Source organism: Enterobacter sp. 301B, assembly GCF_003850715.1.
In the GTDB taxonomy this organism is placed as follows: domain Bacteria; phylum Pseudomonadota; class Gammaproteobacteria; order Enterobacterales; family Enterobacteriaceae; genus Enterobacter; species Enterobacter intestinihominis.
Genome location: NZ_PQTC01000008.1, coordinates 1 through 56,606 on the forward strand (window position 1 = coordinate 1; position 56,606 = coordinate 56,606).

54 protein-coding genes and 1 riboswitch (1 of these 55 running past the window's edge) are annotated in these 56,606 nt (G+C 57.4%); of the genes, 28 read left to right on the forward strand and 26 right to left on the reverse strand.

All coding sequences use genetic code 11. From position 1 onward, the window contains the following. The 3 genes from C3451_RS10685 to pnuC all read left to right on the forward strand — a co-directional run. A partial coding sequence (locus C3451_RS10685; protein ID WP_131023897.1) for an IS3 family transposase occupies positions 1–109 on the forward strand: 109 nt, incomplete at its 5' end. A 54-nt stretch (positions 110–163) separates the two neighbouring features. Beyond that, a complete protein-coding gene (gene nadA / locus C3451_RS10690; protein ID WP_032676358.1) occupies positions 164–1,207 on the forward strand; it encodes a quinolinate synthase NadA in 1,044 nt (347 codons plus the stop codon). A gap of 22 nt (positions 1,208–1,229) precedes the next feature. Beyond that, on the forward strand, positions 1,230–1,949 hold the full coding sequence (pnuC, locus tag C3451_RS10695; protein ID WP_045621771.1) for a nicotinamide riboside transporter PnuC: 720 nt from the start codon (positions 1,230–1,232) through the stop codon (positions 1,947–1,949). On the opposite strand, the gene zitB is transcribed toward pnuC, so the two are convergent. Further along, positions 1,946–2,884 (reverse strand): CDF family zinc transporter ZitB, encoded by a 939-nt coding sequence (gene zitB, locus C3451_RS10700; protein ID WP_022647476.1) that lies wholly within the window; start codon positions 2,882–2,884, stop codon positions 1,946–1,948. The genes pnuC and zitB overlap by 4 nt on opposite strands. 99 nt (positions 2,885–2,983) lie before the next feature. Further along, positions 2,984–3,343, reverse strand: a complete 360-nt coding sequence (locus tag C3451_RS10705) for a protein YbgS (protein ID WP_045621770.1) — start codon at positions 3,341–3,343, stop codon at positions 2,984–2,986. 304 nt (positions 3,344–3,647) lie between these two features. Between C3451_RS10705 and aroG the strand changes: the two genes are divergently transcribed. After that, positions 3,648–4,700, forward strand: coding sequence for a 3-deoxy-7-phosphoheptulonate synthase AroG (gene aroG, locus C3451_RS10710; RefSeq protein WP_022647478.1), 1,053 nt, complete (start codon positions 3,648–3,650; stop codon positions 4,698–4,700). A 61-nt stretch (positions 4,701–4,761) separates the two neighbouring features. On the opposite strand, the gene gpmA is transcribed toward aroG, so the two are convergent. The 7 genes from gpmA to modE form a co-directional block, all read right to left on the reverse strand. Further along, positions 4,762–5,514: a 2,3-diphosphoglycerate-dependent phosphoglycerate mutase gene (gpmA, locus tag C3451_RS10715; protein ID WP_003858562.1), complete on the reverse strand. Its 753-nt coding sequence runs from the start codon at positions 5,512–5,514 to the stop codon at positions 4,762–4,764. 273 nt (positions 5,515–5,787) lie between these two features. Beyond that, positions 5,788–6,831: a galactose-1-epimerase gene (gene galM, locus C3451_RS10720; protein ID WP_063139408.1), complete on the reverse strand. Its 1,044-nt coding sequence runs from the start codon at positions 6,829–6,831 to the stop codon at positions 5,788–5,790. After that, entirely contained in the window at positions 6,825–7,973 is a 1,149-nt protein-coding gene (galK, locus tag C3451_RS10725) for a galactokinase (protein ID WP_045309135.1), read from the reverse strand. Before galK ends, galM begins: the two co-directional genes overlap by 7 nt. A gap of 2 nt (positions 7,974–7,975) precedes the next feature. Continuing rightward, on the reverse strand, positions 7,976–9,022 hold the full coding sequence (galT, locus tag C3451_RS10730; RefSeq protein ID WP_045621768.1) for a galactose-1-phosphate uridylyltransferase: 1,047 nt from the start codon (positions 9,020–9,022) through the stop codon (positions 7,976–7,978). Positions 9,023–9,031: 9 nt separating this feature from the next. Continuing rightward, complete coding sequence (gene galE, locus C3451_RS10735; protein WP_022647482.1) at positions 9,032–10,048, reverse strand: UDP-glucose 4-epimerase GalE; 1,017 nt, start codon at positions 10,046–10,048, stop codon at positions 9,032–9,034. 201 nt (positions 10,049–10,249) lie between these two features. Further along, complete coding sequence (modF, locus tag C3451_RS10740) at positions 10,250–11,722, reverse strand: molybdate ABC transporter ATP-binding protein ModF (protein ID WP_045621767.1); 1,473 nt, start codon at positions 11,720–11,722, stop codon at positions 10,250–10,252. 67 nt (positions 11,723–11,789) lie between these two features. Continuing rightward, positions 11,790–12,578 (reverse strand): molybdenum-dependent transcriptional regulator, encoded by a 789-nt coding sequence (gene modE, locus C3451_RS10745; RefSeq protein WP_045621766.1) that lies wholly within the window; start codon positions 12,576–12,578, stop codon positions 11,790–11,792. Positions 12,579–12,705: 127 nt separating this feature from the next. On the opposite strand from modE, the gene C3451_RS10750 reads away from it, so the two are divergent. The 4 genes from C3451_RS10750 to modC all read left to right on the forward strand — a co-directional run bounded on the left by C3451_RS10750 (position 12,706) and on the right by modC (position 15,560). Beyond that, complete coding sequence (locus C3451_RS10750) at positions 12,706–12,858, forward strand: AcrZ family multidrug efflux pump-associated protein (protein ID WP_003858549.1); 153 nt, start codon at positions 12,706–12,708, stop codon at positions 12,856–12,858. A 178-nt stretch (positions 12,859–13,036) separates the two neighbouring features. After that, positions 13,037–13,813: a molybdate ABC transporter substrate-binding protein gene (gene modA / locus C3451_RS10755; RefSeq protein WP_023299624.1), complete on the forward strand. Its 777-nt coding sequence runs from the start codon at positions 13,037–13,039 to the stop codon at positions 13,811–13,813. Beyond that, positions 13,810–14,502 (forward strand): molybdate ABC transporter permease subunit, encoded by a 693-nt coding sequence (modB, locus tag C3451_RS10760; RefSeq protein WP_006809548.1) that lies wholly within the window; start codon positions 13,810–13,812, stop codon positions 14,500–14,502. The genes modA and modB overlap by 4 nt, the downstream gene beginning before the upstream one ends. Further along, complete coding sequence (modC, locus tag C3451_RS10765) at positions 14,502–15,560, forward strand: molybdenum ABC transporter ATP-binding protein ModC (protein ID WP_045621765.1); 1,059 nt, start codon at positions 14,502–14,504, stop codon at positions 15,558–15,560. The genes modB and modC overlap by 1 nt, the downstream gene beginning before the upstream one ends. Here the strand turns inward: modC and C3451_RS10770 are convergent, their stop codons facing one another. Next, complete coding sequence (locus tag C3451_RS10770; protein WP_022647486.1) at positions 15,561–16,379, reverse strand: pyridoxal phosphatase; 819 nt, start codon at positions 16,377–16,379, stop codon at positions 15,561–15,563. 119 nt (positions 16,380–16,498) lie between these two features. Here C3451_RS10770 and pgl point away from each other — a divergent pair, with 119 nt between their 5' ends. Further along, positions 16,499–17,494, forward strand: coding sequence for a 6-phosphogluconolactonase (gene pgl / locus C3451_RS10775; protein ID WP_023305719.1), 996 nt, complete (start codon positions 16,499–16,501; stop codon positions 17,492–17,494). Positions 17,495–17,597: 103 nt separating this feature from the next. On the opposite strand, the gene C3451_RS10780 is transcribed toward pgl, so the two are convergent. Continuing rightward, positions 17,598–18,881 (reverse strand): putative acyl-CoA thioester hydrolase, encoded by a 1,284-nt coding sequence (locus C3451_RS10780; RefSeq protein WP_003858537.1) that lies wholly within the window; start codon positions 18,879–18,881, stop codon positions 17,598–17,600. Positions 18,882–19,104: 223 nt separating this feature from the next. Here C3451_RS10780 and hutI point away from each other — a divergent pair, with 223 nt between their 5' ends. From hutI to hutH, 5 genes are all read left to right on the forward strand, one after another. Beyond that, on the forward strand, positions 19,105–20,328 hold the full coding sequence (hutI, locus tag C3451_RS10785; RefSeq protein ID WP_023299627.1) for an imidazolonepropionase: 1,224 nt from the start codon (positions 19,105–19,107) through the stop codon (positions 20,326–20,328). Beyond that, positions 20,325–21,263 (forward strand): formimidoylglutamase, encoded by a 939-nt coding sequence (hutG, locus tag C3451_RS10790; protein WP_045621764.1) that lies wholly within the window; start codon positions 20,325–20,327, stop codon positions 21,261–21,263. The genes hutI and hutG overlap by 4 nt, the downstream gene beginning before the upstream one ends. 19 nt (positions 21,264–21,282) lie before the next feature. Next, positions 21,283–22,017, forward strand: a complete 735-nt coding sequence (locus tag C3451_RS10795; RefSeq protein WP_045621763.1) for a histidine utilization repressor — start codon at positions 21,283–21,285, stop codon at positions 22,015–22,017. A gap of 127 nt (positions 22,018–22,144) precedes the next feature. Beyond that, positions 22,145–23,833, forward strand: a complete 1,689-nt coding sequence (gene hutU / locus C3451_RS10800; RefSeq protein ID WP_045621762.1) for a urocanate hydratase — start codon at positions 22,145–22,147, stop codon at positions 23,831–23,833. Continuing rightward, positions 23,830–25,350: a histidine ammonia-lyase gene (gene hutH / locus C3451_RS10805; protein WP_032624627.1), complete on the forward strand. Its 1,521-nt coding sequence runs from the start codon at positions 23,830–23,832 to the stop codon at positions 25,348–25,350. The genes hutU and hutH overlap by 4 nt, the downstream gene beginning before the upstream one ends. An 85-nt stretch (positions 25,351–25,435) precedes the next feature. Here hutH and C3451_RS10810 read toward each other — a convergent pair whose 3' ends face one another. Further along, positions 25,436–25,912: a kinase inhibitor gene (locus C3451_RS10810; protein ID WP_003858531.1), complete on the reverse strand. Its 477-nt coding sequence runs from the start codon at positions 25,910–25,912 to the stop codon at positions 25,436–25,438. 47 nt (positions 25,913–25,959) lie between these two features. Continuing rightward, positions 25,960–27,267: an adenosylmethionine--8-amino-7-oxononanoate transaminase gene (gene bioA / locus C3451_RS10815; RefSeq protein WP_023299631.1), complete on the reverse strand. Its 1,308-nt coding sequence runs from the start codon at positions 27,265–27,267 to the stop codon at positions 25,960–25,962. Positions 27,268–27,335: 68 nt separating this feature from the next. Here bioA and bioB point away from each other — a divergent pair, with 68 nt between their 5' ends. Genes bioB through bioD form a run of 4 tightly spaced genes read left to right on the forward strand, consistent with a single transcriptional unit; the run spans position 27,336 to position 30,963 of the window. Next, positions 27,336–28,376: a biotin synthase BioB gene (bioB, locus tag C3451_RS10820; protein ID WP_038415709.1), complete on the forward strand. Its 1,041-nt coding sequence runs from the start codon at positions 27,336–27,338 to the stop codon at positions 28,374–28,376. Next, a complete protein-coding gene (gene bioF, locus C3451_RS10825; protein WP_045621761.1) occupies positions 28,373–29,530 on the forward strand; it encodes an 8-amino-7-oxononanoate synthase in 1,158 nt (385 codons plus the stop codon). The genes bioB and bioF overlap by 4 nt, the downstream gene beginning before the upstream one ends. After that, on the forward strand, positions 29,514–30,269 hold the full coding sequence (bioC, locus tag C3451_RS10830; RefSeq protein WP_045621760.1) for a malonyl-ACP O-methyltransferase BioC: 756 nt from the start codon (positions 29,514–29,516) through the stop codon (positions 30,267–30,269). The genes bioF and bioC overlap by 17 nt, the downstream gene beginning before the upstream one ends. Next, the gene (gene bioD / locus C3451_RS10835; protein ID WP_074143001.1) at positions 30,262–30,963 is read left to right on the forward strand and encodes a dethiobiotin synthase; all 702 of its coding nucleotides are present in this window, start codon (positions 30,262–30,264) and stop codon (positions 30,961–30,963) included. The genes bioC and bioD overlap by 8 nt, the downstream gene beginning before the upstream one ends. On the opposite strand, the gene C3451_RS10840 is transcribed toward bioD, so the two are convergent. After that, complete coding sequence (locus tag C3451_RS10840) at positions 30,926–31,648, reverse strand: ATP-binding cassette domain-containing protein (protein WP_023299635.1); 723 nt, start codon at positions 31,646–31,648, stop codon at positions 30,926–30,928. The two genes, bioD and C3451_RS10840, sit on opposite strands and share 38 nt — an antisense overlap. 748 nt (positions 31,649–32,396) lie before the next feature. Here C3451_RS10840 and uvrB point away from each other — a divergent pair. Then, positions 32,397–34,412, forward strand: a complete 2,016-nt coding sequence (uvrB, locus tag C3451_RS10850; protein WP_003858519.1) for an excinuclease ABC subunit UvrB — start codon at positions 32,397–32,399, stop codon at positions 34,410–34,412. 515 nt (positions 34,413–34,927) lie between these two features. On the opposite strand, the gene yvcK is transcribed toward uvrB, so the two are convergent. After that, positions 34,928–35,836, reverse strand: coding sequence for a uridine diphosphate-N-acetylglucosamine-binding protein YvcK (gene yvcK, locus C3451_RS10855; RefSeq protein ID WP_023299636.1), 909 nt, complete (start codon positions 35,834–35,836; stop codon positions 34,928–34,930). A gap of 226 nt (positions 35,837–36,062) precedes the next feature. Next, a riboswitch (molybdenum cofactor riboswitch) is annotated at positions 36,063–36,196 on the forward strand. Between yvcK and moaA the strand changes: the two genes are divergently transcribed. The 6 genes from moaA (at position 36,184) to C3451_RS10885 (ending at position 39,657) form a co-directional block, all read left to right on the forward strand. Beyond that, complete coding sequence (moaA, locus tag C3451_RS10860; RefSeq protein WP_045623452.1) at positions 36,184–37,173, forward strand: GTP 3',8-cyclase MoaA; 990 nt, start codon at positions 36,184–36,186, stop codon at positions 37,171–37,173. Its footprint overlaps the riboswitch before it by 13 nt. 24 nt (positions 37,174–37,197) lie before the next feature. Then, complete coding sequence (moaB, locus tag C3451_RS10865) at positions 37,198–37,710, forward strand: molybdenum cofactor biosynthesis protein B (RefSeq protein WP_022647501.1); 513 nt, start codon at positions 37,198–37,200, stop codon at positions 37,708–37,710. Positions 37,711–37,713: 3 nt separating this feature from the next. Continuing rightward, positions 37,714–38,199, forward strand: coding sequence for a cyclic pyranopterin monophosphate synthase MoaC (gene moaC / locus C3451_RS10870; RefSeq protein WP_045623662.1), 486 nt, complete (start codon positions 37,714–37,716; stop codon positions 38,197–38,199). After that, entirely contained in the window at positions 38,192–38,437 is a 246-nt protein-coding gene (gene moaD, locus C3451_RS10875) for a molybdopterin synthase sulfur carrier subunit (RefSeq protein WP_038415713.1), read from the forward strand. Before moaC ends, moaD begins: the two co-directional genes overlap by 8 nt. A gap of 1 nt (position 38,438) precedes the next feature. Then, positions 38,439–38,891, forward strand: a complete 453-nt coding sequence (gene moaE / locus C3451_RS10880; RefSeq protein ID WP_022647503.1) for a molybdopterin synthase catalytic subunit MoaE — start codon at positions 38,439–38,441, stop codon at positions 38,889–38,891. Between the two features lie 58 nt (positions 38,892–38,949). After that, a complete protein-coding gene (locus C3451_RS10885) occupies positions 38,950–39,657 on the forward strand; it encodes a Bax inhibitor-1/YccA family protein (protein WP_015571081.1) in 708 nt (235 codons plus the stop codon). Positions 39,658–40,189: 532 nt separating this feature from the next. Here C3451_RS10885 and C3451_RS10890 read toward each other — a convergent pair. Genes C3451_RS10890 through C3451_RS10900 form a run of 3 tightly spaced genes read right to left on the reverse strand, consistent with a single transcriptional unit; the run spans position 40,190 to position 43,148 of the window. Then, the gene (locus C3451_RS10890) at positions 40,190–41,152 is read right to left on the reverse strand and encodes a YbhN family protein (protein WP_063139304.1); all 963 of its coding nucleotides are present in this window, start codon (positions 41,150–41,152) and stop codon (positions 40,190–40,192) included. Then, entirely contained in the window at positions 41,152–42,390 is a 1,239-nt protein-coding gene (gene clsB / locus C3451_RS10895; protein WP_063139305.1) for a cardiolipin synthase ClsB, read from the reverse strand. The genes C3451_RS10890 and clsB overlap by 1 nt, the downstream gene beginning before the upstream one ends. Then, complete coding sequence (locus C3451_RS10900; RefSeq protein ID WP_022647505.1) at positions 42,387–43,148, reverse strand: endonuclease/exonuclease/phosphatase family protein; 762 nt, start codon at positions 43,146–43,148, stop codon at positions 42,387–42,389. Before C3451_RS10900 ends, clsB begins: the two co-directional genes overlap by 4 nt. Positions 43,149–43,281: 133 nt before the next feature. On the opposite strand from C3451_RS10900, the gene C3451_RS10905 reads away from it, so the two are divergent. After that, positions 43,282–43,692: a YbhQ family protein gene (locus C3451_RS10905; RefSeq protein ID WP_003858499.1), complete on the forward strand. Its 411-nt coding sequence runs from the start codon at positions 43,282–43,284 to the stop codon at positions 43,690–43,692. Here C3451_RS10905 and C3451_RS10910 read toward each other — a convergent pair. From C3451_RS10910 to cecR, 5 genes are read right to left on the reverse strand one after another with little or no spacing between them, the layout of a single operon-like run. After that, complete coding sequence (locus C3451_RS10910; protein WP_045621957.1) at positions 43,654–44,760, reverse strand: ABC transporter permease; 1,107 nt, start codon at positions 44,758–44,760, stop codon at positions 43,654–43,656. The two genes, C3451_RS10905 and C3451_RS10910, sit on opposite strands and share 39 nt — an antisense overlap. A gap of 57 nt (positions 44,761–44,817) precedes the next feature. Then, a complete protein-coding gene (locus C3451_RS10915) occupies positions 44,818–45,951 on the reverse strand; it encodes an ABC transporter permease (RefSeq protein ID WP_022647507.1) in 1,134 nt (377 codons plus the stop codon). Next, entirely contained in the window at positions 45,941–47,680 is a 1,740-nt protein-coding gene (locus tag C3451_RS10920; protein WP_038415715.1) for an ATP-binding cassette domain-containing protein, read from the reverse strand. Before C3451_RS10920 ends, C3451_RS10915 begins: the two co-directional genes overlap by 11 nt. Next, positions 47,673–48,668: a secretion protein HlyD gene (hlyD, locus tag C3451_RS10925; RefSeq protein WP_038415716.1), complete on the reverse strand. Its 996-nt coding sequence runs from the start codon at positions 48,666–48,668 to the stop codon at positions 47,673–47,675. Before hlyD ends, C3451_RS10920 begins: the two co-directional genes overlap by 8 nt. Further along, positions 48,665–49,342, reverse strand: coding sequence for a transcriptional regulator CecR (cecR, locus tag C3451_RS10930; RefSeq protein ID WP_023299641.1), 678 nt, complete (start codon positions 49,340–49,342; stop codon positions 48,665–48,667). Before cecR ends, hlyD begins: the two co-directional genes overlap by 4 nt. Positions 49,343–49,546: 204 nt before the next feature. On the opposite strand from cecR, the gene rhlE reads away from it, so the two are divergent. Together rhlE and dinG are read left to right on the forward strand one after the other, a co-directional pair. After that, positions 49,547–50,929 (forward strand): ATP-dependent RNA helicase RhlE, encoded by a 1,383-nt coding sequence (gene rhlE, locus C3451_RS10935; RefSeq protein WP_017693771.1) that lies wholly within the window; start codon positions 49,547–49,549, stop codon positions 50,927–50,929. A gap of 97 nt (positions 50,930–51,026) precedes the next feature. Further along, entirely contained in the window at positions 51,027–53,204 is a 2,178-nt protein-coding gene (gene dinG / locus C3451_RS10940) for an ATP-dependent DNA helicase DinG (RefSeq protein ID WP_063139306.1), read from the forward strand. On the opposite strand, the gene C3451_RS10945 is transcribed toward dinG, so the two are convergent. The 3 genes in view from C3451_RS10945 to C3451_RS10955 are tightly spaced (at most 22 nt apart) and all read right to left on the reverse strand, a layout consistent with a single transcriptional unit that may run on beyond the window. Beyond that, positions 53,191–53,694 carry a fimbrial protein gene (locus C3451_RS10945; protein WP_045621954.1) on the reverse strand — a complete coding sequence of 168 codons (504 nt, stop codon included), beginning with the start codon at positions 53,692–53,694 and terminating at the stop codon, positions 53,191–53,193. The genes dinG and C3451_RS10945 overlap by 14 nt on opposite strands. A gap of 5 nt (positions 53,695–53,699) precedes the next feature. Beyond that, entirely contained in the window at positions 53,700–54,689 is a 990-nt protein-coding gene (locus tag C3451_RS10950) for a fimbrial protein (protein WP_022647513.1), read from the reverse strand. A gap of 22 nt (positions 54,690–54,711) precedes the next feature. Continuing rightward, positions 54,712–56,606, reverse strand: the 3' portion of a protein-coding gene (locus C3451_RS10955) for a fimbria/pilus outer membrane usher protein (protein ID WP_139154157.1). It continues 649 nt past the right edge of the window; the window shows 1,895 of its 2,544 coding nt (coding positions 650–2,544); its start codon lies off the right edge, out of view — the gene reads right to left on this strand; the stop codon is at positions 54,712–54,714.

The following is a 56,606-nucleotide window of genomic DNA, read 5'->3' on the forward strand; positions in this document are numbered from 1 at the left end:
TGATTACATCGAAATGTTTTATAACAGTAAGCGTCGGCATGGTTCCAGCGATCAGATGTCACCGACAGAATATGAAAACCAGTATTATCAACGGCTAGGAAGTGTCTAGATTATCCGTGGCGATTCAGGCAATATTGTTAAGCCAGTAAAACGAGAAGCCATAATGAGTGTGATGTTTGATCCCGAAACCGCAATCTATCCCTTCCCGCCGAAGCCAGCTCCGCTAAGCCGGGATGAGAAGCAGTTCTATCGTGAAAAAATCAAGCGCCTCCTTAAAGAGCGTGATGCGGTGATGGTGGCGCATTACTACACCGACCCGGAAATTCAGCAGCTGGCGGAAGAGACGGGTGGCTGTATCTCAGACTCCCTGGAGATGGCGCGTTTCGGTGCTAAGCATTCAGCCTCCACGCTGCTGGTCGCGGGGGTTCGTTTTATGGGTGAAACGGCAAAAATCCTCAGCCCGGAAAAAACGATTCTGATGCCTACGCTGAATGCCGAATGTTCTCTTGACCTCGGTTGCCCGATTGATGAGTTCACTGCCTTCTGTGATGCCCACCCTGACCGTACCGTGGTGGTCTATGCCAATACGTCTGCGGCGGTGAAAGCCCGGGCAGACTGGGTAGTAACGTCCAGTATCGCCGTTGAGCTGATTGAACATCTGGACAGCCTGGGGGAGAAAATCATCTGGGCGCCCGATCGTCACCTGGGAAACTACGTACAAAAACAGACCGGTGCGGATGTACTGTGCTGGCAGGGCGCCTGTATCGTTCACGACGAGTTTAAGACCCAGGCACTGACCAGGATGAAACGCTTATACCCGCAGGCCGCAATTCTGGTGCATCCGGAGTCGCCGCAGTCGATTGTTGAGATGGCGGACGCCGTCGGCTCAACCAGCCAGTTGATAAACGCGGCAAAAACCCTGCCGCACAAGCAGCTCATCGTGGCGACCGATCGCGGTATCTTCTATAAAATGCAGCAGGCCGTACCAGAAAAAGAGCTGCTCGAAGCGCCAACCGCCGGAGAAGGGGCGACCTGTCGAAGCTGCGCGCACTGCCCGTGGATGGCGATGAATGGACTTAAGGCGATAGCGGAGGGGCTGGAGATCGGGGGCGCAGCGCATGAGATCCACGTAGACGCCGCCCTGCGCGAAGGCGCGTTAATTCCGCTTAACCGTATGCTGGATTTTGCGGCTACACTACGTACTTAACTTATTACGCCCCGGAGAAAAAATGGATTTTTTTAGCACACAGAACATCCTGGTTCATATCCCGATTGGTGCGGGCGGCTATGACCTGTCGTGGATTGAAGCGGTAGGTACGCTGGCCGGTTTACTCTGTATCTGGCTGGCCAGCCTTGAGAAGATCAGTAACTATGCGTTCGGGCTGATAAACGTCACGCTGTTTGCGATCATCTTCTTCCAGATCCAGCTCTACGCCAGCCTGCTTCTGCAGCTGTTCTTCTTCGCGGCCAATATCTATGGCTGGTACGCCTGGTCGCGGCAAAACAGTCAGCAGGAGGCGGAGCTGCAAATCCGCTGGCTGCCGTTGCCAAAAGCCATTGCCTGGCTCGCGGCCTGCGTGGTGGCAATCGGCTTTATGACCATCTTTATTGACCCGGTATTTGCCTTCCTGACGCGCGTGGCGGTCTCGGTCATGTCGGGTCTGGGATTAAACGTGACGATGCCTGAGCTTCAGCCTGATGCCTTCCCGTTCTGGGATTCCTGCATGATGGTGCTGTCGATTGCCGCAATGATCCTGATGACCCGTAAATACGTTGAAAACTGGCTGCTGTGGGTGGTCATCAACGTGATTAGCGTGGTGATTTTTGCCCGTCAGGGCGTTTATGCCATGTCGCTGGAGTATATGCTGCTGACCGTCATTGCCCTGAACGGTAGCCGCATGTGGATCAACAGCGCGCGTGAGCGTGGCTCTCGCGCGCTTTCCCACTAATGGTGATGCTCGTGTGAGTGGCCGGACTGCGCCTCGTTCAGGTGACAGTCTGGCCCGTTACAGGGCTGATACTCCATCTGGATGGTGGAGTGCGCAATTTCGTAGTGATGCTCAAGGAAGTGCCGAATACGTTCAAGCAACGCATCGTGATCGTGGGGCGGAATAACCTGAACGTGCAGCGTCATAAGCGGTTTCTCACCCACCAGCCAGACGTGAACGTGGTGAACGTTACGGACTTCAGGAATGGAACGACACAGATTGCGTTTTAGCTCGCCAATATCCAGCGACGTGGGAGCGCCTTCCAGCAGTTCATTCACGCTCTCTTTCAACAGCCGCCAGGCACTGCGTAATACAAGGCACGATACCAGCACGGAAAGAATCGGGTCGATGGGGGTCCAGCCCGTACCCATAATGATCAGCGCGGCGACGATGGCACCTACGGAACCCAGCAGATCGCCCAGCACGTGAAGCGCCGCGGCCCGTACGTTCAGATTTTTTTCGCTGCTGCCGCGGTGCAATATCCAGAATGCCAGAATATTGGCGACCAACCCGGCAATAGCAATCACCATCATCGTCGTTCCGGCTACCGGTTGTGGATGACGAAAGCGCTGAAACGCCTCCCAGACGATAAGAATGGTAATAACCACCAGTGCAATCGCATTCACGAACGCAGCAAGTGTGGTGAGTCTGAGCCAGCCAAAGGTGTGGCGGGCATTGGGAGGGCGACGGGCAAACTGCACGGCCAGCAGAGCAAACAGGAGCGCGGCAGCGTCGGTCAGCATATGCCCGGCATCGGCCAGCAGCGCCAGCGATCCGGAGATCAGTCCGCCTGTCACCTCAATAATCATAAAGGTGGCAGTGACGCCAAAAGCCAGCAGAAGCCGTTTGGCATTTTCATCGCCAGTGGAGTGGGAATGGGAGTGGGAGTGCGCCATGGTATCGTTCCTGATTTATTATTATTTTTAGTGTAGCGTTTTTAAGAGCTTAAATAAAAAAGGAGAGCATTCGCTCTCCCTCTTTTACCTTACGGAAGATTACTGGGTAGTACCGTCCGTTTTGGTATTGGCATCGCTGCCCACTTTGTCATTCGGGTCCGGGCATTTCCCGTCTTTACACATTGAGTTTTTGTGAACTTTGTCAGTGCTCATACCGTCATGGTTCATCGTGCCGGTATTCGTACCGCCGGTGTTGGTATTGCCCGTGTTGATATTACTGTTATCAACATTATTTGGCGCGATATTCTGTTTTGCATCCGGCGCAACCTGGCCCGCTTCGGCAGCGGCATTCGCGTCGCCGTTGCTGCCGGAGGAGCCTGTATCGGCTGCCAGTACGCTACCGCTTGCCAGGGTAAGGGTTGCCGTCAGGAAAAGCGTAGTCAGTTTCGTCATTTTCATCATGGTGCTCCTGTTCTTATCGTTACGCTGGATAACATTCTCCAACAGTGCATCTTGTTCAGTGGCGAAAGATCCCAGATTCCTGAATTATGTCAGGATGGAATCGCGTATAAATATTTAAAAACAGTCGTTACAAGTAAAAAGCTTAGGCGAGATCTCATTTTTCGCTATTTTGTTGCGTATTTTAGGCGAATTCCAGGAATTATCTGCGCGAAGTGTAAAATCCCGTTTACACTTCGTGACCGACAAGTTAGATTGAAAGCATTGCTTTCATTACTAAAGATATGGCAGAGCCGGAAAGAAGATGAATTATCAGAACGACGATTTACGCATTAAAGAGATCAATGAGTTATTACCTCCCGTAGCGCTCCTTGAAAAATTCCCCGCCACCGAAAATGCCGCCAACACGGTGTCTCATGCCCGCAAGGCGATCCACAAGATCCTGAAAGGTAGCGACGATCGTCTTCTGGTGGTCATCGGACCGTGCTCCATTCACGATCCTGCTGCGGCCAAAGAGTACGCGTCACGTCTGCTCACCCTGCGCGAAGAGCTGAAGGGCGAACTGGAAATTGTGATGCGCGTTTATTTCGAAAAACCGCGTACCACCGTGGGCTGGAAAGGGTTGATCAACGATCCGCACATGGACAACAGTTTCCAGATCAACGACGGCCTGCGTATTGCGCGTAAGCTGCTGCTGGAGATTAACGACAGCGGGCTGCCTGCTGCCGGAGAATTCCTCGATATGATCACGCCGCAGTATCTGGCTGACCTGATGAGCTGGGGCGCTATTGGTGCGCGTACGACTGAATCGCAGGTTCACCGTGAGCTGGCGTCTGGCCTGTCATGCCCGGTGGGTTTCAAAAACGGCACTGATGGCACCATCAAAGTCGCTATTGATGCCATCAATGCGGCTGGCGCGCCGCACTGCTTCCTGTCGGTGACTAAGTGGGGCCACTCGGCTATCGTGAATACCAGCGGTAATGGCGATTGCCATATCATTCTGCGCGGCGGTAAAGAGCCTAACTACAGCGCAAAACACGTGGCGGAAGTGAAGGCGGGTCTGGAGAAAGCGGGACTGGCGCCGCAGATCATGATCGATTTCAGCCATGCGAACTCAAGCAAACAGTTCAAAAAGCAGATGGAAGTTGGTGCAGACGTTTGTCAGCAAATCGCCAACGGTGAACGCGCAGTGATTGGGGTGATGATTGAGAGCCATCTGGTGGAAGGCAATCAGAACCTGGAGGGCAGCGAGCCGCTGGTCTACGGTAAGAGCGTGACGGATGCCTGCATTGGCTGGGATGATACCGATGCGATCCTGCGTCAGCTGGCGGATGCGGTAAAAGCGCGTCGCGGTTAAGTTTATCGCGGGCAATAAAAAAGCGTGGATTGCTCCACGCTTTTTTTATGTCCGGCGAAAATTACTTCGCTTTACCCTGGTTCGCCACGGCCGCCGCTTTTGCAGCGATTTCGTCGGCGTTACCCAGGTAGTAATGTTTAACTGGCTTGAAGTTTTCGTCGAACTCGTACACCAGCGGCACGCCGGTAGGGATGTTCAGCTCGAGAATTTCATCTTCACCCATGTTGTCCAGGTATTTCACCAGCGCACGCAGGGAGTTACCGTGAGCAGCGATAATGACGCGCTCGCCGCTTTTCAGGCGTGGCAGAATGGTTTCGTTCCAGTAAGGCACAACACGGTCGATGGTCAGCGCCAGGCTTTCGGTCTGCGGCAGTTCAGCCTCAGTCAGCTTCGCGTAACGCGGATCGTGGCCCGGGTAGCGCTCGTCATCTTTGCTCAGCTCTGGAGGCGTGACCGCAAAACCACGACGCCACTGCTTAACCTGCTCGTCACCGTATTTTTCTGCGGTTTCTGCTTTGTTCAGACCTTGCAGCGCACCGTAGTGACGCTCGTTCAGTTTCCAGGATTTCTCAACCGGCAGCCAGGCCTGATCCAGCTCGTCCAGAATGTTCCACAGGGTATGGATGGCACGTTTCAGCACAGAGGTGTAAGCAAAGTCAAAGGTGAAGCCTTCTTCTTTCAGCAGTTTACCTGCCGCTTTTGCTTCGCTCACGCCTTTCTCGGACAGATCAACGTCATACCAACCGGTGAAGCGGTTTTCGTTGTTCCACTGGCTTTCGCCGTGGCGCACCAGGACAAGCTTAGTATTAGCCATTTCTTACTCCTCAAGCATTTTGAATGATAACAATTCTCATTATATTGCCGTGACTGTGCCAGCAGCAACGCTTAACCCTAACCATAGCGAAAATAGTTCGAGAGTGTAAGATGCATGTGAATCCAGGGTTATGATTTTGTCTGCGATCGCCGCTATTTTCAGCAAGCTGAGCGGAAAAAAGCCCTCGCGGTGAGGGCCAGGCTTTTTGCCGGATGGCGCTTCGCTTATCCGGCCTTCATTCGTAGGCCCGTGCACGCGTAGCGCCGCCGGACATTATGCGCGCGGAATGAAATGATACTCTGTGACGCTTACGTACTCTTCACCCGGACGCAGCACACAGTCAGGCTGCGGCCATTCAGGATGGTTAGGACTGTCCGGCAGGAACTCGCTCTCCAGCGCCAGACCTTGCCAGGCGGCGTAGTCGTTATGTTCACGTGCCGTGGTCCCCTCCAGGTAGTTACCGGAGTAGAACTGCAGGGCAGGGGCGGTGGTGTAGACCGTCATCTGTAACTTCTCATCCGCAGACCAGACCTGTGCGGCAGGTTGAGAAAGATCGCCTTTCGCCTGCAACAGGAAAGCGTGGTCGTAGCCTTTCACCTTGCGCTGATCGTCATCACTCAGGAAATCCTGGGCGATGGTTTTCGGCTGACGGAAATCAAGGCTATTACCGCTTACCGGTTTCAGCCCCTGATAAGGGATCCCCATCTCATCGACCGGCAGATACGCGTCCGCCAGGATCTGGAGTTTGTGGCTGCGGACATCGGTCTGATTGCCGTCAAGGTTGAAATAGGCGTGGTTAGTCAGGTTGACCGGGCACGGCTTGTCGACGATCGCGCGGTACTCAATGGCGATACGATTATCTTCGGTCAGGGTAAAGCGTGCGGTTGCGGTGAGATTGCCCGGGAAGCCCTGGTCTCCGTCGAGGGAGTCCAGAGAGAACCAGACCTCACCGTCATTTTGCTGCACAATCTTCCAGCGACGTTTATCAAACCCTTCCGGGCCGCCGTGCAGCTGATTTTCACCCTGGCTGGCAAGCAGGGAATAGGTTACGCCGTCCAGCGTAAACCGGCTTCTGGCGATGCGGTTGGCGTAGCGGCCTATGGATGCGCCCAGAAAAGCGGTCTGCTCGATATATTGCTCGGGCGATGCGCAGCCGAGCAGGGTTTCGCGCACGCTGCCGTCAGGCATTGGTACGCGGGCAGAAAGTAACGTTGCGCCCCAGTCCATCAGCGTAACCACCATCCCGGCGCTGTTGCGCAGGGTTAACAGGCGATACGGCAGACCATCCGGTGCGAGAGTAGGTGTTTCGTTTAGCACTGTCCGGCTCCTTGTGATGCTTTGCAGACATAGAAAGTTTCTTTGATGCCCGTTTTGGCTTCGTACTGTTTAGCCACCGCGTCCTGAATGGCAGGGACCAGCTCTTCCGGCACCAGGGCGACGACACAGCCGCCAAATCCCCCCCCGGTCATACGCACGCCGCCTTTGTCGCCAATCGTGGCTTTCACAATTTCAACCAGGGTGTCGATTTGTGGCACGGTGATTTCGAAATCGTCGCGCATGGAGGCATGCGATTCGGCCATCAGCTCGCCCATCCGTTTCAGGTCACCTTTCGCCAGCGCGGAGGCGGCTTCTACGGTACGGGCATTTTCCGTCAGCACGTGACGCACGCGCTTCGTGACAACCGGATCCAGTTCGTGGGCAACCTTGTTAAATTCGTCAAGTGAGACATCACGCAGGGCTGGCTGCTGGAAGAAGCGCGCGCCGGTTTCACACTGCTCGCGGCGGGTGTTGTACTCGCTCCCCACCAGTGTGCGTTTGAAGTTGCTGTTGATGATCACCACAGCCGCACCTTTTGGCAGTGGAACCGCTTTGGTCCCGAGGGAGCGGCAGTCAATCAGCAAAGCATGTTCTTTCTTGCCCAGCGCGGAAATCAGCTGATCCATAATGCCGCAGTTGCAGCCCACGAACTGGTTTTCCGCTTCCTGACCGTTGAGGGCGATTTGCGCCCCGTCCAGCGGCAGATGATAAAGCTGCTGGAACACGGTGCCGACCGCCACTTCCAGCGATGCGGAAGAGCTTAATCCCGCCCCTTGCGGCACGTTGCCGCTGATCACCAGATCGGCCCCGCCGAAATTCTTGTTACGCTTCAGAAGATGCTTCACCACGCCGCGAACATAGTTCGACCACTGCTGGCTGTCGTGGGTCACGATCGGCGCATCAAGGGAAAATTCGTCAATTTCGTTGCCGTAATCCGCGGCGATCACTCGCACGTTACGATCTGAACGTTTCGTGCAGGCGATCACCGTCTGGTAGTCGATGGCACACGGCAGGACAAAACCGTCGTTATAGTCGGTGTGCTCGCCGATCAGATTAACGCGGCCTGGCGCCTGGATAATATGGGTGGCAGGGTAGCCAAATTTTTCAGCAAACAGGGATTGTGTTTTATCTTTCAGACTCATTTTTAAACTCCTGATTCGCGGTAATGGACGTCGCTAACGGCACGCAGGCGTTCTGCCGCCTGTTCCGCCGTCAGGTCGCGCTGGGTTTCCGCCAGCATTTCATAGCCCACCATGAATTTACGTACCGTCGCAGAACGCAGCAGCGGCGGATAGAAGTGTGCATGTAACCGCCAGTGTTGATTCTCTTCGCCGTTAAACGGCGCACCGTGCCAGCCCATGGAGTAGGGGAAGGAACACTGGAACAGGTTGTCGTAGCGGCTGGTCAGTTTTTTCAGCGCCAGGGCAAGGTCGTCTCGCTGGGCGTCGCTGAGGTCCGTAATACGCTGAACATGGGCCTTTGGCAGCAGCAGCGTTTCAAACGGCCACGCCGCCCAGTAAGGGACTACCGCAAGCCAGTGCTCGGTTTCCACCACAGTGCGGCTGCCGTCCGCCAGTTCACGCTGGGTGTAATCCACCAGCATCGGCGAACCGTTCTGGGCGAAATAGGCTTTTTGCAGCCGGTCTTCACGTTCGGCTTCGTTCGGCAGGAAGCTGTTCGCCCAGATCTGGCCGTGCGGATGCGGGTTAGAGCAGCCCATCGCCGCGCCTTTATTTTCAAATACCTGCACCCACGGATAGGTCTGGCCCAGCTCCGCCGTTTGCGCCTGCCAGGTGCTGACCACCTCTTTCAGCGCCTCAACGCTCAGCTCCGGCAGCGTTTTGCTGTGATCGGGAGAGAAGCAGATCACGCGGCTGGTGCCGCGGGCGCTTTCACAGCGCATCAGCGGGTCGTGGTTTTCCGGCGCGTCCGGCGTGTCGGTCATCAGCGCCGCAAAATCGTTAGTGAAAACGAAGGTGCCTTTGTAGTTCGGGTTTGTATCGCCCGTCACGCGCGTGTTGCCCGGACAGAGGAAGCAGTCCGGATCGTGCTGCGGCAGCGACTGTTTGGCAGGCGTCTCTTGCGCCCCCTGCCAGGGGCGCTTGGCGCGATGCGGTGAAACTAAAATCCATTGCCCGCTGAGCGGGTTAAAACGACGATGCGGGTGATCGACGGGATTGAATTGTGTCATGACAAATCCTTAATCCGGATAACCCTGCGGATGGCGTGACTGCCAGTGCCAGGTATCCTGTGCCATTTCATCAAGCGTGCGGGTAACACGCCAGTTAAGCTCTTTATCCGCTTTGGTGGCATCGGCCCAGTAAGCCGGGAGGTCGCCATCACGACGCGGCGCAAAGTGATACTTCACTGGCTTGCCGCAGGCTTTACTGAAGGCATTCACCACATCCAGCACGCTGCTGCCGACGCCGGCGCCGAGGTTGTAAATATGCACGCCCGGTTTATCCGCCAGCTGCTGCATCGCCGCCACGTGGCCGTCGGCCAGATCCATCACGTGAATGTAATCGCGCACGCCGGTGCCGTCTTCGGTGGGATAATCGTTACCAAAAATCGCCAGGGAGTCGCGACGCCCTACGGCAACCTGCGCGATATACGGCATCAGGTTATTTGGAATGCCCTGCGGATCTTCACCCATGTCGCCTGACGGATGCGCGCCAACCGGGTTGAAGTAGCGCAGCAGCGCGATGCTCCACTCAGGCTGGGCTTTTTGCAGGTCGGTCAGGATCTGCTCGACCATCAGCTTGCTTTTGCCATACGGGCTTTGCGGCGTACCGGTCGGGAAGCTTTCAACGTAAGGAATTTTTGGCTGATCGCCGTAGACGGTCGCGGAAGAGCTGAAGATAAAGTTTTTAACGTTCGCCGCACGCATGGCGGAGATCAGACGCAGGGTACCGTTGACGTTGTTGTCGTAGTACTCAAGCGGTTTTGCTACCGATTCGCCCACCGCTTTCAGGCCCGCGAAGTGGATAACGGTTTCAATCGCGTGATCGTGAAGGATTTCAGTCATCAATGCTTCATTGCGGATATCGCCTTCCACGAAAGTCGGCTGTTTACCCGCAAGGCGTTCAATGACCGGCAGCACGCTGCGCTTACTGTTGCACAGGTTATCAAGAATGACGACATCGTGGCCGCTTTGCAGAAGTTGTACGCAGGTATGACTTCCTATGTAACCGCTACCACCTGTTACCAGAACTCGCATATTTCGCTCCATTAGGCTTATGGTATGAATTAACCATAGCATATCAGAGACGCGAAAAGTGTGACATGGGATAAAATAGTGGTATCGTTTACACTGGTTTTCACAGGCGCTTTTTCACAGACTGAGTGCATTGTAGATCAAAGAGATAGAGATGTATTGTTGCAGGTTGTCTGAAAAGCGGAGGGCAGCGCCCTCCACGCGTTAATCGATTTTGCTCAGCAGGTAGCGGTAATGCTCGCCGTCAGGCACAAATTCCAGCCGATGGGTGATGCAGGATGGGGCATCCTCAGCATGGTGGGAGACAAACAGCAGCTGGGTTTCACCTTCGCTAATCAGGACATCCACAAAGCGGCGGATCAGCTGACGGTTGAGGGGATCCAGCCCCTGCAACGGTTCATCAAGAATCAGCAGAGTAGGATGCTTAACCAGCGCGCGGACGATCAATGCCAGCCGCTGCTGCCCCCACGACAGGCTGTGGAATGGCGCATCGGCTACCCGGTTGTCCATACCCAGAATATCCAGCCACTGCTGCGCCAGCTTGTGCTGCTTGTCGGATACCGCCTGATAAATACCAATGGAATCGAAGAAGCCAGAGAGGATCACGTTTCGCACCGTAGTGCTCACCCGGTAGTCCAGATGCAGGCTGCTGCTGACATAACCGATATGCTTTTTGATATCCCAGATGGTTTCCCCGCTGCCGCGGCGGCGGCCGAAGAGGGTCAAATCGTTGCTGTAACCCTGCGGGTGATCGCCAGTGATCAGGCTTAGCAGCGTGGATTTACCCGCCCCGTTGGGGCCGACGATCTGCCAGTGCTCACCAGGATTAACCGTCCAGCTGAGATGATTAAGAATAGGGCGATCGTCGTAAGCAACCACCCCATCGCGCAGCACAATGCGCGGCTGGTCAGGTTCCAGCCCGTGGCGTGCCGAAGGGGCATCCGGCTCCGGCAGCGCAATACCGTCCAGTTTCTCGCTGTGGGCCAGCTGTGCAATTAGCGCCTGCCGGAGCAGTACGGCTTTCTCGCCGGTTTCGGTCAGGCTACAGTCCGCCAGCACGCCCGCGTAATGTACGAAATCCGGGATCTCATCAAAGCGGTTAAGGACCAGCACAAGGGTGTATCCCTGCTGGTTAAGCGACGCCAGCAACGCTGCCAGCTGCGCGCGGGACTGCACATCCAGTCCGTCAAACGGTTCATCCAGAATCAGGAGTTCCGGCTCGCTCATCAGCGCCTGACACAGCAGCGTTTTGCGCGTCTCGCCGGTAGAGAGATATTTAAAGCGGCGGTTAAGCAGGGCGGTAATGCCAAATTGCTCCGCCAGCTGCTGACAGCGGGCAGGATCTTTTATCTCATCCTGGATAATGTCCGCCGTCGTGCGGCCGGTATCTTCTTCGCCGGGGCTGAGCAAATCGGTATTGTTACGCTGCCACTCATCGCTGACCAGCTTTTGCAGCTGTTCAAAGGAAAGGCGCGTAAGCCGGGTAAAGGTGCACTGACGCTCACCCTTCAGCTGGGTTAATTCGCCTGCCAGAGCGCGGGCCAGCGCGGATTTTCCGCTGCCATTCGTGCCTACAAACGCCCAGCTTTCTCCGGCGCGAAGGGTTAACTCTGGCAGCGATAAGGTACGGGTATCGCTAAGACGAAACGTGCCTTGCGAAATATGCAATGATGACATGTGTTATCCCATTTTTTGCAGCAACAGATGTCAGGGATACTCAGTGTTGGTGAGGTTGTCAATGCGCTTAGCACAATGTGGCGATAATTACCCGGTCTGCATTGAAATATGCGGTCACCACAGCACCTTCATCTAATTCGGTCGCGTCGTTCACCGGAACGGTGGCGCAGAGCGACTGTCCATCCGGCAGGGTCATCAGCACTTCACACTGTTCTGCGCCGCGCTCGATGTGGCTGATACGCCCGCATAGCTGGTTGTCGGCCTCGGCGGCCTGCTCAGGGTTAAGCGTGATGCTGATCCAGGGCGCTTTGAGTAATACCAGCACCTCCTGACCTTCGTTCAGCCCGAGGCGTTGACCGCTTTGCGCGGTGATGGCGGCTTTCAGGCGCGTTGTGCCGTCCGCGAGCAGGATCTCAATATGCTCCTGCACCTGCGAATGATCGCGCCCCGTCACCGTACCAAACCATTGGTTGCGGGCGCTGGTCTGCAAAGAGAAACGGGAGATGGCGCCCAGCAGGCTGTCCAGCGGCAGGTTGTCGTCATCGCTCAGCACATCAAATGCTTTTTGCTGGATCTGCGCCAGTAAGTCATAGAGCTGGATCAGGCGTTGCCCGTAACGCGTCAACACGGCGCCGCCGCCGCCTTTTCCGCCGGTGGCGCGCTCTACCAGCGTTTGTTCGCTCAGGGTGTTCATGTCGTTAATCGCATCCCAGGCGCTTTTATAGCTGATGCCGGCGTTTTTGGCTCCCTGGCTAATCGAGCCAGTTTGTTCTATTTGTTTTAACAGGGCGATGCGTCGCGGATCGGCGAAAAGCTTCTGCTGAAGTCGTAGGGTGAGGAGAATTTCGGCCTGCATAACAATGTCCCGGCAAAAAGGTTATTGTGACCCAAATGTCCGGGTGCGGAAAGCGCACCGCACAAAAGGGGATGTTTTTCTTACTTTTCAGGGTAGAATAAGCCGTTCACAAGATCTGGAGAAAACCATGTTAGAGTTGTTGAAAAGTCTGGTATTCGCGGTAATCATGGTGCCAGTAGTGATGGCTATCATCCTCGGTGCCATCTACGGCCTGGGTGAAGTGTTCAACGTCTTTTCGAACATTGGTCATCGTCGTGACCAGCCTAAAAAGCAGCAATGATTTCCTCCAAAACGCCCGGCCAGCCCGGGCGTTTTGCTCTCAAGTTTATTCCTCTCCCGCCGATATCTTTTACAACGTTCCTTGAGTTTACGCATTAATGGGTACGATTTAGCGCTAGGAACGCCTGCGATATGTCGTTATATTTGTTTGTATATAACGATATGCACAGGAGCTTCAAATGGCACGTTCATGGGTACGCCTTTTCGCAGGGGCAACACTGACTCTCTCACTCACCGGCCACGCGCTGGCGGATGAAGGAAAAATCACGGTCTTTGCGGCGGCGTCGCTGACTAACGCGATGCAGGATATTGCTGCGGTATACAAAAAAGAGAAAAACGTCGAGGTCGTTTCGTCGTTTGCCTCCTCGTCCACGCTGGCCCGCCAGATCGAAGCGGGGGCTCCGGCTGATCTGTTCATCTCTGCCGATCAGAAATGGATGGACTACGCGGTGGAGAAAAAATCTGTTGATACGGCTAGCCGCGAAACCCTGCTGGGAAATAGCCTGGTGGTGGTCGCGCCCGCAAACAGCAAGCAGGGCGACATCGCCATCAACAAACAGACGGACTGGACCCGTCTGCTCAACGGTGGCCGTCTGGCGGTGGGCGATCCGGAGCATGTTCCTGCCGGGATTTATGCGAAAGAAGCGCTGCAAAAACTGGGCGCATGGGAGACCTTATCACCGAAGCTGGCTCCCGCAGAAGATGTGCGCGGCGCGCTGGCGCTGGTGGAGCGTAACGAAGCCCCACTCGGGATCGTTTACGGCTCCGACGCCGTCGCCAGTAAAGGTGTGAAGGTGGTCGGTACCTTCCCGGAAGACTCGCATAAGAAAGTAGAATATCCTGTTGCGATAGTTGATGGACATAAAAATGCGACCGTGACGGCCTTCGTTGACTACCTGAAGGGGCCTGAAGCGTCCGCTATCTTTAAACGTTACGGATTTACGACTCACGAATGATATTGACCGAACCTGAATGGCAGGCCGTGCTGCTGAGCCTGAAAGTCTCTTCCCTGGCGGTTGCGCTGAGTTTGCCCTTTGGGGTGTTCTTTGCCTGGTTACTGGTTCGCGTGAAGTTTCCAGGCAAAGCCCTGCTCGACAGTGTTCTCCATCTTCCGCTTGTCTTACCGCCTGTGGTGGTCGGCTATCTGCTGCTGATCTCCATGGGGCGACGCGGTTTTATCGGCGAATGGCTGTACGACTGGTTCGGCCTGACCTTTGCTTTCAGCTGGCGCGGCGCGGTTCTGGCCGCGGCAGTAATGTCCTTCCCGCTAATGGTGCGCGCTATCCGCCTGGCGCTGGAAGGGGTGGATATCCGGCTAGAGCAGGCCGCCCGCACGTTGGGTGCAGGCCGCTGGCGGGTATTCCTGACCATTACGCTTCCGCTCACCTTACCGGGCATTATCGTCGGTACGGTGTTAGCCTTCGCCCGCTCACTGGGTGAGTTCGGCGCGACCATCACCTTTGTGTCCAACATTCCCGGCGAGACGCGGACCATCCCGTCGGCCATGTATACCCTGATTCAAACCCCGGGTGGCGAAGGTGCGGCGGCCCGGCTGTGTATTATTTCGATTGTACTCGCCCTGGTCTCGCTGCTGGTGTCTGAATGGCTGGCGCGCCTCAGCCGTGAACGGATGGGGAAACCGTGATGCTGGAACTCAACTTTACGCAAACCCTGGGCAGCCACACTCTGACGCTTAACGAAACGCTGCCTGCCAGCGGTATCACCGCCATTTTTGGCGTTTCCGGGGCAGGGAAAACGTCGCTGATTAATGCGATTAGCGGCCTGACGCGTCCCCAGTCTGGCAGAATTGTGTTAAATAACCGCGTCTTAAACGACGCGGAGAAGAAGGTCTGCCTGTCACCGGATAAGCGCCGCATCGGCTATGTGTTTCAGGATGCGCGCCTGTTTCCGCACTACAGCGTGCGCGGAAATCTGCGCTATGGCATGGTAAAAAGCATGGCCGGACAGTTCGATAAGCTGGTGGCGCTGCTGGGCATCGAACCGCTGCTCGATCGTCTCCCGTCTTCGCTGTCGGGTGGTGAAAAACAGCGCGTGGCAATTGGCCGCGCCCTGTTAACCGCGCCGGAATTGTTGCTGCTGGATGAGCCGCTGGCCTCGCTGGATATTCCGCGCAAGCGCGAGTTGCTGCCGTATCTGCAACGTCTGGCGCGGGAAATCAACGTGCCCATGCTGTACGTCAGCCATTCGCTGGATGAGATCTTACATCTGGCCGACAAAGTGCTGGTGCTGGAGGCGGGCAGGGTGAAGGCATTCGGCAATCTGGAAGAGGTATGGGGCAGCAGCGTTATGCATCCGTGGCTGCCAAAGGAGCAGCAGAGCAGCATTCTGAAGGTGAGCGTGCTGGAGCACCATCCACATTATGCGATGACCGCGCTGGCGCTGGGTGACCAGCATTTGTGGGTGAATAAAATCGATACGCCGATTCAGTCCACGTTACGGATCCGCATTCAGGCGTCGGATGTCTCCCTGGTGCTGCAACCGCCGCTGCAAACCAGTATCCGCAATATTTTGCGCGCAAAAGTGGCGCAGTGTTTTGATGATAACGGCCAGGTAGAAGTGCAACTGGAAGTGGGCAACAGAACGCTGTGGGCGCGCATCAGCCCGTGGGCCAGGGATGAGTTAGGCATCAAGCCTGGCCTGTGGCTTTACGCGCAAATCAAGAGCGTCTCTATCACCGCCTGATTACAGCAGGTGGGTATAAATATACTGCGCGATGCTGTCGGTGGTGTTATCGCCAATCACCACGTTAGCACGCGCTTTCACCGCATCATCGGCGTTGCCCATCGCCACGCCCGTTCCGGCCGCTTCCAGCATGCTGATGTCGTTATAGTTATCGCCGAAGGCAATCACGTCCTGCATTGACCAGCCCTGTGACTCAACGAACTGGGTCAGACGCTTTCCTTTGCTGTTGCCTTTGCGGGCGATATCCACCTGATCGTGCCAGGACCATTCACATTCCAGACCCAGCGTATGCTCGACATGTTTTGCGAAAGTATTCAGTTTGGCGGTGTCTTCATCGGTCAGGGCAAATTTCCAGATTGCCTGGACGTCTTCCGCCGCCTGGCGCAGGGAGGAAACCTGAGTGAACACCGGACGCTGCGCTTCCGGCAAAGACAGGGCCCAGTTGCTGGTGCGGATCACATGGCCGGTAGGGCGTTCATACAGCATGGCGTTATCCACATACATCAGGCCGTGAATCGCGTGCTCATCCAGTAAATCAATCAATTGCAGCGCCTGCGGAACGGGAAGCGGATCAGAGGTTAAAACCTTTTTTGCCTGATAATCATACAAATAAGTGCCATTACAACAAATTGCAGGTGTATCTAAGCCCAGTGCCTGATAAAAAGGATGAATGGCTACGTGATGTCGACCCGTTACGATGAGAAGTTGATACCCCGCTTCCCGGGCTCGTTTGAGGGCCTCAAGAGAAGAGGGGAGCAGGGTTTTCTGAGGGGTAAGCAGTGTTCCGTCTAAATCCAGGGCAATCACTCGCGAGGTCATTTTTTCTTCCGGGTTAATGTTGAATTTAAGGTCTGTCGGGATGGTACACCGAGAGCGGAACCCTGCAAAATCCCGGACTACAATTCAGCATTCACCGTTAAAAATAATCAGGAGTATTCATGAAACAAACCGTTTATACCGCCAGTCCTGAAAGTCAGCAGATCCATGTCTGGCGTTTGAATACAGAAGGTTCGCTTACGCTGGTTCAGGTTGTTGATGTGCCAGGCCAGGTGCAGCCGATGGTCGTCAGCCCGGATAAACGTTTTCTTTATGTCGGGGTACGCCCGGAATTCCGCGTACTCGCATACCGCATCTCCCCGGATGACGGCGCGCTGACCTATACCGCAGAAGCGCCGCTGCCGGGCAGCCCGACCCATATTTCTACCGACCATAAAGGCAACTTTATCTTCAGCGGCTCCTACAATGCAGGCTGCGTGAGCGTCACCCGCCTGGAAGACGGTATTCCCGTTGAAACCGTCGACGTGGTAGAAGGGCTTGAGGGTTGCCACTCCGCCAACATTTCGCCGGATAACCGCACGCTGTGGGTGCCAGCGCTGAAGCAGGATCGCATCTGCCTGTTTACCCTGAGCGATGACGGTCATCTGGTCGCGCAGAGCCCGGCGGAAGTCACCACCGTGGAAGGCGCAGGCCCGCGCCATATGGTCTTCCACCCGAATCAGCAGTATGCCTATGTCGTTAACGAGCTGAACAGCTCGGTAGATGTCTGGGAGCTGAACGATCCTAACGGGCAGATCGAGTGCGTACAGACGCTGGACATGATGCCAGCTGATTTCTCCGACACACGCTGGGCGGCAGACATTCACATCACGCCGGATGGCCGCCACCTGTATGCCTGTGACCGTACCTCCAGTCTGATCACCGTCTTCAGCGTCTCAGAAGACGGCAGCGTTCTGGCAGTTGAGGGCTTCCAGCCGACAGAAACCCAGCCGCGCGGCTTTAATGTCGACCACAGCGGCAAATACCTGATTGCGGCGGGGCAGAAATCCCACCACATCGCGCTCTATGAAATCAAAGGCGTGCAGGGTCTACTGGAAGAGAAAGGACGCTATGCGGTCGGACAAGGGCCGATGTGGGTTGTAATTAACGCTCACTGATCCGTAGACGAAAAAAAACCTCGCACATGCGAGGTTTTTTTATGCGTGGTTAATGCATGAGGTAGGCCGGGTAAGGCGTAGCCGCCACCCGGCAGCAGGCATTTTACTGCTTCGGTTCAGCAACCACTTTGCTACCCAGACCGCGGTTGTTGTATTCCCACATGCGGTTGAAGTTAGCGTCGTTCAGGTTACGCTGCACGTTGTCTTTATCATCCACCGTGCCGGTGTTGCCGGAGAAAGGACGTTTCGAGATCGCCGCATCCGCCCACGGTTTCGCCATGTTAAAGCCTTCGTTAATCACGCTGTCGCGGATCACGACCTGGCCGTTAGTGGCGGAGTCCACGTCCAGAGAGCGGCCAAGCTGCGCCACGCCATCGCCAGCAGCAGTAAAGCGGCTATTCACGGCCAGGAAGCCATAGAACAGATTGGACTGCGTGGCCGGGGCAAAGACGTAACCTTCCTGCTGCGTACGTGAATTCACCACGCGGAAGTCGGTGTTATCAAACACCACCGCGCCGCGACCGGAGACCATATCCACGTCGCCTTCAATGTAGCTGTTGGTGACCAGAGTACGCGTCAGACGATTGTTCTGAAGGGTATTCTGCACGCCGCTGTTGGTCACGAAGAAGGTATTCTGGCGGCCCAGGATATTGACGTTGTTAATCTGTACCTTGTCGCCATCGCTACGCAGCGCCACGGCCTGGTGATTACCTGCGTCAACGCTGTCGCCCAGGGTGTTCTGAATGGTCAGATTCTGCAATTGCAGGCCATTGTTCTGTGACCAGAATACCGCCGAGCACATCACGCCAATGGTGGCGGCACGTTTGCGCTGGCAGTTATCAAACATATACCACGCCGGTTTACCTGGCATGTATTTACCGGCCGGGTTCACCAGATGGCGCCAGGTGGTGCTGTCGATCTCTGAATCAATCGCCAGGCCAATTTTCACGTCGACCGCTTTTTCGCCAAGTCCGTAAAGCGTAATGCTTCCCGGTGCAGCCGGAACATAAACGGTTCCTTCGTATTCACCCGGCAGGATGGCAATGTACTGACGAGATGCGCTGTGTTTGGTGATTGCGGCATCAACAGCTGCCTGAATTGAGGTGTGCGTAACCCCCTGCGCCCCGGCCGGGCCGACAACGAAGTCTGGCTGTTTCGGCAGGTTAATAGAAGAAGGCGTCCACGGGGCTGCATTGGGATCCATCGCCGAGAAATAGTGCGCACGGGTGAAGTTCTTCGCTTCAGCCGCTGACAGGATCGGACGGGAAGCGGTGCCCGGAGCAACCTGCTCAGAAGGTTGCTGATCCGGTGGTGTTGAACTGCAAGCGGATAAAGTCACGCCAAAGGCGAGTGCCAACGCCAGACGGGAAATCCTGGAAATATTCAAGGTAATGCTCCTGGGTATGCAAGTCTTATCTGAATAGACGAAATAGCCTGCTTTTTTATACTAAGTTGAGCGAAACGGGAAGATAAAAACGGGAAAAGTTGCATTTTTGCCCGCAGGCGACGGGAAAGTCATCACAAATAAATAACATTTTGCTGCAAGGCGGTTGACAGCAGGTGACAGATGAAAATAAATGTCTATACAACCCATGACAAGCGGAAGGCACATGCAGCAGCTTCATCCCGATGATGTGATATGGCGAAATGCGCGACTGGCGACCCTGGCGACAGGTGAGCCGGAACCCTACGGCCTGAAAGAACAACATGCCCTCGTCGTGCGCGGCCAGACGATTGCGGCCGTTATTCCTGAAGCCGAGATCCCCTCCGGGCATCGTCAGTGTGTCGATCTCGACGGGCGTCTGGTTACTCCCGGCCTGATCGATTGCCACACCCATCTGGTGTTCGGCGGCGATCGCGCAGCGGAATGGGAGCAACGGCTTAACGGCGTGTCGTATCAGACCATTAGCGCGCAGGGCGGCGGTATTAACGCCACGGTCACGGCGACCCGCAACAGTTCGCCGGAAATGCTCCTGACGGTGGCACAGCAGCGGCTCCAGCGGCTGATGAATGAAGGCGTAACGACCATTGAAATTAAATCGGGATACGGGCTGAATGCCCAGGCCGAAGAGAAAATGCTGCTGGTTGCCCGCCAGCTCAGCCTGAACAATCTGGTCGATATCAGCCCGACGCTGCTGGCCGCGCACGCCGTTCCTGCCGAGTACCGACAGGATCCGGATGCCTATCTCACGCTGGTCTGTGAGCAGATCATGCCCACGCTGTGGCAAAAAGAGTTATTTGAAGCGGTGGACGTATTTTGTGAAAACGTCGGCTTTACCCCGGCGCAAACCGAGCGCCTGTTCCAGGCCGCCGCCGCGCTCGGGATACCGGTTAAAGGGCATGTAGAGCAACTGTCGAATCTGGGCGGCGCGGCGCTGGTCAGCCAGTATAAGGGGCTGTCGGCCGATCATATTGAGTATCTCGATGATGCAGGTATTCAGGCGATGGCGCAAAGCGGCACGGTGGCGGTATTGCTCCCCGGCGCGTTCTATTTTCTTCAGGAGCGCCAGCGTCCACCGGTGGCGCAGCTCAGAGAGCAGGGCGTGCCGATGGCGGTGGCTACCGACTACAACCCGGGCACCAGCCCGTTTGCCAGCCTGCATCTGGCAATGAACATGGCCTGCGTCCAGTTTGGCCTCACGCCGGAAGAGGCCTGGGCTGGCGTGACGCGGCATGCGGCGCAGGCGCTAGGTCGTGGCGCGACGCACGGGCAATTAAAGCCCGGTTATGTGGCTGATTTCGTCGTCTGGGAGGCGAATCATCCGGTTGAGATGGTTTACGAGCCGGGGCGGAATCCTTTATATCAACGCGTGTTTCGGGGGCAGGTAGCATGAAATTGTGGCATCCCGTTTCCCGGCAGGTCTGGCAGGGTCGTGACGACAGCGCCGAATCCAGCACCGCGAAACGTCTCTTCCAGACCATACAGCAGCGCGAACACTTTGCACCCGTGCCGTCAGGCATCGCCCTGCTGGGCTTTGAATGTGATGAAGGGGTTAAGCGTAACCAGGGCAGGCCCGGTGCTGCACAGGCTCCCGATGTGCTGCGCGGCGCGCTGGCGAATATGGCGAGCCATCAGGGGCATGCGCGCCTCGTGGATATGGGCTCCATTTTTGTTGAAGGCAATGCGCTGGAGGCGGCACAGCAGGCGCTGAGCGAGGCCATTACCGCGTGCCAGCAATCCGGGATGCGTACTCTGGTTTTCGGCGGTGGACATGAAACCGCCTGGGCGCACGGGCGCGGCGTGCTGGATGCCTTTCCGAACGATCGCATTGCGGTGATCAACCTGGATGCGCACCTCGATTTACGTAAGGCTGAACGGGCTACGTCCGGCACGCCGTTCCGCAAGCTGGCGCACTACTGCGCGTCGCAGTCGCGGGCGTTTCACTATGCCTGCCTGGGGGTAAGCCGTGCGGCGAATACCCAGGCGCTGTGGGAGGAAGCTGAACGGTTGAACGTGATGCTGGTTGAAGATCTCGATTTTCGCCGGGATGCGCTATCCGCGCTGGATAGCGTGCTTGCGCAGGCAGACCGGGTTTATCTCACCATTGACCTCGATGTGCTGCCCGCCGCAGAAATGCCCGCCGTATCCGCCCCTGCGGCGTTGGGGATCCCGGCGCTGGATCTGTTCCCGGTGATTGAGCGTATCTGCCGAAGCGGTAAACTACAGGCGGCGGATCTGGTGGAATATAATCCGCACTACGACCGGGACGGTCAGGGGGCGAAGCTTGCCGCCCGACTGGCCTGGCAAATTGCTCACTGGTGGGCATAACCACATTACAGGAGTCAGCATGTTTTCACGCTCACCGCAGCAACCCTCCAGCCCACCCGCACCTTTTTATGAGAAGGTGAAAAAGGCGATCTGCGAAAAAATTGCTGCCGGCGTCTGGCGTCCGCACGACCGTATTCCCTCCGAAGCTGAACTGGTCGCGCAGTTTGGCTTTAGTCGAATGACCATTAACCGGGCGCTGCGGGAACTGACCGATGAAGGGTTGCTGGTGCGTTTGCAGGGTGTCGGAACCTTTGTCGCCGAGCCAAAAGGACAGTCGGCGCTGTTTGAAATCCGCAGCATTGCCGATGAAATTGCCGCCCGCAACCATCAGCACCACTGCGAAGTGCTGGTGCTTGAAGAGACGCAGGCCAGCGCCGAACAGGCCATCGAGCTGAACGTTAAAGAGGGCACCCGGATCTTCCATTCGGTGATGGTGCATTATGAGAACGATATTCCGGTCCAGATTGAAGATCGCTGCGTCAACGCGGAGCGGATCCCGGACTACCTGAACCAGGATTACACCCAAACCACACCGCATGCGTATCTCTCGCTCGTCGCCCCGCTGACGGAAGGGGAGCATATCGTGGAGGCCGTGCGCGCCACGCCTCAGGAGTGCGAGTTGTTGCGTATTAAAGAGCACGATCCCTGCCTGCTGATCCGCCGTCGTACCTGGTCGTCCTCGCAAATTGTGTCGCATGCGAAGCTGCTGTTCCCGGGGAATCGTTACCGGTTGCAGGGCCACTTTATGTCATAAGTTTTATAAGCGTGATCGCTAACGCAATATAGCAAAATTGTATCTTTTTTGTTAAATCCGACCTTGTGTGTGCTTGTCTATACAAGTATATCTAAATGCATCACCTGTCCCTTATGAGGAACACACAATGTCGTCAGATAAATACCGCAAGCAGGATGTCCGCGCCGCGCGCGGCACCACGCTCACCGCAAAAAGCTGGCTCACCGAAGCACCGCTGCGCATGTTGATGAACAACCTTGATCCTGAGGTAGCAGAGAATCCCCATGAGCTGGTGGTCTACGGCGGCATTGGCCGCGCCGCGCGCAACTGGGCGTGCTATGACGCGATTGTTGAGTCTTTGACGAATCTCGAAAACGACGAAACGCTGCTGGTGCAATCCGGCAAACCGGTTGGCGTATTCAAAACCCATAAAAATGCGCCCCGTGTGCTGATTGCCAACTCCAACCTGGTGCCGCACTGGGCGACGTGGGAACACTTCAACGAGCTGGACGCAAAAGGGCTGGCCATGTATGGCCAGATGACCGCGGGCAGCTGGATCTATATCGGCAGCCAGGGGATTGTGCAGGGCACCTATGAAACCTTCGTGGAAGCGGGCCGACAGCACTATAACGGCTCACTGAAAGGCCGCTGGGTGCTCACCGCCGGACTGGGCGGCATGGGCGGCGCGCAGCCGCTGGCCGCGACGCTGGCGGGCGCGTGCTCCCTGAACATTGAGTGCCAGCAGAGCCGCATCGATTTCCGTCTGCGTACCCGCTATGTTGATGAACAGGCCGACAACCTCGATGACGCGCTGGCGCGCATCAAAAAGTACACCGCTGAAGGCAAAGCCGTGTCGGTTGCCCTGTGCGGCAACGCGGCGGATATTCTACCGGAACTGGTGGCGCGCGGCGTGCGTCCGGATCTGGTCACCGATCAGACCAGCGCTCACGATCCGCTCCACGGCTATCTGCCAAAAGGCTGGACGTGGGAAGATTACCAGCAAAAAGCGGAAACCGATCCTGAGGGCACGGTACTGGCGGCTAAACGCGCCATGGCGGAACACGTCTCCGCGATGCTGGCCTTCAGTAAGATGGGTATTCCGACCTTTGATTACGGGAATAACATCCGCCAGATGGCGAAAGAGATGGGGGTGAATAACGCCTTTGATTTCCCCGGCTTCGTGCCCGCCTATATTCGTCCGCTGTTCTGCCGCGGCATCGGGCCGTTCCGCTGGGTTGCCCTCTCCGGCGACCCGGAGGATATCTACAAAACCGACGCCAGAGTAAAAGAGATTGTCGCCGACGACGAACACCTGCATCGCTGGCTGGATATGGCGCGCGAGCGCATTAACTTCCAGGGCCTGCCGGCGCGTATCTGCTGGGTCGGGCTGGAGTGGCGGCAAAAACTCGGCCTCGCCTTTAACGAAATGGTGCGCAGCGGCGAAGTCTCCGCGCCGATCGTCATTGGCCGCGACCACCTGGACTCCGGCTCTGTCGCCAGTCCGAACCGTGAAACCGAAGCCATGCGCGACGGCTCGGGTGCGGTCTCCGACTGGCCGCTGCTGAATGCCCTGCTGAACACCGCCAGTGGCGCAACCTGGGTGTCGCTGCACCACGGCGGCGGCGTCGGGATGGGCTTCTCCCAGCACTCCGGGATGGTCATCGTCTGTGACGGTACCGACGAAGCGGCGGCACGTATTGCTCGCGTGCTGCATAACGACCCGGCAACCGGCGTGATGCGCCACGCGGATGCGGGTTACGAGATTGCCATTGATTGTGCCAAAGAGCAGGGCCTGAACCTGCCGATGATCCCCGCCACACAAGGAAAGCCTGCATGAACGCGTTAACACTTACTCCCGGCTCTTTGTCGCTCAAACAGCTGCGTCACGTCTGGCGTCAGCCGGTGACACTCGCCCTTGATGAAAGCGCCCACCGTGCCATTAATGACAGCGTGGCCTGCGTGGAGGCGATTGTAGCGGAGGGGCGCACCGCCTACGGCATCAATACCGGGTTTGGCCTGCTGGCGCAGACCCGCATTGCCACGCACGATCTGGAGAATTTACAACGTTCGCTGGTGTTGTCGCACGCGGCGGGGGTTGGCCAGCCGCTGGACGATGAGATCGTCCGCCTGATGATGGTGTTGAAAATCAACAGCCTGGCGCGTGGGTTTTCCGGCATTCGTCTGAGCGTGATCCAGGCGCTGATGGCGCTGGTGAATGCTGAAGTTTATCCGTGGATCCCGGCGAAGGGCTCCGTCGGAGCTTCCGGCGATCTGGCACCGCTGGCGCATATGTCGCTGCTCCTGCTGGGTGAAGGCAAGGCGCGCTGGCAAGGGGAGTGGCTGCCTGCGAAAGAGGCGCTGAAAAAAGCCGGCTTAGCGCCGATCACCCTCGCGGCAAAAGAAGGGCTGGCGCTGCTCAACGGTACGCAGGCGTCGACGGCCTTTGCGCTGCGCGGCCTGTTTGAAGCGGAAGATCTGTTCGCCTCCGCGGTGGTGTGTGGTGCGCTGACCACTGAAGCGGTGCTCGGCTCGCGTCGTCCGTTCGATGCCCGCATCCACGAGGTGCGCGGCCAGCGTGGTCAGATTGATGCCGCAGCCATGTACCGCCACGTACTTACCGATACCAGCGACATTGCCGATTCGCATCACAACTGCGAGAAGGTGCAGGATCCGTATTCTCTGCGCTGCCAGCCGCAGGTGATGGGCGCATGCCTGACACAGCTTCGCCAGGCGGCAGAAGTGCTGCTGGTGGAGGCCAATGCGGTGTCCGACAACCCACTGGTGTTTGCTCAGGAAAACGAGGTGGTCTCCGGCGGCAACTTCCACGCCGAGCCGGTGGCGATGGCCGCAGATAATATCGCGCTGGCGATTGCCGAAATCGGAGCGTTGTCCGAGCGTCGAATCGCACTAATGATGGATAAACACATGTCCCAGCTGCCGCCATTCCTGGTGCGCAACGGTGGGGTGAACTCGGGCTTTATGATCGCCCAGGTCACCGCCGCAGCACTGGCAAGCGAAAACAAAGCCCTGTCGCATCCGCACAGCGTGGACAGCCTGCCAACGTCAGCAAATCAGGAAGATCACGTTTCGATGGCCCCGGCTGCCGGGCGTCGACTGTGGGAGATGGCCTCCAACACCCGCGGCGTGCTGGCGGTGGAATGGCTGGCGGCGTGTCAGGGTATTGATTTGCGCGAAGGGCTAAAATCCAGCCCGCTGCTGGAGCAGGCGCGTCATACGCTGCGCGAGCACGTTACGCACTACGATGAGGACCGCTTCTTTGCGCCGGATATTGATAAGGCGATACAGCTTCTGGAAGAAGAAACCCTTGCAGGACTGCTACCTTCCGTGCTGTGATTTTTTTGCCCGGTGGCGCTGCGCTTACCGGGCCTACGAATACGAAATGTAGTCCGGGTAAGGCGTAGCCGCCACCCGGCTTTTTTTATGAATACATCGCCGTAATCGACGCGCTGCCCAGCGAATGGAAATGGACGTTAAAGCCTACCATTGCCCCGCTCGCCCCTTCGTCAACCTCAATCTTGTCCACATCCAGCGCGTGCACCGTGAAGATATAGCGGTGCGTTTCCCCTTTTGGCGGCGCCGCGCCGCCGTAGCCCGCTTTGCCAAAGTCCGTGCGGGTCTGAATCGCACCGTCGGGCAGGGCAACCAGATCGGAACCGGAACCCTGCGGCAGCACGCGGGTGTCGGCGGGCAGGTTTGCCACGATCCAGTGCCACCAGCCCGAGCCGGTTGGCGCATCCGGATCGTAGCAGGTCACGACAAAACTTTTGGTTCCCGCTGGTACATCGTCCCACGCCAGATGGGGAGAGATATTATCTCCCTGATAACCCATCCCGTTAAACACGTGACGTTCCGGCAGCTTTTCGCCGTCGCGCAAATCTTTACTGATGATTTTCATCCTATTTCCCTCGTTACTCACTCATTCAGAAAGTGTAACGCATGGGGTTAAATCGTGAAATGCGCTGATATGTTAACGGCTTTAACCACTGCCCCGGTCAGCTTGTGGAGCTGATCCGGAGAAATGCTGTACGGCGGCATGAGGTAAATCAGCTTACCGAAAGGTCGCACCCAAACGCCCTGGTCAACGAAGAAGCGCTGCAACGCGGCCATGTTCACCGGATGCGTTGTCTCGATCACCCCGATGGCGCCCAGCACGCGGACGTCCGCGACGTATTCCGCCTCCACCGCTGCGCTTAGCTGCTGCTTCAGCTGCGCCTCAATCGCCGCCACCTGCGTCTGCCACTCGCCGCTCTCCAGAATGGCGAGGCTTTCGCTTGCCACGGCGCAGGCCAGCGGGTTGCCCATAAACGTCGGGCCGTGCATAAAGCAGCCCGCGTCGCCGTCGCTGATGGTGTCGGCAACCTGGCGGGTAGTGAGCGTGGCGGAGAGCGTCATGGTGCCGCCGGTGAGCGCTTTCCCCAGGCACAGAATATCCGGCGCGATCCCCGCATGCTCGCAGGCAAACAGCTTCCCGGTACGGCCAAAGCCGGTGGCGATCTCATCGGCAATCAGCAAAATTCCTTCGCGGTCGCACATCTTCCGAATGCGCTTCAGCCACTCGGGGTGATACATCCGCATTCCGCCCGCGCCCTGCACAATCGGTTCGAGAATAACGGCGGCAATCTCGTGGCGATGGGCCGCCATCAACCGCGCGAAGCCCACCATGTCCATCTCGTCCCATTCGCCGTCGAAGCGGCTCTGCGGGGCTGGCGCAAACAGGTTTTCCGGCAGGTAGCCTTTCCACAGGCTGTGCATGGAGTTGTCCGGATCGCACACCGACATCGCCCCGAAGGTGTCGCCGTGATAGCCGTTGCGGAAGGTGAGGAACCGCTGGCGCGTTTCGCCCTTCGCATGCCAGTACTGCAACGCCATTTTCATCGCCACTTCCACGGCCACCGAGCCGGAATCAGCCAGGAAAACACACTCCAGCGATTCAGGCGTCATCGCTACCAGGCGACGGCATAAATCCACCGCGGGCTGATGCGTGATCCCGCCAAACATCACGTGTGACATCTGGTCAATCTGCGCTTTCATCGCCGCGTTCAGACGCGGGTGGTTGTAGCCATGGATCGCCGCCCACCAGGAGGACATCCCGTCAACAAGCCGCTCGCCGCTGGCGAGATGCAGCTCGCAGCCGTGGGCCGAGGCTACCGGATAGACGGGAAGGGGGCGGGTCGTGGAGGTGTAAGGGTGCCAGATATGCTGCTTGTCGAAGGCGAGATCGTCCTGGGTCATAATCGACTTGTAAACCATTTTGAAAAGTTTTAGGTTTACAAGTATAAACCGAACCGACAATTAACAAAACCCTTTGGAGAAGCCCGATGGCTCACCACGCACGCTGGACGATGTCGCAAGTCACTGAATTATTCAACAAACCTTTCCTGGAGCTGATGTTTGAGGCGCAACAGGTGCACCGCCAGCACTTCGATCCGCGTCATGTTCAGGTCAGCACGCTGCTGTCGATTAAAACCGGGGCTTGCCCGGAAGACTGCAAATATTGCCCGCAAAGCGCGCGCTATAAAACCGGTCTCGAATCCGAGCGCCTGATGGAAGTCGAGCAGGTGCTCGACTCAGCGCGCAAGGCCAAAAACGCTGGCTCAACCCGCTTCTGCATGGGCGCGGCGTGGAAAAACCCCCATGAGCGCGACATGCCCTATCTGGAGCAGATGGTGAAGGGGGTGAAGGAGATGGGGCTTGAAGCCTGCATGACACTGGGTACGCTGAACGAGGAGCAGGCGCAGCGCCTCTCGGCGGCAGGGCTGGATTACTACAATCACAACCTCGATACCTCGCCGGAATTCTACGGCAACATCATCACCACGCGCACCTATCAGGAGCGTCTGGACACGCTGGATAAAGTGCGTGATGCGGGGATCAAGGTCTGTTCCGGCGGGATCGTGGGACTGGGCGAAACGGTAAAAGATCGTGCCGGCCTGCTATTACAGCTGGCGAACCTGCCGACCCCGCCGGAAAGTGTGCCCATCAACATGCTGGTGAAGGTAAAAGGTACGCCGCTGGCGGATAATGAGGACGTGGATGCCTTCGATTTCATCCGCACCATCGCGGTGGCGCGCATCATGATGCCAACCTCTTACGTTCGCCTCTCTGCCGGTCGCGAGCAGATGAGCGAGCAGACCCAGGCGATGTGCTTTATGGCCGGGGCCAACTCCATCTTCTACGGTTGCAAACTGCTGACCACACCAAACCCGGAAGAGGACAAAGACGTTCAGCTGTTCCGCAAGCTGGGGCTGAACCCACACCAGACCGGGGTACAGGCGGGGGATAACGAGCAACAGCAGCAGCTGGAGCAGCAGATTTTCAACGCCGACACTGACCAGTTCTACAACGCGGCAGCCGTATGACCTGGCAGGCACGTATCAGGACCGCGCTCGACGAGCGGCGGGCGGCGGATGCATTTCGGGTACGCAGGGTAGTGGAAAACGGTGCAGGCCGTTTTCTCACCCGGGAAGGAGAGCGGTTCTGTAATTTCTCCAGCAACGATTATCTGGGCCTGAGCCAGCACCCGCAGATCGTTCGTGCCTGGCAGCAGGGCGCGGATCGTTACGGCGTGGGCAGCGGTGGCTCCGGGCACGTCAGCGGCTACACCACGGCCCATCAGGCGCTGGAGGAAGCGTTGGCCGACTGGCTGGGCTACCCGCGGGCGCTACTGTTTATCTCCGGTTTTGCCGCGAATCAGGCGGTGATTGCCGCCCTGATGGGCAAAGACGACCGCATCATCGCGGACCGCCTGAGCCACGCCTCCCTGCTTGAAGCCGCCAGTCTCAGCCCGGCACAGCTGCGGCGTTTTGCCCATAACGATGCCTCTCAGCTGAACGTCCTGCTGGGTAAACCCTGTTCAGGGCTTCAGCTGGCGGTCACGGAAGGGGTATTTAGCATGGACGGCGACAGCGCGCCCCTGGCCGCGTTGCACGACGCCGCAAAACAACAGAACGCCTGGCTGCTGGTCGACGATGCCCACGGCATTGGCGTCATCGGCGAGGAGGGGCGCGGAAGCGCTTATCAGCAGGGCGTCAGGCCGGAACTGCTGGTGGTCACCTTCGGCAAAGGCTTCGGCGTCAGCGGTGCCGCGGTGTTGTGCAGCGAGCCGGTGGCCGACTACCTGGTACAGTTCGCCCGGCACCTGATCTACAGCACCAGCATGCCCCCGGCGCAGGCCGTGGCACTCTCTGCGTCGCTTGCGGTGATCCGCGGCGAAGACGGCGCTGAACGCCGGGCTCGCCTGGCCGACCATATTCAGCGTTTTCGCCGGGGGGTAAGCGAACTGCCTTACCGGCTTACCGGCTCCCGCAGCGCCATTCAGCCCGTGATTGTGGGTGAAAACCATCGGGCGCTGATGCTGGCACAGGCGCTACGAGAACGCGGGCAGTGGATCACGGCGATCCGCCCACCCACCGTGCCGCCAGGCACCGCGCGCTTGCGTCTGACGCTTACGGCAGCGCACGAGCCGCAGGATATCGATACGCTTCTGGAGGCACTGTATGTCTCCCGTCAATAAACAGGCCGTTGCCGCCGCGTTTGGCCGGGCAGCGCAAAGCTATTCACAGCACGATGAGCTGCAACGCCTGAGCGCGCGCGGGCTGCTGGCCGCGCTCGGTGAGGGGCATTTTATGCAGGTGCTGGACGCGGGCTGCGGGCCAGGCGGCAATAGCCGCTACTGGCGCGCAACGGGCAGCCGGGTCACGGCGCTGGATTTATCCGCGCAGATGCTGGATGAAGCCCGCCAGCAGCAGTCAGCAGACCGTTATCTGGTGGCCGATATCGAGGCCATCCCGTTGGAGGATGCCCTGTTTGACCTCGTCTGGAGCCATCTGGCGGTGCAGTGGTGCACCAGCCTGTCGCAGGCGCTACGCGAGCTTTACCGCGTGGCACGGCCCGGCGGAGCGGTGGCCTTTACCACCCTGCTGGAAAGTTCGTTGCCGGAGCTGAATCAGGCGTGGAGGGCGGTGGATGCGCAGCCGCACGCCAACCGGTTTCTCTCGCACGAACAGGTCACTCAGGCGCTGGCAGGCTGGCGCTATCGCAGTGAGGTCCAGACCGTCACCCTCGAATTTAGCGATGCGTTAAGCGCCATGCGCTCTCTTAAGGGCATAGGCGCGACGCACCTGCACGCCGGTCGGGAGAAGAAACCCCTTACCCGCGGACAACTCCAGCGTCTCGGGCTGGCCTGGCCGCAGGATCGGGGCCGGTTCCCGCTCTCTTATCATCTTTTTCATGGGATTATTGAACGTGACTGAACGTTATTTTGTTACCGGTACGGACACTGAGGTCGGTAAAACGGTTGCCAGCGCTGCGCTGTTGCAGGCGGCGCGTCTGCTGGGGAAAACAACGGCCGGGTATAAGCCCGTAGCCTCCGGCAGCGAGATGACGCCGGAAGGCTTACGCAATACTGATGCGCTGGCGCTACAGCGTAACAGCAGCCTTGCGCTTGCCTATTCTGCGGTGAACCCCTATACCTTTGCTGAACCCACCTCGCCGCACATCGTTAGCGCCGATGAAGATCGTCCGATTGATTTTTCGGTGCTCTCTTCCGGATTACGCGACCTGGAAACGCAGGCCGACTGGGTGCTGGTGGAGGGGGCTGGCGGCTGGTTTACCCCGCTGTCCGACGAGCAGACATTTGCTGACTGGGTGCAGGCCGAACAGCTTCCGGGCATTCTGGTGGTCGGCGTGAAGCTTGGCTGTATCAATCACGCCATGCTGACCGCTCATGCCGTGCAGCAGGCCGGGTTGCGTCTGGCAGGGTGGATTGCCAATGACGTGGTTGCGCCGGGTAAACGTCATGCTGAGTATCTGGCGACGCTGAAGCGGGTGCTGCCTGCGCCGTTTCTCGGCGAGATCCCGTGGCTTGCCGACGGCGCAGAGCAGGCGGAAACCGGACGCTATCTTGACCTCAGCGCCTTATGTCCCGCGCCATCCAGTGCGCAATAAGGTCGTCATCCAGCTCGTTAACGTGGCCCTGTGCCACGTTACGCCCGCGATAAAGCATGCAGAAGCGATCCGCGACCCGGCGGATGAACGACAGCTGTTGCTCCGCTAACAGCACCGTCATTCCCAGCTCCCGATTCAACCGTACCAGCAGTTGACCCAGCCTGCGGGCGAAGCCTTGCCCTGCGCCATACATGGGCTCATCCAGAATCAACACGCGCGGGCGATTAACCAGCGCACTGGCGAGGGCCAGCTGATACTGGTCGTCGGGGGACAGCGCAGAGGCACGCATTTGTCGCAGCGGATAGAGTTCCGGAAACAGGGCGTACACGTCATTTTTTGATGTCGGGTCGGATTTCCCCGTCGCCCGCATAGCGATATGCAGATTTTCATCGACGGTCAGCTGGGAAAATATCCGCCGATCCTGCGGGACGTAGCCTATCGTTGGCGGCGCCGTGAATGCTGACGCAGGGCTGAGCAAATTACGCGGCGGCGCGCCAGCCTCATGCCATATGATGGTGCCGCTCTCAACGGGCACCTTTCCGGTAATGCAGTTCATGAGCGTGGATTTACCCATGCCAGGCAGGCCAACAATGCCCGTACAGATGCCTTGCGGGAAATCGATATTCACGTTCCATAGCGTATGTTGGCTTCCGTAAAACTGATTTACAGCACGCAGACTCAACATCTTTCTCTCCTTAAAAATGTGTGGGGTAATGCTCAGGCTGATATCTGCAAAACGCCTGCCAGAAACAAAATAATGATTAAAAAAGAGCCATTTTTAGGAATAACCCACTGCTAAAAGCTTAACGTTTGTTCGAATTGCACGCTCCCGGTGCCGTGCGTGTCGAATCGTGGTGCAGGGAAAATGACGGAATTGTGATTAAGATCTCGCCGGTTACTTATGAAAAAATGAACGTTTTCCAGGCAAAAAAGAGTGATAAAAATTTTTTACTGCCGCTTCGTGGGAAAAACCGGGAATTTGCTGGAGTGCATGCTGTACGGGCTGGAGGCAGTTATCCACTATTCCTGTGGATAACCTTGTGCATTAGAGTTAGAAAACACGCGATAAGCGAGAGAACACGCGGGTTACGCCCAAATTGATGCGAAACGCGGCTTTAGGAAATAGTCTATATTTTTTAACGAATTAGATAAAAGCAATTCCCTCAGCGCCAGCGACACCTGTTGCCATAAAACTTTCATAACCGCCCTTGACAAATGTTAAAAAAGTAATAGTTCTGGGGATAACCCCCTGAGGCTGGTGTTTTATATTGTCACAGTTGAAATTTAGCTCGCGAACGCACTAATCCTCTCTGCGCTACGCTAAATATCCTGACACGCTACTGGTTTTCCATCCAGTGTTTTTTACTGGCAATCCTGGCCACAACGAGTAAAATTACTCACCTGCCGCTTATTCTGTCATCAGGTCGTCGCCCATGAGTAAACCGTTCAAATTGAATTCTGCTTTCCGTCCTTCCGGGGATCAGCCCGAGGCCATTCGTCGCCTGGAAGAGGGGCTGGAAGACGGGCTGGCGCACCAGACCCTGCTGGGGGTAACCGGTTCGGGTAAAACCTTCACTATTGCCAACGTCATTGCCGATCTCCAGCGTCCTACGATGGTTCTCGCGCCGAACAAAACGCTGGCGGCGCAGCTGTATGGTGAGATGAAAGAGTTCTTCCCGGAAAATGCGGTGGAGTATTTCGTCTCCTACTACGACTACTACCAGCCGGAAGCCTACGTTCCCAGCTCCGACACGTTTATCGAGAAAGATGCCTCGGTGAACGAACATATCGAGCAGATGCGTTTGTCGGCGACCAAGGCGCTGCTGGAGCGTCGTGATGTGGTGGTGGTGGCCTCGGTGTCGGCGATTTACGGCCTGGGCGATCCGGATCTCTATCTCAAGATGATGCTGCACCTGACGCAGGGGATGATCATTGATCAGCGGGCGATTTTGCGCCGTCTGGCGGAGCTGCAGTACACCCGTAACGATCAGGCGTTCCAGCGCGGGACCTTCCGCGTACGTGGTGAGGTGATTGATATCTTCCCGGCGGAATCGGACGACATGGCGCTGCGCGTGGAGCTGTTCGATGAAGAGGTTGAACGCCTGTCGCTGTTCGATCCGCTGACCGGTCATGTGGAGTCGGTGATCCAGCGCTTCACCATCTACCCAAAAACGCACTACGTGACGCCACGCGAGCGTATCGTACAGGCGATGGAAGAGATTAAAATTGAGCTGGCAGACCGCCGCAAGGTGCTGCTGGCGAACAACAAGCTGCTGGAAGAGCAGCGCCTGAGCCAGCGTACCCAGTTCGATCTGGAGATGATGAACGAGCTGGGCTACTGCTCCGGCATCGAAAACTACTCGCGCTACCTCTCCGGACGCGGGCCGGGCGAAGCGCCGCCGACGCTGTTTGACTACCTTCCGGCGGACGGCCTGCTGGTGATCGACGAATCCCACGTTACGATCCCCCAGATCGGCGGGATGTACCGTGGTGACCGCGCGCGTAAAGAGACGCTGGTGGAGTACGGGTTCCGACTGCCATCAGCGCTGGACAACCGTCCGATGAAGTTTGAAGAATTTGAGGCGCTTGCTCCGCAGACCATCTACGTATCGGCGACGCCGGGCAACTACGAGCTGGAGAAATCCGGTGATGACGTGGTGGACCAGGTTGTGCGTCCGACCGGGCTGCTGGATCCGATTATCGAGGTGCGTCCGGTGGCGACGCAGGTGGACGATCTGCTCTCGGAAATACGTGCCCGTTCCGCCATCAACGAGCGTGTACTGGTGACCACGCTCACCAAACGTATGGCGGAGGATTTGACGGAGTATCTGGAAGAACACGGCGAGAAGGTGCGGTATCTGCACTCGGATATTGATACCGTGGAGCGTATGGAGATCATCCGCGACCTGCGCCTGGGCGAGTTCGACGTGCTGGTGGGTATCAACCTTCTGCGAGAAGGTCTGGATATGCCGGAAGTGTCGCTGGTGGCGATTCTGGACGCGGACAAAGAGGGCTTCCTGCGTTCCGAGCGCTCGCTGATCCAGACCATTGGCCGTGCCGCGCGTAACGTCAACGGGAAGGCGATTCTGTACGGGGATAAAATCACCCCGTCGATGGCCAAAGCGATTGGCGAAACGGAACGTCGTCGCGAGAAGCAGCAGCGCTATAACGAAGAGCACGGCATCACGCCGCAGGGGTTGAACAAGAAAGTGGTGGATATCCTGGCGCTGGGTCAGAACATTGCGAAGACCAAAGCGAAAGGGCGCGGCAAGGCCCGTTCAGTGGTGGAAGAGGATACCGTCGCGCTGACCCCGAAAGCGTTGCAGCAAAAGATCCACGAGCTGGAAGGGCAGATGATGCAGCACGCGCAGAATCTGGAGTTCGAAGAGGCGGCGCAAATCCGCGATCAGCTTCATCAACTGCGGGATCTGTTTATTGCGGCATCGTAGTTTTTTGCCCGGTGGGGTTTTCTCCCTCTCCCTGTGGGCTGAGGGATCCCCAGTAATTTTTTTATGCAGAAGCAATAAAGTTGCTTTCTAAATGACTGAGGGCTGTCAGCGATGCCCTGGTCCGGCTGTAAATCGCTGAGGCGTTTGCCTTCCGGCCGGGGCGAGGCGCAGGGATGCGCCGAGAGGGCGGCTTTACAGGGACGTTGCCTCCGCCCGTACCCGATAAGCCGGAAGGAATAAGCCGAGGGCACCGCGAAGCGGCGATTTACCGCCGGGAGCCCGGGTCGCCAGGGGGGTGGCGACTGAGCCACCCTGGCACGTTCACCGGTCATGTCGTTACAGAGTAGCAAGGAACATAAAGTGAACGGAATGACCACACCGCCGTATGTTCCCCTCACCCTAACCCTCTCCCCGGAGGGGCGAGGGGATTGCTCAGTGCTCGCATTAATTTGTGGGGAACCCTCAGCCCTGTGGGAGAGGGCCGGGGTGAGGGCATCAGGCCGCACAAAACGAACCTAACCTAATGCCTGAATCGCCTTCTCCAGCGCCTCGCGCAGCAGATGGCGGTCGTGGCGATATTTAATATCGCTGGCTTCCAGCGGCTCCTGCACCACCACGCGATCGCCAATCCCCGACACATCTACTTTTGGCCCGACCACGACACCATCGATAATTTTCTTACCAACATACTGTTCCATCAGGTCCAGCTTATCCGCCAGCGACAGGCTTGCCGCCGCCGGACTGAGTTCGCGGCCTAAATTACCGATATAGACCATGGGCGCAGGCGTTCTGCGCAGCGCCTGCGCCAGCTCTTTCACCAGCAGGATCGGCATCAGGCTGGTATAAAAACTCCCCGGCCCAATCAGGATCAGATCGGCCTCGCCAATCGCTTCAACCGCTTCACGCGTTGCGGGTACGCTGGGGTAGGTCATCAGCTCTTTTGGCGGAAGGAGAAGCTGGTCGATATTCACTTCACCATACACTTCGTGATCGTCAGCATCGATCGCCATCAAATCTACCGGCTGTTCGGACATCGGGATCAGGAACGCATCCACTTTTAGCAGGTTACGAATTAAATTGATCGCTTCCAGAGGGCGCACGCTCAGGTGATCCAGCGCCTTTAACATCAGATTTCCAAGGTTATGGCCTGAAAGTTCGCCATTTCCCCCAAAACGGTACTCAAACATCGCCGAGGCCACGCTTGGTTCAGTGATGAGCTGGTTGAGGCAGTTGCGCATATCACCCCAGGCTATCCCGCCTTCAGCACGTCGGATCCGCCCGGTTGAGCCGCCGTTGTCCGTTGTTGTCACGATGCCCGTCAGGCGTGAGCCCAGTGACGATAACGACGACATAACCCGTCCCAGACCGTGACCTCCTCCAAGAGCGACCACGCGGTCCAGATCCGCAAAAGTGCGATTGCGCATACCTATTCCTTATCCTGTTAAGCTTGCGTCACAGTAACGCAACTACTCCTAAAAGACGATGCCTCTCACAAACCATAATGACGTATATCAATGCGAAAGCGCTGTTTTTGCGTATTCTGTAGTGAAAATGCACGATAACATCGTTATGTATAAATTTATATAGCGAAAAACGACAATGGCGAAGTGGCGATTTCCACGCTACTATCGCCATAACCACGTTTTCAAAACTGAAAACATACACTCTAGCCCTGGCGCCTGTGTCGAGAGATATGGCGCCCTGGCCGTGGCGGATTTGCCACCAGGGTACAGAAAGAAATGACTGTGCCTCCCGATCTGGAAAGGTGTACATGGCTTCACAACTTACTGATGCTTTCGCGCGTAAGTTTTTCTACTTACGTTTGTCGATTACCGACGTGTGTAACTTCCGTTGCACCTACTGCCTGCCCGATGGCTACAAGCCGGGCAGCGTCACCAACAACGGCTTTCTCTCCGTGGAAGAAGTACGCCGCGTCACGCGCGCGTTCTCTGAACTCGGTACGGAAAAAGTGCGTCTTACCGGGGGAGAGCCCTCCCTGCGCCGTGATTTCCCTGACATCATTGCCGCCGTGCGTGAAAACGAACGTATCCGCCAGATAGCGGTGACCACCAACGGTTACCGCATGGCGCGTGACGTGGCGAACTGGCGCGATGCGGGGCTGACGGCGATCAACGTCAGCGTCGATAGCCTGGACGCCCGTCAGTTCCACGCCATTACCGGCCAGGATAAGTTCCAGCAGGTAATGGACGGCATCGATGCCGCGTTCACCGCCGGTTTCGACAAGGTCAAAGTCAATACCGTGTTGATGCGTGATGTGAACTACCATCAGCTGGACACCTTTCTGGCGTGGATCAAACCGCGCCGCATTCAACTGCGTTTTATTGAGCTGATGGAGACCGGGGAGGGCAGCGAGCTGTTCCGTCGCCATCACATCTCCGGCATGGTCCTGCGTGACGAACTGCTGAAACGCGGCTGGATCCACCAGATCCGCCAGCGCAGCGATGGCCCGGCGCAGGTCTTTTGTCATCCGGATTATGAAGGCGAAATCGGCCTGATCATGCCCTATGAAAAAGACTTCTGTGCCAGCTGCAACCGCCTGCGCGTCTCCTCTGTTGGCAAGCTGCACCTCTGCCTGTTCGGGGATGGCGGCGTCGATCTGCGCGATTTGCTGGAAGACGACGCCCAACAGGACGCGCTTGAAGCACGCATTTCCGAGGCGCTGACGCACAAAAAGCAGACCCATTTCCTGCATCAGGGCAACACCGGCATTACTCAGAACCTGTCCTATATCGGCGGGTAATCAGGCTTTAGAAGGAACCAGAAGATGAGTCAGGTAAGCGCGGAATTTATCCCGACACGCATTGCTATTCTTACCGTTTCCGAACGTCGTGGTGAAGAGGATGATACCTCCGGCCACTGGCTGCGCGAGGCGGCACACGAAGCCGGGCACCAGATTGTTGATAAAGCGATCGTCAAAGAGAACCGTTACGCCATTCGCGCTCAGGTTTCACAGTGGATTGCGAGTGATGACGTCCAGGTTGTACTGATCACTGGCGGCACCGGCTTTACCGCAGGCGACCAGGCGCCGGAAGCGCTGCTTCCGCTGTTCGATCGCGAAGTAGAAGGCTTCGGCGAAGTGTTCCGCATGCTCTCATTTGAAGAGATTGGCACCTCTACGCTCCAGTCCCGTGCCGTCGCGGGGGTAGCGAACAAGACGCTGATCTTCGCCATGCCGGGCTCGACCAAAGCCTGCCGCACCGCGTGGGAAAACATTATTGCCCCGCAGCTGGATGCCCGTACCCGTCCGTGTAATTTCCATCCCCATTTAAAGAAATAAGCTATGTCACAACTGACCCACATAAACGACGCTGGCGAAGCGCATATGGTGGATGTCTCCGCCAAAGCCGAAACGGTGCGCGAGGCGCGTGCTGAAGCGTTCGTCACCATGCTGCCGGAGACGCTGGCGATGATTATCGACGGTAGCCATCACAAGGGTGATGTGTTTGCCACCGCCCGCATCGCCGGTATTCAGGCCGCTAAACGCACCTGGGACCTCATCCCACTCTGCCATCCGCTGATGCTTAGCAAAGTGGAGGTAAATTTGCAGGCGCAGCCGGAGCATAACCGCGTGCGTATCGAGTCCCTGTGCCGCTTAACCGGGAAAACCGGTGTGGAGATGGAGGCGTTAACGGCAGCCTCCGTGGCGGCGCTGACCATCTACGACATGTGTAAAGCGGTGCAGAAAGATATGGTGATTGGCCCGGTGCGTCTGCTGGCAAAAAGCGGCGGCAAATCCGGTGATTTTAAGGTGGAAATCCATGATTAAGGTGCTCTTTTTTGCCCAGGTCCGTGAGCTGGTTAATACCGACAGCCTGACGCTGGACGGCTCTTTCGAAAACGTCGCCGCCCTGCGTGCGCATCTGGCGGCGCAAAGCGACCGCTGGGCGCTGGCGCTGGATGAAGGCAAACTGCTGGCCGCCGTGAATCAGACGCTGGTGGAGTTGACCCACCCGCTGGCCGATGGGGATGAAGTGGCCTTCTTCCCGCCGGTCACAGGGGGTTGAGATGACGGAAACCCGAATTCTGGTTGGCCATGAGCGTTTTAACGTGGGCACGGAATATGACTGGCTGGCCGGGCGCGACGAAGACGGCGCGGTCGTGACCTTTACCGGGAAAGTGCGTAATCATAATCTCGGCGACAGCGTAAAAGCGCTGACGCTGGAGCATTATCCGGGAATGACCGAAAAATCGCTGGCGGCCATTGTCGAAGAGGCGCGAGGCCGCTGGCCGCTGGGGCGCGTTACGGTTATCCATCGCATCGGCGAAATGTGGCCCGGCGAAGAAATTGTGTTTGTCGGCGTCACCAGCGCCCATCGCGGGAGTGCTTTTGCGGCGGGGGAGTTCATCATGGATTACCTCAAAACTAAAGCGCCGTTCTGGAAGCGTGAAGCGACGCCGGAAGGTGAGCGCTGGGTGGAATCGCGGGACAGCGACAAACAGGCTGCCAGCCGCTGGTAACAGGTTTACGTGGATGTGTTAGTCTTAACGTGTGTGTTTACTTAATCAGGAGTGAATCATGGACCGATTTCCGCGTTCCGATTCGATAGTTCAGCAGACCCGTAGCGGGCTGCAAACCTACATGGCTCAGGTATATGGCTGGATGACGGTTGGCCTGCTGCTTACCGCGTTTATCGCGTGGTATGCGGCAAACACGCCTGAACTGATGATGTTTATCTTCTCAAGCAAAATCACCTTCTTTGGGCTGATTATTGCGCAACTGGCGCTGGTATTCGTGCTCTCCGGGCTGGTGCACAAGCTCAGCGCGGGCATGGCGACCACGCTGTTTATGCTCTATTCGGCGCTGACCGGGCTGACGCTCTCCAGTATTTTCATCGTTTACACCTACTCCTCCATCGCCAGCACCTTTGTGGTGACCGGCGGGATGTTCGGTGTGATGAGCCTGTACGGTTACACCACCAAACGTGACCTGAGCGGCTTCGGCAACATGCTGTTTATGGGGCTGATAGGGATTGTGCTGGCGTCGCTGGTTAACCTGTGGCTGAAGAGTGACGCGCTGATGTGGGCGGTGACCTATATCGGGGTGGTGATCTTCGTGGGCTTAACCGCTTACGACACCCAGAAGCTGAAAAACATCGGTGAACAAATTGATGTTCGCGACAGTTCAAACCTGCGCAAATACTCGATTCTGGGCGCGCTGACGCTGTATCTGGACTTCATCAACCTGTTCCTGATGCTGCTGCGTATCTTCGGCAACCGTCGCTAGTCAGGGTGGCGCTGTCTGATGCCCTCACCCTGACCCTCTCCCACAGGGCTGAGGGTTCCCCACAAATTAATGCGAGCACTGAGCAATCCCCTCGCCTCTCCGGGGAGAGGGTTAGGGTGAGGGGAACATACGGCGGTGGTGGTCATTCCGTTCACTTTATGTTCCTTGCTACTCTGTAACGACATGACCGGTGAACGTGCCAGGGTGGCTCAGTCGCCACCACCCTGACGACCCGTGCTCCCGGCGGTAAATCGCCGCTTCGCGGTGCCCTCGGCTTATTCCTTCCGGCTTATCGGGTACGGGCGGAGGCAACGTCCCCGTAAAGCCGCCCTCTCGGCGCATCCCTGCGCCTCGCCCCGACCGGAAGGCAAACGCCTCAGCGATTTACAGCCGGACCAGGGCATCGCTGACAGCCCTCAGTCATTTAGAAAGCAACTTTATTGCTTCTGCATAAAAAAATTACTGGGGATCCTTCAGCCCACAGGGAGAGGGAACAAACCCTAAAAACGGCAACGAAGTTGCCGTTTTGCTTTTATTTTGCCATCGCCTTCTCGTTTTTGGCGCGCAACTTCTTCGCCCGACTCTCCAGCACCAGATAACAGACCGTTGCCAGCGCCAGCGGCAGGAAGTAGTAGATCATGCGGTACGCGAGCAGGGCAGCGATAATCGTCCCGTGAGACACATGCTCCCCTGCAAGCAGCGCGATAAACACCGCTTCCAGTACGCCGATCCCCGCCGGAATATGCACAATTACCCCGGCAATACTGCTTACCAGCAGCACGCCCAGCACGAAGAAGTAATTCACATCTTCGCCAATCAGCAGCCAGATAATGGCCCCCATCGCCATCCAGTTGGCGCTGGAAACCACCATTTGCAGGACGGCAAACTTCCATGACGGCAGCACCAGCTTCTGCCCTTTAATGGTCATATGACGACGTTTGGCAAAGGCGCAGGCCCAAAGGTAGGCGGCGATGATCAGCAGCAGTACGATGCCCAGAATGCGCAGGGTGGCCTCATCGATGTACCAGTGCGCAGGCAGCTGCACCACGTCAATGGTGAAGATCACCCCGCCGAGCAGGATATACCCCAGCCAGTTGGTGGTGATACTCAGCGAGAAAATACGCGTGATGGTGCCGCCCGGTAAGCCAAGGCGGGAGTACAGGCGATAGCGCATTCCAATCCCGCCCACCCAGGTGCTCAGCGTCAGGTTAAAGGCGTAGCAGATGAATGACACCAGCATAACCTGCCGTTTGGCAAGCTTATGCCCGCAGTAGGCGCGTCCCAACAGGTCATAGCAGCCGTACATCAGGTAGCTCACAATCACCAGGCCAACCGCCCCCAGCAGGACTGTCCGGTTGTAGTTGCGAATAACCTTCCACACCTCTTCCCAGTCCACCTTTTGGGCATACACCACCAGCAGGACCGCGACGGCAATGAAGAACAGCCCGGTCAGGATTTTTTTCGCCAGCCGCCAGCGAGGATGAGATTTCGACATCAGGTTTTCCCTCCATCTTCCGCCTCTACGCGGTCCTGGGTTTCCATTTCGGGTTGCACTGGCGGATCCACCAGCGCCAGTTTCGGCGTATGCGCGGGCAGCCAGCCCACCATGGCCGGGAAGTGGCGCAGGAAGTGGAACACCACCACACCGATGCCAACGTTCCACCAGCTGCGTTTCGGCACCATGGACTCATCCACACGCACGCAGTCTTTATTGATCAGACCCTGAAGGTTATCGCGCAGGGTCTGATTAAACTGGCGATCGTGGATGATCAGGTTCGCTTCCAGATTGAGCGATAAGCTCAGCGGATCGAGGTTGCTTGAGCCAACGGTCGCCCAGTGGTCATCCATCACGGCCACTTTGCCGTGCAGCGGGCGGCGGCGATATTCATAGATCTGCACGCCGCTTTTGACCAGATAGCGATAGAGCAGACGCGCGCCCACCTTCACAATCGGCATATCGGGCTCACCCTGGACGATGAGCTTCACGCTCACGCCGCGTCGGGCCGCGTTGCGCATGGCGTGCAAAATCCGGTAACCGGGGAAGAAATAGGCGTTGGCGATAATCACCTCGCGCTTCGCGTTCGCCAGCATCTTCAGGTAGTGACGTTCGATATCGTCCCGGTGCTCCTCGTTATCCCGCCAGACGAACAGCGCCTGCGCCTCGCCGGGCTTGCGGTTCTCTTCCGGGCGATGGCGGCGTCGCCACCAGCGGCGAGCGGCCTCTTTGCCGGGTAAGTTTTCCAGCACGAACAGCTGGATGTCCTGAACCACCGGTCCCTCAATGCGGATCGCGTAGTCCTGTTTCGCTTCGGGACCATAATCCGACATATGCTCGGCGGAGTAGTTAATGCCGCCCACGAAGGCCACCGTTTCGTCCACCACCACAATTTTGCGGTGCATTCGGCGGAACAGGTTGGTGCGCATCCCGAACAGACGCGGGCCGGGATCGTAATAGCGGAATACCACCCCTGCGGCGGTGAGCTCGTTAACAAATTCGTCGCTGAGATCCGGCGAACCATATCCGTCGAGCAGGACCTCGATTTTTATACCGTGACGAGCGGCTTGCAGCAGCGCGCTGTGCAACTGCCTGCCCACGTCGTCTTCAAACCAGATAAACGTTTCCAGAAAGACTTTCTGCTGTGCGTGGCTAATCGCCTCAAAGACCGCCGGATAAAAGTTATCGCCATTTTCCAGCAGCGTAATACGGTTACCTTCCTGCCATGTGCATTTCATAAGTGGATCTCCGCGCTGAGTGGGGCATGGTCGGAGAGATGTCGCCAGTTGAGTAAAGCCAGCGCCGTCGGGCTGCTGGCGTGGGCATTTTTTACGTAGATGCGGTCAAGGCGCAGCAGGGGGAAGCGCACCGGAAACGTCCGCGCGGGACGACCGCGTGAGCGGGTAAAAATCTCCTCCAGCCCCGCATTCACCTTCAGAGGATGGTTGGCCCGCTGTCGCCAGTCGTTAAAATCACCGGCCACCACCACGGGCTCGCCCTCCGGCAGCGCATTGGTCCAGTCTGCCAGCATCTGTAGCTGAGCCTGACGGTGGGCCTCACGCAGGCCAAGATGAACGCAGCCCACATGAATGGGAAAATCGAGCGCCGGTGGCGTGATGCGGCAGTATAACAACCCGCGTTTTTCGCTCTCGCCAACGGAGACGTCCCGGTTCTCATAATGCTCGATAGGAAAACGCGACAGCACTGCGTTACCGTGATGCCCCTCCGGGTAGACCGCATTGCGCCCGTAGGCGTAATCGCTCCACATGGTATCCGCCAGAAACTCGTAATGGGGCGTGTCGGGCCAGTTTTCGAAATGCATCGGGTGCACTTCGTGCGCGCCCATGACCTCCTGGAGGCAGACAATATCGGCGCTGACGGTGCGTACCGCGTCGCGCAGCTCCGGTAAAATGAAGCGGCGGTTAAATGCTGTGAAGCCCTTATGAATATTTATCGTCAGCACCTTAAGCGAGAAATGCTGCGTTCTTTTGCTCATAAACACCTTCCTGGGTGACTATCCCGATGAAAATAAAGTGTAGTAGGCGTCACAAAAAGATGCGGCGTTACGGAATTTTCCGTAAAGTGCGGTAGTCTGAATTAGCAGAGAAAAATCCTTCAGGAGAGAAGCCATGAAGTGGCAACAACGCGTTCGTGTCGCAACCGGTTTGAGTTGCTGGCAGATAATGTTGCATTTACTGGTCGTGGCCGTACTGGTGATGGGCTGGATGAGCGGCACGCTGGTGCGTGTCGGCTTAGGGTTATGCGTGGTTTACGGCGTGACCGTGCTGTCGATGCTGTTTTTACAGCGTCACCACGACGCGCGCTGGCGTGAAGTGGGTGATGTGCTCGAAGAGCTCACCACCACCTGGTATTTTGGTGCGGCAATGATCGTCCTGTGGCTGTTGTCACGCGTGCTGCAAAACAACCTGCTGCTGGCCCTGGCGGGTCTGGCTATCCTCGCAGGGCCTGCGGTGGTGTCGTTGCTCACCAAAGAGAAAAAGCTACGCGATGTTTCGTCTAAACATCGCATAGGCCACTGAGCCCGTTGTGGCCGCGATGACCAGTAGCGGCCACAAACTTCCCCACACAATATCCAGACTCGCATCCTTCAGATAGATTTGCTTGGTGATATCCGTGAAGTGACGAATCGGGTTTATCCATGTCAGATCCTGTAACCACACCGGCATGTTCTCCACTGGCGACACGTACCCTGAAAGCAAAATCGCCGGCATCATAAAGACAAACACCCCGATAAACGCCTGCTGCTGCGTTGAGCAGAGCGCGGAAATCAGCAGCCCAAACCCCACCAGCGACAGGCCGTAAATCACCATCGTGAAGTAAAACAGCGCCAGCGATCCGGCAAACGGGATCTGGTACGCCCATATTCCCACCCCCAGCACGATGGTGGCCTGGAACGTCGCGACAATCAGTGCCGGCACCGCCTTGCCGACAAATATCTGCCAGGTGGCGAGCGGCGAGACCAGCAGCTGATCCAGCGTACCTTGCTCACGTTCGCGTGCCACGGACAGCGAGGTGACAATCATCACGCCAATAGTGGTGATCATGGCGATTAACGACGGCACCACAAACCACTTGTAGTCCAGATTCGGGTTGTACCAGTTGCGCACCACCAGCTCGCTGTTGTTGGGTTTGGGTTTGTCCGCCATCAGCTCCTGCTGGTAGTCCTTCACTACCTGCTGCAAATAGTTCGCCGCTATCTGGGCGCTGTTGGAGTTACGTCCGTCGAGGATCAGCTGCATCGGCGCGGTCTGGAAGGTGTCCAGATTGCGGGAGAAATCCGCCGGGAAGCGCACCAGCAATAATGCTTTCTGCGTGTTGATGGTGGGCTGGATCGCCTGCGGGCTTTGCAGCAGCAGGACATGGGTAAAGGCTTTGGCGCGGGCGAAACGCTGCGTCAGCTCGACGGAATGCTTGCCATTATCTTCGTTGTAAATGGCGATGGTGGCGTTGGTGACCTCCAGCGTGGCGGCAAACGGAAACAGTACAACCTGAAGCAGCACCGGCAGCACCAGAATGGCGCGGGTCTGCGGCTCGCGCAGCAAGGATTGCAGCTCTTTGCGGATCAATGTCCATAAACGGTGAAACATCGCGTCGTCCTCCTGTCGGGTGGCGCTTGCGCTTTCCCGACCTACAAAATCCGATGGCTAATCTAATCTTCTTTTCGTTTTCATCCACGTCAGCCCGATAAACATCACCGCCGACGCCAGCAAAAACAGGGTGTTGATAATCAGCACTACCGGGATGTTCCCCGCCAGAAACAGGCTTTGCAGGGTGCTCACAAAGTAGCGTGCCGGAATGATGTAGGTCACGGCACGGATCACCGCTGGCATACTGTCAATCTGGAAGATAAAGCCGGAGAGCATAATCGACGGCAGGAAGGCGGCATTAAGCGCCACCTGCGCGGCGTTAAACTGGTTGCGGGTGATGGTGGAGATCAGCAGCCCCATTCCCAGCGTGCTGAGTAAAAACAGGCTGGTAATAAAGAACAGCACCACCAGCGAACCGCGGTACGGCACGCCAAGAATAAATACCGAGACCAGCATACAGAGCAGCATCGCCAGCATGCCGAGGAAGTAGTAGGGGATCAGCTTGCAGAGCAAAAGCTCGACGCGCGTCACTTCGGTGGAGAGCAGCGCCTCCATGGTGCCGCGCTCCCATTCGCGGGCGATCACCAGCGAGGTGAGGATCGCGCCAATCACCGTCATGATGATAGTGACCGCACCCGGGATAATAAAATGCTGGCTGATGGCGGCGGGGTTAAACCAGTAGCGCGTCTGCACGTCAATCAGCGGTTCAAACTTCTCCCCCCGGTCTTCGGCGCGCTGCATCTGCCAGAGCTGCCAGATCCCCTCCGCATAGCCCTGCACGAAGTTGGCGGTGTTCGGTTCGCTGCCGTCGGTGATCACCTGAATTGGCGCATCGGCGCCCGGGCGTGCCATGTTGGCGGCGAAATCGACCGGGATGACGATCAGACCGCGAATTTTACCGGCCTGCATTTTCTGGATCAGTTCCTGCCGGTTGTCGCTGATGGTGGCATCGATGTAGGGCGAGCCGGTCATGGCGTGGGTGAAGTCCAGCGCCTCTTCGCTCTGCTGCTCCAGCAGGATCCCAACCCGCAGCTTGCTGGAATCGAGGTTAATCCCGTAGCCAAAAATAAACAGCAGCAGCAGGGGGATCACCACCGCAATCAGCCAGCTGCTGGGGTCACGCACAATCTGCCGCGTCTCTTTGACGCACAGGGCGCGCACCCGGCGCCAGGAGAGGGCGTTACTGCGCATGAGGATTCTCCTTATCCCAGTCGTGGATGAGGGTGATAAACGCCTGCTCCATGGTCGGGTCCGGCTGTGCGTCGTCGGCGGCCTGCGCTTTCAGGTCGTCCGGCGTGCCGTGGGCAATCAGCTTGCCGCGATAGACCAGCCCGATGCGGTCGCAGTACTCTGCCTCGTCCATAAAGTGGGTGGTGACCATCACGGTCACGCCTTTTTCCACCATGCTATTGATATGCAACCAGAATTCACGGCGGGTGAGGGGGTCCACGCCTGACGTAGGTTCATCAAGAAAGAGGATATCGGGCTCGTGCATCAACGAACAGGCCAGCGCCAGCCGCTGTTTGAAGCCAAGCGGCAGCGCGTCGGTAGCGTGTGAGGCGATATCGGTCAGGCCAAAGGCGTCGCACATGCGGCCGATCTTCTCGTTCTGCGCCCGTCCCCGCAGGCCGTAGACGCCGGAGAAAAATCGCAGATTTTGCTCCACCGTCAGGTTGCCGTAGAGCGAAAACTTCTGCGCCATATAGCCCAGATGCTGGCGCGCCTTGCCGGAGCTGACTTTGAGATCCATGTTCAGCACCAGTGCTTTGCCGGAGGTCGGTACCAGCAGGCCGCACATCATTTTAAAGGTGGTGGATTTCCCTGCACCGTTCGGCCCGAGCAGGCCAAATATCTCGCCGCGCTTCACGGCAAAATTGACGTTATCGGTGGCAGCGAAATCGCCGAATTTTTTGGTGAGCGATTTCGCTTCAATGACCGTTTCGCCCGGCGTGCCTTCCACCGTGTGCAGAATGGCGCCAAGCGGTGATTCTGAGGTTCCCGCCCCGCCCAGCAGATCGATAAACGCATCTTCAAAGCGCGGCGCGGTCTCTGTGATGTCGATTTCAGGCATCCCCTGCGCACGCCGGATATCGTCAGCGGTGGCCTCTTTTTTGAGGATCACGCGCACCGAACGGCCCTGAATCATCCCGTCGCTCACCTGGGGCAGCTTCAGCACCCGTTGCAGCAGCTTGCGGTTGGATTCCTGCGCGCTGTGTAGCAGAAAACTGCGCCCGGCCATGGTTTGCGTCAGCTCGGTGGGCTCGCCCTGATAGAGCAGTTCGCCTTCGTTCATCAGCAGCACGTCACGGCACTGCTCTGCTTCATCAAGGTAAGAGGTACTCCAGAGGATCAGCATGCCGTCACCCGCCAGCTCGTGCACCATCTGCCACAGCTCGCGGCGGGAAATCGGGTCCACGCCGACGCCGGGTTCATCCAGCAACAGCACCTTCGGTTCGCCCACCAGCGTGCAGGCCAGCCCCAGCTTCTGCTTCATCCCGCCGGAAAGTTTGCCCGCCAGCCGATCGGTGAACGGGCCGAGGGAGGTAAACGCCAGCAGACGCTCGAAGGTTTTCTGCCGGGTTTCGCCGGTAACGCTGCGCAGATCGGCATACAGGTTGAGGTTTTCCATTACCGTCAGATCTTCATACAGACCAAACTTCTGCGGCATATAGCCGAGTATGCCGTGGAGCGCCGCGTCGTCTTTGATGGGATCGAGGCCAAGCACGCTGGCGCTGCCTTCATCCGGCTTCAGCAATCCCGCCAGCATCCGCATCAGTGTGGTTTTACCCGCGCCGTCCGGCCCCACCAGCCCGGTCACATAGCCTTTCTGAATCGTACAGTTCAGCGGCGCGACCGCCGGTTTAGCCATTCCCGGGAAGCGTTTGACCAGATTATTGAGCTGGATAACCGCATCATTCATGTTGTTCCCCGTCGTTTAAGGTCACGGTAACAGGCATGCCCTGACGCAGCGCGTTGTCCGCATCGGTGACGATGATGCGCAGGCGATACACCAGGTCGGTACGCAGATCCGGGGTTTCAACGGTTTTTGGCGTGAACTCGGCCGTTGGGGAGACGAAGCCCACTTTGCCGTGATACGGCTTGTCCGGGCGACCATCGGTGTAGAGCAGCAGTTCGCGGCCCGGCTGCATCTGGCCAAGATTCGGCTCATCAATGTAAGCGCGCACCCACACCGGACGGGTTAAGGAGAGCGTTAACACGGTGCTGCCCGCGCTGAGCATGCTGCCCGGCTCCACGGCGCGGGTCATCAGCGTACCGTCAGACGGGGCGATTAACGTGGTGTCGTGCAGATCCAGCTCCGCCTGGGCTAACTGCGCCTGCGCCTGCTCAAGGCTGGCCTTCGCCTGGGCAATGTCCTGCGCGCGGTTACCGGTGCGGTACTGGCTTAACTTATCCTGGGCAGATTTCAGCGTCGCCTGCGCCTGGTCGCGGGATGAGCGCGCATTTTCCAGGTCGTTGGCGGAAATGGTGCGGCTTTTCCATAAGCCTTGCTGACGGTTATAGAAATTCTGCGCATAGTCATAGGCGGCTTTTGCCTGCTTAACGGCAGCGGCCGCCTGGGCGATCTCTTCATCACGATAGCCCGCCAGCATCAGGTCGTACTGCGCCTGTGCGACGGCGACGCCCGCTTTTGCCTGCATCAACGCGTTTTCAAACGGGGCTTTGTCCAGCATCCCCAGCGTCTGCCCGGTTTTGATGGCATCGCCTTCGTCAACGCTCAGCGAGGCCAGCCGTCCGCCGACGCGGAAGCTCATGTTCACGGTGCGGATATCCACGTTGCCGTACAGCGTCAGGCCACGATCCTGCTGGCTCTGATACCACAGCCAGCCGCCTGTTCCCGCAGCAAGCAAGACAACAACCACCAGAATGATGGCGACAGGTTTTTTCATGACTTCTGGCTCCTTTGCGTTAAGCCTTGCAGGATCAGATCAACGTGACAGGTAATGACCTGGCTAATTTGCGCGGCTTTATCCTCATCGAATTGTGTCCAGCCCGTACGTAACAGGATGGTCTCACGCCCCAGACGGAAGGCGAGCACTTCGCCCAGCAGGGCGTGGGTATGCAAAATGGTGTCCGTATCGCTGGCGTCCCGTCCGGTATAGGCGGCAATCAGCCGGGTCAGATGGCTATGCATCGGGGCGATCACCTGATCGTGTACCAGCTGGTACGCGGCAGTGGGGGAGAGCTGCTCGCGGGAGATAAATTTGCTCAGGTTCAGCGTATCGTCGTGCGTCAGCAGGCGGATCATGTTGTGACAGGCGTTAAGGATCAGCTGGCGGATGGCAACCCGGTCCGGCTCTGGCTGGCTGAACAGCGCGGTGGCTTCTTCCACGTGCGGGCGAAAGCTGGTGCCGATAAAATCCGCGATCCACTGGGCGCAGGCGAGGTATAGATCCTCTTTTGAGCCAAAATAGTAGGTAATGGCCGCAATATTCTGCCCGGCCTGCGCGGCGATATCCCGCGTGGTGGCATGCAGACCATACTCGCCAAACTGCGCCAGCGCGGCGGCGATAAGCTGACTTTTCGCCTGTTCGCCTTTGGTTGTCGTTGGGGTTGTATTCATAGCAGCATTAAAAATTAATCAATCGATTGATTAAGATTATGCCTGATTTGCGCAAACGTCGAGTCATCGCCGGGGATATTTTATGCGCCACGTCACAAAAGCTGCTACACTCCGCTCCTTCGCGACATTGTGGTTTTTGTCCTTCTATTCGTTATATCTCCCTGAAAACTACACCTGTGATGGTCGGGGCGGTTCGGAGTTTTTATGTCTTTTGATTCCCTTGGTCTGAACCCGGAAATTCTGCGCGCCATCGCAGAGCAGGGCTACGTTGAGCCAACCCCTATTCAGCAGCAGGCTATCCCGGCCGTTTTGCAGGGCCGTGACCTGATGGCAAGCGCGCAGACCGGTACTGGTAAGACCGCGGGCTTTACCCTGCCGCTGCTGGAGCTGCTGGTAAAAAACCAGCCACACGCCAAAGGCCGTCGTCCGGTGCGTGCGCTGATCCTCACCCCAACCCGCGAGCTGGCGGCCCAGATTGGTGAGAACGTGCGTGAATACAGCCGCTATCTCAACATTCGTTCGCTGGTAGTTTTCGGCGGGGTAAGCATTAACCCGCAGATGATGAAGCTGCGCGGCGGCGTGGACGTGCTGGTGGCAACCCCGGGGCGTCTGCTGGATCTGGAACACCAGAACGCGGTGAAGCTCGATAACATCGAAATTCTGGTGCTGGACGAAGCCGACCGTATGCTGGACATGGGCTTCATCCACGACATTCGCCGCGTGCTGGCGAAGCTGCCGACGCGTCGTCAGAACCTGCTCTTCTCCGCGACCTTCTCCGACGAGATCAAGGCGCTGGCGGAAAAGCTGCTGCATAACCCGCTGGAAGTGGAAGTCGCGCGCCGCAACACCGCCTCCGAGCAGGTGACGCAGCACGTGCACTTTGTAGATAAGAAGCGCAAGCGGGAACTGCTCTCCCAGATGATCGGCCAGGGCAACTGGCAGCAGGTGCTGGTGTTTACCCGCACCAAGCACGGCGCCAATCACCTGGCGGAACAGCTGAATAAAGATGGCATCCGCAGCGCGGCCATTCACGGCAACAAGAGCCAGGGCGCGCGTACCCGCGCGCTGGCAGACTTCAAGTCCGGCGACATACGCGTGCTGGTGGCAACCGACATCGCCGCACGCGGTCTGGATATCGAAGAGCTGCCGCACGTGGTGAACTACGAGCTGCCAAACGTGCCGGAAGATTACGTTCACCGTATCGGCCGTACCGGACGCGCGGCGGCAACCGGGGAAGCGCTCTCTCTGGTTTGCGTGGATGAGCACAAGCTGCTGCGCGACATCGAACGCCTGCTGAAGAAAGAGATCCCGCGCATTGAAACCCCGGGCTATGAAGTTGACCCGTCAATCAAAGCCGAGCCAATTCAGAACGGTCGTCAGGGTGGCGGGCGCGGTCAGGGCGGCGGTGGTCGCGGTCAGCAGCCGCGTCGTGCCGAAGGCGGCGCGCCGAAATCTTCGGGCAAACCGCCGCGTCGTAATAACGACAGCAAACCGGCCGGTGAAAACCCATGGCGTAGCGGCGAAGGGAAACCGGCAGGCGAGGGGCAGCGCCGACGCCGCCCGCGTAAACCTGCTAACCCGCAGTAATCTGGAAGCCCGGTCGTAAAGCCGGGCTTTTCTTTTTGCGGCAGCGGAGAGAAAGTGCCACAATAGTGTCTGTTTATACAGTATTTCAGGTTTTCCGATGGCTTTAACCGCTGCGCTCAAGGCGCAAATTGGCGCATGGTATAAGGCGCTACAACAGCAGATCCCCGATTTTATCCCCCGAGCCCCGCAGCGGCAGATGATTGCCGACGTGGCAAAAACGCTCGCCGGGGACGACGGGCGACATCTGGCGATTGAAGCCCCGACCGGCGTCGGGAAAACCCTGTCGTATCTTATTCCCGGCATTGCCATCGCGCGGGAAGAAGATAAAACGCTGGTGGTCAGTACCGCTAACGTGGCCTTGCAGGATCAGATCTTCAGCAAAGATTTGCCGCTGCTGCGCAAAATTATCCCCGATTTACGGTTTACCGCCGCCTTTGGTCGCGGGCGCTACGTCTGTCCGCGCAATCTGGCGGCACTGGCCAGCAGTGAACCCTCCCAACAGGATCTGCTCGCGTTTCTTGATGACGAGCTGACGCCAAACAACAAGGCGGAGCAGGAGCAGTGCGCAAAGCTGAAGGCCGATCTCGACGGTTACAAGTGGGACGGCCTGCGGGATCACACCAACCAGGCGATCGGCGACGACCTGTGGCGCAGGCTCAGCACCGATAAAGCAAGCTGCCTGAACCGTAACTGTCACTACTATCGCGAGTGCCCGTTCTTTGTCGCCCGGCGTGAGATTCAGGAAGCGGAGGTGGTTGTCGCCAACCACGCGCTGGTCATGGCTGCACTGGAGAGTGAAGCGGTCCTGCCGGAGCCCAAAAACCTGCTGCTGGTGCTCGATGAAGGTCATCATCTGCCCGACGTGGCGCGAGATGCGCTGGAGATGAGCGCGGAAATTACCGCCCCGTGGTTTCGCCTGCAACTGGATCTGTTCTGCAAACTGGTGGCAACCTGCATGGAGCAGTTCCGTCCGAAAACCACGCCGCCGCTGGCGGTTCCGGAGCGGTTGAGCGAGCACTGTGAAGAGGTGTACAGCCTCATCGCCTCGCTGAATAATATTCTTAACCTGTATCTCCCCGCCACCCAGGAGGCGGAACACCGCTTTGCGATGGGTGAGTTGCCGCAGGAAGTGATGGCGATTTGCCAGCAGCTGGCGAAGCACCTGGAAAAGCTGCGCGGGCTGGCGGAGATGTTCTTAAACGATCTCAGCGAGAAAACCGGTACTCACGACGTGGTGCGTTTGCACCGCATTCTGCTGCAAATGAATCGTGCGCTGGGGATGTTTGAAGCGCAGAGCAAACTCTGGCGGCTGGCTTCGATGGCGCAGGCGTCCGGCGCGCCGGTGACTAAGTGGGCCACCCGCGAAGTACGAGACGGGCAGGGACATCTCTTCTTCCACTGCGTGGGCATCCGCGTGGCCGATCAGCTGGAAAAGCTGATCTGGCGCAGCGTGCCGCACGTGGTAGTGACGTCAGCGACTCTGCGTTCCCTGAACAGCTTTTCAAGGTTGCAGGAGATGAGCGGCCTGAAAGAGAAAGCGGGCGACCGCTTTGTGGCCCTGGACTCGCCGTTCAACCACTGTGAGCAGGGCAAGCTGGTCATTCCGCGCATGAATTATGAGCCGCTTATCGATAACGAAGAGCAGCATATTGCGGAAATGGCGGCCTACTTCCGCGAGCAGGTTGAGAGTAAAAAATACCCCGGTATGCTGGTGCTGTTTGCCAGCGGTCGGGCGATGCAACGCTTCCTGGAGCACGTCACCGATCTGCGCTTACTCCTGCTGGTGCAGGGCGATCAGCCGCGCTATCGGCTGGTGGAAACCCACCGTAAACGCATTGATAACGGCGAGCGCAGCGTGCTGGTGGGGTTACAGTCCTTTGCTGAAGGGCTTGATTTGAAAGGCGACTACCTGACGCAGGTGCATATCCATAAAATCGCCTTCCCGCCCATCGACAGCCCGGTGGTGATCACCGAAGGCGAATGGCTGAAAAGCCTTAACCGTTATCCGTTTGAAGTGCAAAGCCTGCCTGCAGCGTCGTTTAACCTGATTCAGCAGGTCGGGCGCTTGATCCGTAGCCACGGCTGCTGGGGCGAGGTGGTGATTTATGACAAACGACTGCTCACCAAAAACTACGGCCAGCGGCTGCTGAATGCGCTGCCGATCTTCCCGATTGAGCAGCCGGACGTGCCGGAAGTAAAAAAACGCCCGACAAAACTGGCTGCCGGGCGTCGAAAAAGCTTCCGTGCTAAGGGGCGCGGTCCTACTGGTAAGTGAAGGTCACCTGGATCACGCTGCTGAACGTGCCGGCAGAGATGGGCATCGAGGTGGCGTAATAGCGTGCGGCCAGCGGGAACGTGGCCGTGTGGTCTGACGGGTTTATGGCAGCGTTAAAGGCGGCCTGCGGGGCAATCATTATCTTGTCCTGACGATCTGCCAGCTCCAGTGCCAGCCCCTTTGCGCTACCGAGATTGGCAAATTTGGTGGGATGGGTGCTGTCGGCCTGACCGTAGAAAAAGGCGGTGGCAAGCGCCAGCGTGGCCGGGCAGTGCGACACCGAAAGGGAAAAGTCCTTCCACTCGCCGGTATCGCCCACGTCTTTAAAACTACCCGATGCCGCCTGGCCTAAGTCCACCGTCAGGTTGCGGCTGGCACTGTCAATGACGCACGTGTTGGCGTAAATGTTACCCGTCATCTGGATCTGTATATCATCGGCGTGGGCCTGGGCGATCAGCCCCAGCGCGAGAATCAATGCGGTTTTTTTCATGACGTTCACTTATAAGCGAGGGTGATGGTTGCCACAGTATTGGCTGGCCCGGGGGTGACTACATTACTGACCTGCTCGTAGCGAACCTCAAACGGGATCACCAGCGTTTCGTTGGCTACGGCCTGATTTTGTGTACTTACATAGGTACCGAAGGTGGCGAGATGGTCATCAAATAGCATTCTTACTCCGACGCCTGTAGCCATGCCGGTCTGCTGCGTGAGTTTGATCACCCCCTCAAATGCTGTGTCATATCCATTCGCGCTGGTGATTTTTAGCTCAGGCTGTACGGTTGTGTCACAGTTGACGGTGATATTAAATTTTTGAGCAGGGCTGGATAAAAAACCTACGCTGATGAAATCACTGACGGGAAAATCGCCCAAATTAACGGTGAGATTTTTCGGTAAAACGGAGCAGGTGACCTGATGAAGAATAACATTACCTGCATAGGCGATGTGGTTAGGGTTGCCGATCCCTTCATGGCCGAAAACGCCAATGCCAAATTCGGTTTGAGACTGCACCAGCGTACCGGATGTCACGGTGTCACTCGTTTTAACCAGCTCAAGCGTTATTTCAAAGCTAAAAGTCTGTGTTCCATCGGTAGAGACGTAGCCAACAGGCGTTCCACGTGAATCGCACTGCACGCCGCCAGCGCCGCTAATTCGCTGCCCGTGATCATTCATCAATGCTACGCCAATCCCCGGCACACCGGATTCGTATACCCCCCTGAGCCCTGGCATTTCCGCTCCGGTGCCGTAGTAGCAGGAGACAATCTCCAGGCCGCTGTCGGTACTCTGATCGCAATGCCCGGCAACATGAACGCTTTGCTCTGTACCCGGGATAGTTGCGCCAACTGCCAGCGTCGTCGGGACAGAAATGGATGCCACGTTGATCATTTTGGGGAGATCCGGCGTGGTGCAGGTCGCCTTCGCATGCGGCATGAATAACGCAGCGGTTCCCAGAATCAGTAAGAAAAAGCACTGTTTAATCATTTGCATAATGTTTTGCCTTTAGGAGAGATCAGTGACACTGCGCGGCAGCGTTAATGATGCTGGTTTTCGCTTTCTCATCCGTGAGCACATAGTCAGCGACGCAATGCTCGTTTGCCTCCTGTCCCCAGGAAACGCGGAGATGCCCTTGCTGTGGCAGACCCGAGAGATAGGTCTGGCCATCATTCCCGACGATAAATTCGCTGTCCTTGTCCTCGGTGGTAACCGTTGCGCCGAACGGCAGCGGTTTACCGTTTTGCGTGAGCGTCATCAGGACGCGATTGCCCACGCGCGTCGTGAAGCTGGCGCGCACAATGGCTCCGCGGGTTGGCGTCACAATTTGTGCCGCATGGGTGACGTCGGCGTCCTCCGGCAGCGTTTGCGTATCCAGCGCAATAGTGTTGTGGCGATACGCGGTGACGAACGGTACGACGGTGTAGCCGCGGAAGTCGGTTTCAACGCCGGTCTGGTTAGTGATATGCGTGCCGTGCGTACCCGGGGCTTTCACGAGCGCAATGGTCTCACCGAGCGGCTGGCTTAGCGTGATGCCGTTTGCATGGGCAATCACGCCTCCCTGCAAGCCGACGTTCAGTGTTTGCTGATATTTATCCTGACTGACGCCACCGCTCACTTCACCGTATGTCGCTTTGTAGTCGGCGTTAACGCTGGTGGAGTTACCGCTGCCGGTGCTGCTCAGCCCCTCCTGGAGATTCCAGTTCAGGTTGTCTTCTTTCAGGGCCGTACCGTTCAGGCCGATGTTCTGCGTGGTGCCATCTTTCGTGTTGTTCAGGTTGTACGTGGCCCAGGTGTTATGCATCCAGCGATCCAGCGGAACCGAAACGCTCAGCGAGAACTGGTTGTCGTTCGTCACCGCATTACCGTCCAGATCGCTGTCGTGGGTGTTTTTGTTCATGCTGTAGCTAAGGCTGTAGCTAACGCCGTGCCAGCTGTTGTTGTAGCTGACGCTCATGGAGGTCATGTCCTGGTTCTGGCTCCAGTAGGTTTCCTTCACCATGCTCAGCGTGACCGATCCCCAGCCTTCTGGTAGCGTCTGGTCGATGGTGGCTTCGGTACGGGCGCGGCGCTGCTGTGGCGCAGACCAGTTATCGGCGCGGGTATACGACTCCATGGTGTCGTCCAGGGTGTAAAACCCCTTGCTGTTGTAGCGATAGCCCGCAAGCGAAAAGTTGGTGCCTGAACCGGCGAAATCTTTGCTGTAGCGTACGCGCCACGATTTGCCTGTGCTGGACTGCTGTTTTTTCAGCAGGGCTCTGGCGCGAGTCACGTCAATGGAGAACGCCCCTAAATCGCCCATGTTTTTCCCGGCGCCTATCGCCTGCGACTGATAATGACTGCTCTGCTGTACGCCGCCGTAGGCCGTGAAGCCGTGGGGTAAACCATAGATGGCGCTCCCCTGAGCAAACGGGGTCTTTTCAACATCTTTGTCATAAGAACGATAACGCCCGGCAGTTACGCTGTAGCGCAGGTTTTTTTCACGCTGCAATACCGGAACGGAGGCAAACGGCACCACGAAATGACTTTCGCTGCCGTCAGTTTCTTTCACCGTGACCTGGAGGTCGCCGCTGCTGCCGGTGGGGTAGAGATCGTTAATTTCGAAGGCCCCCGGCGCGACCGTGTTCTGATAAATCACGTACCCGTTCTGGCGCACCATCACCAGCGCGTTGCTGTGGGCGGTGCCACGAATAATAGGCGCATAGCCTTTTTCGCTGTCGGGAAGCATGTCGTTATCGGATTTCAGCTCCACGCCGGTGTAAGGGACACTGTCAAAAACATCAGCAGGTGATGAGCTCTGGCCAACGGTGATATCGCTTTTCATCGCCACAATATCGCGTTGCGCATAGGTATAAACGGAGGTGAATTTCTGTTCCTCCTCATTGCCTGTGGTGCTGCGATTCCAGGTGGAAT

What these genes read in the sequence shown, in the direction of transcription:
- nadA (WP_032676358.1), top strand. Translation starts at nt 164, where the DNA reads ATGAGTGTGATGTTTGATCCCGAAACCGCAATCTATCCCTTCCCGCCG.
- pnuC (WP_045621771.1), top strand. Translation starts at nt 1,230, where the DNA reads ATGGATTTTTTTAGCACACAGAACATCCTGGTTCATATCCCGATTGGT.
- zitB (WP_022647476.1), bottom strand. Translation starts at nt 2,884, where the DNA reads ATGGCGCACTCCCACTCCCATTCCCACTCCACTGGCGATGAAAATGCC.
- C3451_RS10705 (WP_045621770.1), bottom strand. Translation starts at nt 3,343, where the DNA reads ATGAAAATGACGAAACTGACTACGCTTTTCCTGACGGCAACCCTTACC.
- aroG (WP_022647478.1), top strand. Translation starts at nt 3,648, where the DNA reads ATGAATTATCAGAACGACGATTTACGCATTAAAGAGATCAATGAGTTA.
- gpmA (WP_003858562.1), bottom strand. Translation starts at nt 5,514, where the DNA reads ATGGCTAATACTAAGCTTGTCCTGGTGCGCCACGGCGAAAGCCAGTGG.
- galK (WP_045309135.1), bottom strand. Translation starts at nt 7,973, where the DNA reads ATGAGTCTGAAAGATAAAACACAATCCCTGTTTGCTGAAAAATTTGGC.
- galT (WP_045621768.1), bottom strand. Translation starts at nt 9,022, where the DNA reads ATGACACAATTCAATCCCGTCGATCACCCGCATCGTCGTTTTAACCCG.
- galE (WP_022647482.1), bottom strand. Translation starts at nt 10,048, where the DNA reads ATGCGAGTTCTGGTAACAGGTGGTAGCGGTTACATAGGAAGTCATACC.
- modF (WP_045621767.1), bottom strand. Translation starts at nt 11,722, where the DNA reads ATGTCATCATTGCATATTTCGCAAGGCACGTTTCGTCTTAGCGATACC.
- modE (WP_045621766.1), bottom strand. Translation starts at nt 12,578, where the DNA reads ATGCAGGCCGAAATTCTCCTCACCCTACGACTTCAGCAGAAGCTTTTC.
- C3451_RS10750 (WP_003858549.1), top strand. Translation starts at nt 12,706, where the DNA reads ATGTTAGAGTTGTTGAAAAGTCTGGTATTCGCGGTAATCATGGTGCCA.
- modA (WP_023299624.1), top strand. Translation starts at nt 13,037, where the DNA reads ATGGCACGTTCATGGGTACGCCTTTTCGCAGGGGCAACACTGACTCTC.
- modB (WP_006809548.1), top strand. Translation starts at nt 13,810, where the DNA reads ATGATATTGACCGAACCTGAATGGCAGGCCGTGCTGCTGAGCCTGAAA.
- modC (WP_045621765.1), top strand. Translation starts at nt 14,502, where the DNA reads ATGCTGGAACTCAACTTTACGCAAACCCTGGGCAGCCACACTCTGACG.
- C3451_RS10770 (WP_022647486.1), bottom strand. Translation starts at nt 16,379, where the DNA reads ATGACCTCGCGAGTGATTGCCCTGGATTTAGACGGAACACTGCTTACC.
- pgl (WP_023305719.1), top strand. Translation starts at nt 16,499, where the DNA reads ATGAAACAAACCGTTTATACCGCCAGTCCTGAAAGTCAGCAGATCCAT.
- hutI (WP_023299627.1), top strand. Translation starts at nt 19,105, where the DNA reads ATGCAGCAGCTTCATCCCGATGATGTGATATGGCGAAATGCGCGACTG.
- hutG (WP_045621764.1), top strand. Translation starts at nt 20,325, where the DNA reads ATGAAATTGTGGCATCCCGTTTCCCGGCAGGTCTGGCAGGGTCGTGAC.
- C3451_RS10795 (WP_045621763.1), top strand. Translation starts at nt 21,283, where the DNA reads ATGTTTTCACGCTCACCGCAGCAACCCTCCAGCCCACCCGCACCTTTT.
- hutU (WP_045621762.1), top strand. Translation starts at nt 22,145, where the DNA reads ATGTCGTCAGATAAATACCGCAAGCAGGATGTCCGCGCCGCGCGCGGC.
- hutH (WP_032624627.1), top strand. Translation starts at nt 23,830, where the DNA reads ATGAACGCGTTAACACTTACTCCCGGCTCTTTGTCGCTCAAACAGCTG.
- C3451_RS10810 (WP_003858531.1), bottom strand. Translation starts at nt 25,912, where the DNA reads ATGAAAATCATCAGTAAAGATTTGCGCGACGGCGAAAAGCTGCCGGAA.
- bioA (WP_023299631.1), bottom strand. Translation starts at nt 27,267, where the DNA reads ATGGTTTACAAGTCGATTATGACCCAGGACGATCTCGCCTTCGACAAG.
- bioB (WP_038415709.1), top strand. Translation starts at nt 27,336, where the DNA reads ATGGCTCACCACGCACGCTGGACGATGTCGCAAGTCACTGAATTATTC.
- bioF (WP_045621761.1), top strand. Translation starts at nt 28,373, where the DNA reads ATGACCTGGCAGGCACGTATCAGGACCGCGCTCGACGAGCGGCGGGCG.
- bioC (WP_045621760.1), top strand. Translation starts at nt 29,514, where the DNA reads ATGTCTCCCGTCAATAAACAGGCCGTTGCCGCCGCGTTTGGCCGGGCA.
- C3451_RS10840 (WP_023299635.1), bottom strand. Translation starts at nt 31,648, where the DNA reads ATGTTGAGTCTGCGTGCTGTAAATCAGTTTTACGGAAGCCAACATACG.
- uvrB (WP_003858519.1), top strand. Translation starts at nt 32,397, where the DNA reads ATGAGTAAACCGTTCAAATTGAATTCTGCTTTCCGTCCTTCCGGGGAT.
- yvcK (WP_023299636.1), bottom strand. Translation starts at nt 35,836, where the DNA reads ATGCGCAATCGCACTTTTGCGGATCTGGACCGCGTGGTCGCTCTTGGA.
- moaA (WP_045623452.1), top strand. Translation starts at nt 36,184, where the DNA reads ATGGCTTCACAACTTACTGATGCTTTCGCGCGTAAGTTTTTCTACTTA.
- moaB (WP_022647501.1), top strand. Translation starts at nt 37,198, where the DNA reads ATGAGTCAGGTAAGCGCGGAATTTATCCCGACACGCATTGCTATTCTT.
- moaC (WP_045623662.1), top strand. Translation starts at nt 37,714, where the DNA reads ATGTCACAACTGACCCACATAAACGACGCTGGCGAAGCGCATATGGTG.
- moaD (WP_038415713.1), top strand. Translation starts at nt 38,192, where the DNA reads ATGATTAAGGTGCTCTTTTTTGCCCAGGTCCGTGAGCTGGTTAATACC.
- moaE (WP_022647503.1), top strand. Translation starts at nt 38,439, where the DNA reads ATGACGGAAACCCGAATTCTGGTTGGCCATGAGCGTTTTAACGTGGGC.
- C3451_RS10885 (WP_015571081.1), top strand. Translation starts at nt 38,950, where the DNA reads ATGGACCGATTTCCGCGTTCCGATTCGATAGTTCAGCAGACCCGTAGC.
- C3451_RS10890 (WP_063139304.1), bottom strand. Translation starts at nt 41,152, where the DNA reads ATGTCGAAATCTCATCCTCGCTGGCGGCTGGCGAAAAAAATCCTGACC.
- clsB (WP_063139305.1), bottom strand. Translation starts at nt 42,390, where the DNA reads ATGAAATGCACATGGCAGGAAGGTAACCGTATTACGCTGCTGGAAAAT.
- C3451_RS10900 (WP_022647505.1), bottom strand. Translation starts at nt 43,148, where the DNA reads ATGAGCAAAAGAACGCAGCATTTCTCGCTTAAGGTGCTGACGATAAAT.
- C3451_RS10905 (WP_003858499.1), top strand. Translation starts at nt 43,282, where the DNA reads ATGAAGTGGCAACAACGCGTTCGTGTCGCAACCGGTTTGAGTTGCTGG.
- C3451_RS10910 (WP_045621957.1), bottom strand. Translation starts at nt 44,760, where the DNA reads ATGTTTCACCGTTTATGGACATTGATCCGCAAAGAGCTGCAATCCTTG.
- C3451_RS10915 (WP_022647507.1), bottom strand. Translation starts at nt 45,951, where the DNA reads ATGCGCAGTAACGCCCTCTCCTGGCGCCGGGTGCGCGCCCTGTGCGTC.
- C3451_RS10920 (WP_038415715.1), bottom strand. Translation starts at nt 47,680, where the DNA reads ATGAATGATGCGGTTATCCAGCTCAATAATCTGGTCAAACGCTTCCCG.
- hlyD (WP_038415716.1), bottom strand. Translation starts at nt 48,668, where the DNA reads ATGAAAAAACCTGTCGCCATCATTCTGGTGGTTGTTGTCTTGCTTGCT.
- cecR (WP_023299641.1), bottom strand. Translation starts at nt 49,342, where the DNA reads ATGAATACAACCCCAACGACAACCAAAGGCGAACAGGCGAAAAGTCAG.
- rhlE (WP_017693771.1), top strand. Translation starts at nt 49,547, where the DNA reads ATGTCTTTTGATTCCCTTGGTCTGAACCCGGAAATTCTGCGCGCCATC.
- dinG (WP_063139306.1), top strand. Translation starts at nt 51,027, where the DNA reads ATGGCTTTAACCGCTGCGCTCAAGGCGCAAATTGGCGCATGGTATAAG.
- C3451_RS10945 (WP_045621954.1), bottom strand. Translation starts at nt 53,694, where the DNA reads ATGAAAAAAACCGCATTGATTCTCGCGCTGGGGCTGATCGCCCAGGCC.
- C3451_RS10950 (WP_022647513.1), bottom strand. Translation starts at nt 54,689, where the DNA reads ATGCAAATGATTAAACAGTGCTTTTTCTTACTGATTCTGGGAACCGCT.